This window comes from Streptomyces sp. CB02261 (genome assembly GCF_001905665.1).
Classification (GTDB): domain Bacteria; phylum Actinomycetota; class Actinomycetes; order Streptomycetales; family Streptomycetaceae; genus Streptomyces.
In genome coordinates, this window is the sequence record NZ_LIVX01000004.1 from 284,947 (window position 1) to 336,998 (window position 52,052).

Annotated in this window: 52 protein-coding genes, 1 tRNA gene, 2 pseudogenes and 1 riboswitch (1 of these 56 running past the window's edge); of the genes and pseudogenes, 37 read left to right on the plus strand and 18 right to left on the minus strand. The window is 72.5% G+C overall.

Annotated features, from left to right (window positions below; translation table 11 throughout):
* On the plus strand, positions 1-32 hold the 3' end of the coding sequence (locus AMK29_RS14710; protein WP_198942243.1) for an HdeD family acid-resistance protein. 631 nt of this gene lie to the left of the window's left edge; the window shows 32 of its 663 coding nt (coding positions 632-663); its start codon lies beyond the left edge, outside the window; its stop codon occupies positions 30-32.
* Positions 33-135: 103 nt separating this feature from the next.
* The gene (locus AMK29_RS14715) at positions 136-684 is read left to right on the plus strand and encodes an ATP-binding protein (RefSeq protein ID WP_443334070.1); all 549 of its coding nucleotides are present in this window, start codon (positions 136-138) and stop codon (positions 682-684) included.
* Here the strand turns inward: AMK29_RS14715 and idi are convergent.
* The 3 genes from idi to AMK29_RS14730 all read right to left on the minus strand — a co-directional run bounded on the left by idi (position 650) and on the right by AMK29_RS14730 (position 3,815).
* Entirely contained in the window at positions 650-1,270 is a 621-nt protein-coding gene (idi, locus tag AMK29_RS14720) for an isopentenyl-diphosphate Delta-isomerase (protein ID WP_073812752.1), read from the minus strand. The genes AMK29_RS14715 and idi overlap by 35 nt on opposite strands.
* Positions 1,271-1,422: 152 nt before the next feature.
* A complete protein-coding gene (locus tag AMK29_RS14725) occupies positions 1,423-2,670 on the minus strand; it encodes a bifunctional class I SAM-dependent methyltransferase/N-acetyltransferase (RefSeq protein ID WP_073812754.1) in 1,248 nt (415 codons plus the stop codon).
* A 203-nt stretch (positions 2,671-2,873) separates the two neighbouring features.
* Positions 2,874-3,815, minus strand: a complete 942-nt coding sequence (locus AMK29_RS14730; protein WP_073812756.1) for a cation diffusion facilitator family transporter — start codon at positions 3,813-3,815, stop codon at positions 2,874-2,876.
* Between the two features lie 414 nt (positions 3,816-4,229).
* On the opposite strand from AMK29_RS14730, the gene AMK29_RS14735 reads away from it, so the two are divergent.
* The 18 genes from AMK29_RS14735 to AMK29_RS36685 all read left to right on the plus strand — a co-directional run bounded on the left by AMK29_RS14735 (position 4,230) and on the right by AMK29_RS36685 (position 22,826).
* The gene (locus tag AMK29_RS14735) at positions 4,230-6,011 is read left to right on the plus strand and encodes a DUF5941 domain-containing protein (RefSeq protein ID WP_073812759.1); all 1,782 of its coding nucleotides are present in this window, start codon (positions 4,230-4,232) and stop codon (positions 6,009-6,011) included.
* On the plus strand, positions 6,008-6,745 hold the full coding sequence (locus tag AMK29_RS14740; protein ID WP_073812762.1) for a phosphocholine cytidylyltransferase family protein: 738 nt from the start codon (positions 6,008-6,010) through the stop codon (positions 6,743-6,745). Before AMK29_RS14735 ends, AMK29_RS14740 begins: the two co-directional genes overlap by 4 nt.
* Positions 6,733-7,794 (plus strand): iron-containing alcohol dehydrogenase family protein, encoded by a 1,062-nt coding sequence (locus AMK29_RS14745; protein WP_073812764.1) that lies wholly within the window; start codon positions 6,733-6,735, stop codon positions 7,792-7,794. Before AMK29_RS14740 ends, AMK29_RS14745 begins: the two co-directional genes overlap by 13 nt.
* Positions 7,772-8,551 carry a CDP-alcohol phosphatidyltransferase family protein gene (locus AMK29_RS14750; RefSeq protein ID WP_073812767.1) on the plus strand — a complete coding sequence of 260 codons (780 nt, stop codon included), beginning with the start codon at positions 7,772-7,774 and terminating at the stop codon, positions 8,549-8,551. Before AMK29_RS14745 ends, AMK29_RS14750 begins: the two co-directional genes overlap by 23 nt.
* A 47-nt stretch (positions 8,552-8,598) precedes the next feature.
* Positions 8,599-9,444, plus strand: a complete 846-nt coding sequence (locus AMK29_RS14755) for a glycosyltransferase family 2 protein (RefSeq protein ID WP_073813807.1) — start codon at positions 8,599-8,601, stop codon at positions 9,442-9,444.
* 48 nt (positions 9,445-9,492) lie between these two features.
* Complete coding sequence (locus AMK29_RS14760; protein ID WP_073812769.1) at positions 9,493-10,422, plus strand: ABC transporter permease; 930 nt, start codon at positions 9,493-9,495, stop codon at positions 10,420-10,422.
* Entirely contained in the window at positions 10,415-11,200 is a 786-nt protein-coding gene (locus tag AMK29_RS14765; protein WP_073812772.1) for an ABC transporter ATP-binding protein, read from the plus strand. Before AMK29_RS14760 ends, AMK29_RS14765 begins: the two co-directional genes overlap by 8 nt.
* Positions 11,201-11,313: 113 nt before the next feature.
* A complete protein-coding gene (locus tag AMK29_RS14770) occupies positions 11,314-11,970 on the plus strand; it encodes a TetR/AcrR family transcriptional regulator (protein WP_073812775.1) in 657 nt (218 codons plus the stop codon).
* 312 nt (positions 11,971-12,282) lie between these two features.
* A complete protein-coding gene (gene hpnC, locus AMK29_RS14775; RefSeq protein WP_073812777.1) occupies positions 12,283-13,194 on the plus strand; it encodes a squalene synthase HpnC in 912 nt (303 codons plus the stop codon).
* The gene (gene hpnD / locus AMK29_RS14780) at positions 13,191-14,141 is read left to right on the plus strand and encodes a presqualene diphosphate synthase HpnD (RefSeq protein ID WP_073812780.1); all 951 of its coding nucleotides are present in this window, start codon (positions 13,191-13,193) and stop codon (positions 14,139-14,141) included. Before hpnC ends, hpnD begins: the two co-directional genes overlap by 4 nt.
* A gap of 82 nt (positions 14,142-14,223) precedes the next feature.
* Positions 14,224-15,624 carry a hydroxysqualene dehydroxylase HpnE gene (gene hpnE / locus AMK29_RS14785; protein ID WP_073812783.1) on the plus strand — a complete coding sequence of 467 codons (1,401 nt, stop codon included), beginning with the start codon at positions 14,224-14,226 and terminating at the stop codon, positions 15,622-15,624.
* Positions 15,621-16,721, plus strand: a complete 1,101-nt coding sequence (locus AMK29_RS14790; RefSeq protein ID WP_073812786.1) for a polyprenyl synthetase family protein — start codon at positions 15,621-15,623, stop codon at positions 16,719-16,721. The genes hpnE and AMK29_RS14790 overlap by 4 nt, the downstream gene beginning before the upstream one ends.
* Positions 16,722-16,828: 107 nt before the next feature.
* Positions 16,829-18,814, plus strand: a complete 1,986-nt coding sequence (gene shc, locus AMK29_RS14795; protein WP_073812789.1) for a squalene--hopene cyclase — start codon at positions 16,829-16,831, stop codon at positions 18,812-18,814.
* Entirely contained in the window at positions 18,814-19,485 is a 672-nt protein-coding gene (locus AMK29_RS14800) for a phosphorylase family protein (RefSeq protein WP_073812792.1), read from the plus strand. Before shc ends, AMK29_RS14800 begins: the two co-directional genes overlap by 1 nt.
* 7 nt (positions 19,486-19,492) lie before the next feature.
* The gene (gene hpnH / locus AMK29_RS14805) at positions 19,493-20,515 is read left to right on the plus strand and encodes an adenosyl-hopene transferase HpnH (RefSeq protein WP_073812797.1); all 1,023 of its coding nucleotides are present in this window, start codon (positions 19,493-19,495) and stop codon (positions 20,513-20,515) included.
* 7 nt (positions 20,516-20,522) lie between these two features.
* A complete protein-coding gene (locus AMK29_RS14810; RefSeq protein WP_073812799.1) occupies positions 20,523-21,908 on the plus strand; it encodes an aspartate aminotransferase family protein in 1,386 nt (461 codons plus the stop codon).
* Between the two features lie 75 nt (positions 21,909-21,983).
* On the plus strand, positions 21,984-22,613 hold the full coding sequence (locus tag AMK29_RS14815; protein WP_073812801.1) for a helix-turn-helix domain-containing protein: 630 nt from the start codon (positions 21,984-21,986) through the stop codon (positions 22,611-22,613).
* Between the two features lie 57 nt (positions 22,614-22,670).
* Positions 22,671-22,826, plus strand: coding sequence for a DUF6126 family protein (locus AMK29_RS36685; RefSeq protein WP_198942244.1), 156 nt, complete (start codon positions 22,671-22,673; stop codon positions 22,824-22,826).
* Positions 22,827-22,835: 9 nt separating this feature from the next.
* Here AMK29_RS36685 and AMK29_RS14820 read toward each other — a convergent pair whose 3' ends face one another.
* Positions 22,836-23,657: a tyrosine-protein phosphatase gene (locus tag AMK29_RS14820; RefSeq protein WP_073812803.1), complete on the minus strand. Its 822-nt coding sequence runs from the start codon at positions 23,655-23,657 to the stop codon at positions 22,836-22,838.
* A gap of 389 nt (positions 23,658-24,046) precedes the next feature.
* A riboswitch (cyclic di-AMP (ydaO/yuaA leader) is annotated at positions 24,047-24,206 on the plus strand.
* A 4-nt stretch (positions 24,207-24,210) separates the two neighbouring features.
* Here AMK29_RS14820 and AMK29_RS14825 point away from each other — a divergent pair.
* Both AMK29_RS14825 and AMK29_RS14830 read left to right on the plus strand, forming a co-directional pair.
* Positions 24,211-25,206, plus strand: coding sequence for a M23 family metallopeptidase (locus tag AMK29_RS14825; protein ID WP_073812805.1), 996 nt, complete (start codon positions 24,211-24,213; stop codon positions 25,204-25,206).
* A 161-nt stretch (positions 25,207-25,367) separates the two neighbouring features.
* The gene (locus AMK29_RS14830) at positions 25,368-26,162 is read left to right on the plus strand and encodes an SGNH/GDSL hydrolase family protein (RefSeq protein WP_073812807.1); all 795 of its coding nucleotides are present in this window, start codon (positions 25,368-25,370) and stop codon (positions 26,160-26,162) included.
* Here AMK29_RS14830 and AMK29_RS14835 read toward each other — a convergent pair.
* From AMK29_RS14835 to AMK29_RS14855, 5 genes are read right to left on the minus strand one after another with little or no spacing between them, the layout of a single operon-like run.
* Positions 26,149-27,015: an STM4011 family radical SAM protein gene (locus AMK29_RS14835; protein ID WP_073813809.1), complete on the minus strand. Its 867-nt coding sequence runs from the start codon at positions 27,013-27,015 to the stop codon at positions 26,149-26,151. The genes AMK29_RS14830 and AMK29_RS14835 overlap by 14 nt on opposite strands.
* Before the next feature lie 32 nt (positions 27,016-27,047).
* The gene (locus AMK29_RS14840; RefSeq protein WP_073812809.1) at positions 27,048-28,388 is read right to left on the minus strand and encodes an STM4012 family radical SAM protein; all 1,341 of its coding nucleotides are present in this window, start codon (positions 28,386-28,388) and stop codon (positions 27,048-27,050) included.
* Positions 28,385-29,206 (minus strand): STM4013/SEN3800 family hydrolase, encoded by an 822-nt coding sequence (locus tag AMK29_RS14845; RefSeq protein WP_073813811.1) that lies wholly within the window; start codon positions 29,204-29,206, stop codon positions 28,385-28,387. Before AMK29_RS14845 ends, AMK29_RS14840 begins: the two co-directional genes overlap by 4 nt.
* A gap of 14 nt (positions 29,207-29,220) precedes the next feature.
* A complete protein-coding gene (locus AMK29_RS14850; RefSeq protein ID WP_073812811.1) occupies positions 29,221-30,378 on the minus strand; it encodes an STM4014 family protein in 1,158 nt (385 codons plus the stop codon).
* Positions 30,375-31,331 carry an STM4015 family protein gene (locus AMK29_RS14855; RefSeq protein WP_073812813.1) on the minus strand — a complete coding sequence of 319 codons (957 nt, stop codon included), beginning with the start codon at positions 31,329-31,331 and terminating at the stop codon, positions 30,375-30,377. The genes AMK29_RS14850 and AMK29_RS14855 overlap by 4 nt, the downstream gene beginning before the upstream one ends.
* Before the next feature lie 208 nt (positions 31,332-31,539).
* Between AMK29_RS14855 and AMK29_RS14860 the strand changes: the two genes are divergently transcribed.
* The 3 genes from AMK29_RS14860 (at position 31,540) to AMK29_RS14870 (ending at position 33,841) form a co-directional block, all read left to right on the plus strand.
* Positions 31,540-31,866: a hypothetical protein gene (locus AMK29_RS14860; RefSeq protein WP_073812816.1), complete on the plus strand. Its 327-nt coding sequence runs from the start codon at positions 31,540-31,542 to the stop codon at positions 31,864-31,866.
* A 25-nt stretch (positions 31,867-31,891) separates the two neighbouring features.
* On the plus strand, positions 31,892-32,932 hold the full coding sequence (locus AMK29_RS14865; protein WP_073812819.1) for a DUF6745 domain-containing protein: 1,041 nt from the start codon (positions 31,892-31,894) through the stop codon (positions 32,930-32,932).
* A 138-nt stretch (positions 32,933-33,070) separates the two neighbouring features.
* Positions 33,071-33,841, plus strand: a complete 771-nt coding sequence (locus AMK29_RS14870; RefSeq protein ID WP_073812822.1) for an SIMPL domain-containing protein — start codon at positions 33,071-33,073, stop codon at positions 33,839-33,841.
* A 157-nt stretch (positions 33,842-33,998) separates the two neighbouring features.
* Here AMK29_RS14870 and AMK29_RS14875 read toward each other — a convergent pair.
* Together AMK29_RS14875 and AMK29_RS14880 are read right to left on the minus strand one after the other, a co-directional pair.
* Positions 33,999-34,598 (minus strand): annotated as a pseudogene (locus tag AMK29_RS14875) (TetR/AcrR family transcriptional regulator); the annotation flags it as partial.
* 101 nt (positions 34,599-34,699) lie between these two features.
* The gene (locus AMK29_RS14880; protein WP_073812825.1) at positions 34,700-35,878 is read right to left on the minus strand and encodes a Glu/Leu/Phe/Val dehydrogenase dimerization domain-containing protein; all 1,179 of its coding nucleotides are present in this window, start codon (positions 35,876-35,878) and stop codon (positions 34,700-34,702) included.
* Between the two features lie 132 nt (positions 35,879-36,010).
* Here AMK29_RS14880 and AMK29_RS14885 point away from each other — a divergent pair, with 132 nt between their 5' ends.
* The 6 genes from AMK29_RS14885 (at position 36,011) to AMK29_RS14910 (ending at position 41,522) form a co-directional block, all read left to right on the plus strand.
* Positions 36,011-37,285, plus strand: coding sequence for an MBL fold metallo-hydrolase (locus AMK29_RS14885; RefSeq protein WP_073812827.1), 1,275 nt, complete (start codon positions 36,011-36,013; stop codon positions 37,283-37,285).
* Between the two features lie 340 nt (positions 37,286-37,625).
* The gene (locus tag AMK29_RS14890) at positions 37,626-39,536 is read left to right on the plus strand and encodes an ATP-binding protein (protein WP_073812830.1); all 1,911 of its coding nucleotides are present in this window, start codon (positions 37,626-37,628) and stop codon (positions 39,534-39,536) included.
* Between the two features lie 7 nt (positions 39,537-39,543).
* The gene (locus AMK29_RS14895; RefSeq protein WP_030313740.1) at positions 39,544-39,978 is read left to right on the plus strand and encodes a roadblock/LC7 domain-containing protein; all 435 of its coding nucleotides are present in this window, start codon (positions 39,544-39,546) and stop codon (positions 39,976-39,978) included.
* Positions 39,979-39,980: 2 nt separating this feature from the next.
* Positions 39,981-40,352 (plus strand): DUF742 domain-containing protein, encoded by a 372-nt coding sequence (locus AMK29_RS14900; RefSeq protein WP_073812833.1) that lies wholly within the window; start codon positions 39,981-39,983, stop codon positions 40,350-40,352.
* Positions 40,330-40,953 carry a GTP-binding protein gene (locus AMK29_RS14905; RefSeq protein WP_073812836.1) on the plus strand — a complete coding sequence of 208 codons (624 nt, stop codon included), beginning with the start codon at positions 40,330-40,332 and terminating at the stop codon, positions 40,951-40,953. Before AMK29_RS14900 ends, AMK29_RS14905 begins: the two co-directional genes overlap by 23 nt.
* A complete protein-coding gene (locus AMK29_RS14910) occupies positions 40,950-41,522 on the plus strand; it encodes a GAF domain-containing protein (RefSeq protein WP_073812843.1) in 573 nt (190 codons plus the stop codon). Before AMK29_RS14905 ends, AMK29_RS14910 begins: the two co-directional genes overlap by 4 nt.
* A 73-nt stretch (positions 41,523-41,595) precedes the next feature.
* Here AMK29_RS14910 and AMK29_RS14915 read toward each other — a convergent pair whose 3' ends face one another.
* Positions 41,596-42,804: an acyl-CoA dehydrogenase family protein gene (locus tag AMK29_RS14915; protein WP_073812846.1), complete on the minus strand. Its 1,209-nt coding sequence runs from the start codon at positions 42,802-42,804 to the stop codon at positions 41,596-41,598.
* Between the two features lie 580 nt (positions 42,805-43,384).
* Here AMK29_RS14915 and AMK29_RS14920 point away from each other — a divergent pair.
* The 4 genes from AMK29_RS14920 to AMK29_RS14935 all read left to right on the plus strand — a co-directional run bounded on the left by AMK29_RS14920 (position 43,385) and on the right by AMK29_RS14935 (position 47,028).
* A tRNA-Pro gene (locus tag AMK29_RS14920) sits at positions 43,385-43,458 on the plus strand.
* A 195-nt stretch (positions 43,459-43,653) separates the two neighbouring features.
* Complete coding sequence (locus AMK29_RS14925) at positions 43,654-44,229, plus strand: RHS repeat domain-containing protein (RefSeq protein WP_158071315.1); 576 nt, start codon at positions 43,654-43,656, stop codon at positions 44,227-44,229.
* Positions 44,230-44,571: 342 nt separating this feature from the next.
* Positions 44,572-45,990 carry an RHS repeat protein gene (locus tag AMK29_RS14930; RefSeq protein WP_073812852.1) on the plus strand — a complete coding sequence of 473 codons (1,419 nt, stop codon included), beginning with the start codon at positions 44,572-44,574 and terminating at the stop codon, positions 45,988-45,990.
* Between the two features lie 30 nt (positions 45,991-46,020).
* Positions 46,021-47,028, plus strand: coding sequence for a hypothetical protein (locus AMK29_RS14935; RefSeq protein WP_073812855.1), 1,008 nt, complete (start codon positions 46,021-46,023; stop codon positions 47,026-47,028).
* A gap of 53 nt (positions 47,029-47,081) precedes the next feature.
* Here AMK29_RS14935 and AMK29_RS36690 read toward each other — a convergent pair whose 3' ends face one another.
* Positions 47,082-47,294, minus strand: a complete 213-nt coding sequence (locus tag AMK29_RS36690) for a hypothetical protein (protein ID WP_198942245.1) — start codon at positions 47,292-47,294, stop codon at positions 47,082-47,084.
* On the opposite strand from AMK29_RS36690, the pseudogene AMK29_RS37050 reads away from it, so the two are divergent.
* Positions 47,257-47,349: pseudogene (locus AMK29_RS37050) on the plus strand (RidA family protein); the annotation flags it as partial. The gene AMK29_RS36690 and the pseudogene AMK29_RS37050 overlap by 38 nt on opposite strands.
* Before the next feature lie 58 nt (positions 47,350-47,407).
* Here AMK29_RS37050 and AMK29_RS14945 read toward each other — a convergent pair.
* The 5 genes from AMK29_RS14945 to AMK29_RS14965 form a co-directional block, all read right to left on the minus strand.
* Positions 47,408-48,712, minus strand: a complete 1,305-nt coding sequence (locus AMK29_RS14945) for a mannosyltransferase family protein (protein ID WP_107422592.1) — start codon at positions 48,710-48,712, stop codon at positions 47,408-47,410.
* Positions 48,713-48,794: 82 nt separating this feature from the next.
* A complete protein-coding gene (locus AMK29_RS14950) occupies positions 48,795-49,151 on the minus strand; it encodes a hypothetical protein (protein WP_073812858.1) in 357 nt (118 codons plus the stop codon).
* Positions 49,144-49,638, minus strand: a complete 495-nt coding sequence (locus tag AMK29_RS14955; RefSeq protein WP_073812861.1) for a SigE family RNA polymerase sigma factor — start codon at positions 49,636-49,638, stop codon at positions 49,144-49,146. The genes AMK29_RS14950 and AMK29_RS14955 overlap by 8 nt, the downstream gene beginning before the upstream one ends.
* A gap of 169 nt (positions 49,639-49,807) precedes the next feature.
* Positions 49,808-50,995 carry a thiolase family protein gene (locus AMK29_RS14960; RefSeq protein ID WP_073812864.1) on the minus strand — a complete coding sequence of 396 codons (1,188 nt, stop codon included), beginning with the start codon at positions 50,993-50,995 and terminating at the stop codon, positions 49,808-49,810.
* Between the two features lie 164 nt (positions 50,996-51,159).
* Entirely contained in the window at positions 51,160-51,411 is a 252-nt protein-coding gene (locus AMK29_RS14965; RefSeq protein WP_073812866.1) for an EF-hand domain-containing protein, read from the minus strand.
* A 208-nt stretch (positions 51,412-51,619) separates the two neighbouring features.
* On the opposite strand from AMK29_RS14965, the gene AMK29_RS37055 reads away from it, so the two are divergent.
* Positions 51,620-52,052, plus strand: a 433-nt coding sequence (locus AMK29_RS37055) for a DEAD/DEAH box helicase (RefSeq protein ID WP_241845363.1), incomplete at its 3' end; no start/stop codon positions are given.

Consider the following 52,052-nt stretch of genomic DNA (forward strand, 5'->3'; position numbering starts at 1 on the left):
CAGAAAGCGCCACCGACCAGTCGAACAACTGACATGGGCATACTCAACCGATCGGAAAACGGCCGATACGTGTCGACTTCTGGTCAGTAGGCAGGTCTGCCCCCACATATTGCCAAGACTCGATCCGTGGCGAGAATCGAGCACGAGGGTGGGAACCGGACCGTGGAGACCCACGGGGGTGGCCCCATCCGGCAACCGTCCTACGAAGGAGTCTGGCGCTTCACCGCTGCCGCGGTAGACGTCTCCGTCCCGCAGGCCCGGCACGCCGTACGTGACCTGCTGGTCCGCCAGGGCGTCCCGCTCCATGAGGAGATCATGGACGGCCTGCTGCTGATCGTCTCCGAGCTGGTCACCAACGCCGTGCGGCACGCGGCGCTGCTGTCGCCGGAGATAGCGGTGGAGGTGGCCATCGGCCCCGAGTGGATCCGGGTGTCGGTCGAGGACAACCACCCGTACCGTCCCAAGGCCCTCGTGGCGGACTACGGGCAGACGGGCGGCCGCGGGCTGCTCCTGGTCCGTGAGATCGCCCAGCAGTCCGGCGGCGCCTGCGACGTCGAGCACACCGCGAGCGGCGGCAAGATCATCTGGGCGGCACTGCCCCTGGCCCCGATGGCACCGGGACCGGAGGCAGTGATCCATCAGCCGGTCGTCACCAGCCCCCGGACGGACCCGTCAGTTCCCTGACCGCCGGGCGCGCCGCGTCCAGCACCGTCATGAACCAGGCGGAGAAGGGCGCGGCGGCGTGGCGCTCGGCCAGCTCGGCGGCGGTCACGAAGACGGTGTCCTCGACCTCCTCCGGGTCGGGCCGGGGCTCGGCCTGGACGAGGCCGACGAACAGGTGGTTGAACTCCTGCTCCACCAGGCCCGAGGCCGGGTCGGGGTGGTTGTAGCGGACGGTGCCCGCCTCCGCGAGCAGCGTGGGCGAGACGCGCAGCTCCTCGAAGGTCCGCCGGGCGGCCGCCGTGAACGGCGCCTCGCCCGGGTAGGGGTGGCCGCAGCAGGTGTTCGACCAGACGCCGGGGGAGTGGTACTTGCCCAGCGCCCGGCGCTGGAGCAGCAGCCGGCCCGACTCGTCGAAGAGGAAGACGGAGAAGGCGCGGTGCAGCAGCCCGGGCGCCTCGTGGGCGGCGAGCTTCTCGGCCGTGCCGATCGTCGTCCCGTCCTCGTCGACCAGTTCGAGCAAGATCGGCGCCGGGACTCCGGACGGCTGGACACCGTTCGACACGATCTCCGGCGAGATCTGAGCCGCGGTGGCTGGTGTGGTCGGCATACCCATCCTTCGCATCGGTCCTCGGCCCTGTGGGGGCACCTCAGTCTGCCGTACAAACCCGGCTTGTCGGCACTTCGACGGCCGGACGTGGCCGCTCCCGCCGCACCGGAGTACCTCCGGTGCGGCGGGAGCGGCGCGACGGCGCGAGGCGGTCAGACCCCGAAAGCCGCCGGATAGGCGATCGTGCCCGTCGGAACGGGAACGGAGTCGTCCAGCACGAGTGCCATCATCGCCTCGTCCGGAACGTCGAAACCTGGCTTGATTCCGTGTGCGGACGCACGTGCGAACCCGAACCTCGGGTAGTACTCCGGATGGCCCAGGACGAGGACGAGCGGCTCGCCCCGCAGCCGGGCCGCGTCGATCACGGCCCGGACGACGGCCTGCCCGGCCCCGGTCCGCTGGTGCTCCGGAGCCACGGACACCGGTGCGAGCGCCGCCGCGGGGGCGTCGCCCACCCGGCAGCGGGTGACCAGGGCGTGTGCGGCGACCGAGCCGTCGGGTGCCTCGGCCACGTACGACAGGCCCGGGAGCCAGGCGTCGGGGTCGAGCCGGAGCGCGTCGACCAGCTCGGCCTCCGCGTCCGACCCGAACGCCGCCGCCACGATCCGGCGCACCGCCGGAACGTCCTCGGCGGTCTCCTGGCGGGTGTGCCAGCGGGGATCGGCGGGCCGCAGCACGAACCCGGCGTACCCGTAGTCGGAGCCGTGCTCGCGCCGCAGCTCGATCTCGGCGCGCGCCCCGGCCACGGCTTCGGCCATGCCCGGCACGGCGGTGTCCGCCGCCTCCACGTGCGCGGCCAGGGGGCCGTAGTACTCGTCCCAGTCGCTCTCGGGCTGGGTGAAGGCCCCGAGGACGCGGTAGCCGGCCGCGACCGCCGCCTCGGCGTTCCCGGTGACGGTACGGAGCGGGTAGTTCTCCTCCCAGAAGGCGCGGGCCACCGGGCCCGGCTCCCCGGTGGTCCAGACGCACTCGGTGAGCACCAGGGTGCCCCCGGGCGCCAGGAGCCGGCGCCACTCGGCCAGCGCCCGGTCGAAGCCGAGGACGAAGACCGAGCTCTCGGCCCAGACCAGGTCGAAGGAGCCGTCGGGGAAGGGCAGCGCGCCCATGTCGGCGTGGAGGGTACGGACCGAGCCGTCGAGCCCGCGGGCGGCGGCGGACTCCCGCAGCTCCGCGAGGAACGGCTCGTGGGTGTCGACGGCGGTCACCTCGGCGCCCGCCTCGGCGGCCAGGAGCAGCGCGGAACGGCCGGGGCCGCAGCCCAGGTCGAGCACGCGCGGGCGCTCCGGGAGCCGCCCCGCGAGCGCGAGGAGCCGACGGGTGGTGGTGTCGGAGCCGGGGCCCTGCCGCGGAAGGCCGTGGTGCAGGGCGAAGAAGGAATCGTGCAGTGCGTTGTCGGACAACGTGGGAAACCCTTGGTGAGAGGGTCCCGGCCGACGACGTGACGTACCGGTGTGACCGGGGTCAGGTCAGCCGGAGACCCGGAGGCTGAGGGACGACCGGGCGCTACCGCTGCGGGCAGCCTCCATCGCGACGGTCATCAACCTCAGCTCCTCTCTCCACACGTTCGTACGAAAAGACTAACAGGTGGCCGGTGTGCCGGGCCTCAGAGGCAGAGCTTCGCCTCGTGCTCCGCGTGCCCCACCGGCTCCAGCTGGAAGGTGCAGTGCTCCACGTCGAAGTGCGAGCCCAGACAGGTCTGGAGGGAGTGCAGCATCTTCTCGTGGCCCACCGAGTCCAGCGCGCCCTGGTCCACGACCACGTGCGCCGAGAGGACGGGCATCCCCGAGGTGATCGTCCAGGCGTGCAGGTCGTGCACGTCCTCGACGCCCGGCAGGGCCAGGATGTGCGCCCTCACCTCCGCCATGTCGACACCCTTGGGCGCCGCCTCCAGGAGCACGTCCAGGGTCTCCCGCAGCAGCTTGACCGTCCGCGGGACGATCATCAGACCGATCAGGATCGAGGCGATCGGGTCGGCGTACTGCCAGCCCGTGGCCAGGATGATGCCGGCCGCGACGATCACGGTCACCGAGCCCAGGGCGTCCGCGAGCACCTCCAGATAGGCGCCCCGCACGTTGAGGCTGTCCTTCTGGCCCCGCACGAGCAGCGACAGCGAGATCATGTTGGCGACCAGACCGATCGCCGCGAACACGATCGTGAGACCGCCCTTGGTCTCGGCCGGCTCGATGAAGCGCTGGACCGCCTCGTACAGCACGTAACCGCCGACGCCGAGCAGCAGCAGACAGTTGGCGAGCGCCGCGAGTATCTCGGCCCGCGCGTACCCGAAGGTGCGGTTCCCCGAGGGCGGCCGGTTGGCGAAGTGGATCGCCAGCAGCGCCATCGCGAGTCCGACCGCGTCGGTCGCCATGTGCGCCGCGTCGGCGATCAGGGCGAGCGAGTCGGCGAGCAGGCCGCCGATGATCTCGATCACCATCACGGAGAGCGTGATGCCGAGTGCGATGCGCAGTCGGTTCTTGTACGCGGCCCCGGCGGTGCCGGTCGGCGGCGGGCCGCCGTGGCTGTGCCCGTGGTCGTGTCCAGCCCCCATGGAATGGCCTCCAGATGATGTGGTCGCGGGTGCCCCGATCAGCAAGTCAACTACGGGTGGGGGGTATGCGCAACACGGTACTGAACACCGTTGTCATATGCTCTGACCTGCGACGATGCGCAGACGGCCGAACGTCGTGCGGACCCCCCTCCGAAGGCCCCTCCGGGTGGCCCCGGCCGTGGTTTGTGAGGTGGGCCTCCGATCACCCATGATGATCACCGCGGCACGGCGCGCACCCGTGCGGACAGGGGTGGGCCCGGGGGAGTCCTGCCCGCGAAGCCTCGGTGAACTCACGCTCTGTTCATCCGATAGCCTCAGCCGACGTGCCGCCGCCCGGTGCCGGGCCGCACCGCCGCGCCCGGGGCCGCCATGGGCCCCGCCGGCCCCTCCGTCAGCTCCAAGGAGTGAGTTCGTCTGTCGACCGCCATCCTCACCGGCCCGCCGGCACCCGGATCCTCGCTCGACGGTGATCTGCGATCGCTCGGCTTCGACGTCAAGGCCGCCTCCGGCGCCGACGAGACCGCCGCCCTGCTGGCCGCTGTCCCAGCCGGCGAGCGGGTCGCGCTCGTCGACCCCCGGTTCGTCGGCCACCTGCACGCGCTGCGCCTCGCCCTCACCGACCCCCGGTTCCCCGCGGCCGCCGCACCCGGGGCGCTCACCGCGCAGGGCGGGGCCCGCGCCGCGCTCAGCCGCGCGCTGCGGGACGCCGCGGCCACCGACGACCTGCCCGGCACGCTCGCCGACGCCCTCGACGCCGACGGCGTCGCCGTGCACCGGCCCCAGCTCGGCACCCTCGTCGCCACCGTGCCGGCCGACCCGGAGGCCCGCCACGAGGCACGCGCCGCCGTCGACGCCGTCGACGACGAGGCCGTACGCCTCCGCTCCGCGGTCAAGGCCCACGACGGCTTCTTCACCACCTTCTTCATCAGCCCGTACTCGCGCTACATCGCCCGCTGGTGCGCGCGCCGCGGACTGACCCCGAACCAGGTCACCACCGCCTCCCTGCTCACCGCCCTGATCGCGGCCGGCTGCGCGGCGACCGGCGAGCGCGGCGGCTACATCGCGGCCGGCGTCCTCCTCCTCGTCTCCTTCGTCCTGGACTGCACCGACGGGCAGCTCGCCCGGTACGCGCTGAAGTACTCGACGATGGGCGCCTGGCTCGACGCCACCTTCGACCGCGCCAAGGAGTACGCCTTCTACGCGGGCCTCGCCCTCGGCGCCGCCCGGAACGGCGACGACGTCTGGGCCCTGGCGCTCGGCGCGATGGTCCTCATGACCTGCCGGCACGTCGTGGACTTCTCGTTCAACGAGGCCAACCACGACGCCACCGCGAACACCAGCCCCACCGCGGCCCTCTCCGACCGGCTCGACAGCCTCGGCTGGACCGTCTGGGCCCGCCGCATGATCATCCTGCCGATCGGTGAGCGCTGGGCGATGATCGCCGTCCTCACCGCCGTCACCACCCCCCGGATCGTCTTCTGGGCGCTGATCATCGGCTGCGCCTTCGGCGCCTGCTACACCACGGCGGGCCGCGTCCTGCGCTCCCTGACGCGCAAGGCGAAGCGCACCGACCGGGCCGCCCAGGCCCTCGCCGACCTCGCGGACTCCGGCCCGATCGCCGGGACCGTCGCCCGCGCCCTCGGCCGCACCGGCGCGCTCGGCCCCGGCGTCGTCCTCGCCGCCATCGCCACCGGCGCGCTGCTCTCCACCGTCCTGGCCCGCCCCTTCGGCGACCGCCAGACCGTCGTCATCGCGGTCCTGTACGCGGTGCTCGCGGGCGCGGCCGTCGCACGCCCCCTCAAGGGCGCCCTGGACTGGCTCGTACCGCCGCTCTTCCGCGCCGCCGAGTACACCACCGTGCTCGTGCTCGCGGCCCACTCCGGCTCCGCACACGCCCTCCCGGCGGCGTTCGGGCTGGTCGCGGCGGTCGCCTACCATCACTACGACACGGTGTACCGCATTCGCGGGGGCACCGGCGCGCCGCCGGCCTGGCTGGCGCGCGTCACCGGCGGACACGAGGGGCGCACGCTCCTGGTGACCGTCCTCGCCGCCCTGCTGGCGGACCGCGGCGACGACTTCACCCTGGCACTGACCGCCCTGGCGGTCGCCGTCGCACTGGTGGTGCTCGTGGAGTCCATCCGCTTCTGGGTCTCCTCCGGAGCACCCGCCGTTCACGACGAAGGAGAAACAGCATGATCGGTCTCGTACTGGCAGCCGGTGCCGGACGGCGTCTGCGCCCCTACACCGACACCCTTCCGAAGGCGCTCGTGCCCGTCGACGGCGAGACCACCGTCCTCGACCTGACGCTGAAGAACTTCGCCGAGATCGGCCTCACCGAGGTCGCGATCGTCGTCGGCTACCGCAAGGAGGCCGTCTACGACCGCAAGGAGGAGCTGGAGGCGAAGTACGGCCTCAAGCTCACCCTCGTCGACAACGACAAGGCCGAGGAGTGGAACAACGCCTACTCCCTGTGGTGCGCCCGTGAGGTCCTCAAGCGCGGTGTGATCCTCGCCAACGGCGACACCGTCCACCCGGTCTCCGTCGAGAAGACCCTCCTCGCCGCCCGCGGCGACGGCCAGAAGATCATCCTCGCCCTCGACACGGTGAAGAACCTCGCCGACGAGGAGATGAAGGTCATCACCGCCGAGGGCAAGGGCGTCCAGCGCATCACCAAGCTGATGGACCCGGCCACCGCCACCGGCGAGTACATCGGTGTCACCCTCATCGAGGCCGAGGCCGCCGAGGAGCTCGCCGACGCCCTCAAGGCCACCTTCGAGCGCGACCCCGACCTGTACTACGAGGACGGCTACCAGGAGCTGGTCAACCGCGGCTTCACCGTCGACGTGGCCCCCATCGGCGACGTCAAGTGGGTCGAGATCGACAACCACGACGACCTCGCGAAGGGCCGTGAGATCGCGTGCCAGTACTGACTCGGCTGATCCCCTCGCCGGTCGTCGTCGACATCCGCAGGGGAGCGCTGGACGACCTGTCCGCGCTCCTCGCGGACCAGCGGATCTCCAGCAACGGCAAGATCGCCGTCGCCATCAGCGGCGGCTCGGGCCTCAAGCTGCGTGACCAGTTCGCCGCCGAGCTCCCGGGCGCCGACTGGTACCCGGTCGCGGGCGGCACCATCGACGAGGCCGTGAAGCTCGCCGACGCCATGCGCGGCAAGCGGTACGACGCCGTGGTCGCCCTCGGCGGCGGCAAGATCATCGACGTGACCAAGTACGCGGCGGCCCGGGTCGGGCTGCCGCTGGTGGCCATCGCCACCAACCTGTCGCACGACGGGATCTGCTCCCCGATCTCGACCCTGGACAACGACAACGGCCGCGGCTCCTACGGTGTGCCCACCCCGATCGCCCTCGTCATCGACCTGGACGTGATCAGGGAGGCGCCGGTCCGCTTCGTCCGCTCCGGCATCGGCGACGCCGTCTCCAACATCTCCGCCATCGCGGACTGGGAGCTCTCCCACGAGATCACGGGGGAGCCGGTCGACGGCCTCGCGGCCGCCATGGCACGCAGCGCCGGCGAGGCCGTGCTCCGCCACCCCGGCGGCGTCGGCGACGACGACTTCCTGGTCTCCCTCTCCGAAGGCCTGGTGATGTCCGGCATCGCCATGTCGATCAGTGGCGACAGCCGCCCCTCCTCGGGCGCCTGCCACGAGATCAGCCACGCCTTCGACCTGCTCTACCCGGCCCGCGCCGCCAGCCACGGCGAGCAGTGCGGCCTCGGAGCGGCCTTCGCCATGCACCTGCGCGGCGCCCGTGACGGGTCCGCGCAGATGGTCGAGACCCTCCGCCGGCACGGGCTGCCCGTCCGGCCGGAGGAGATGGGCTTCACCGTGGACGAGTTCGTGCGGGCGGTGTCCTTCGCCCCGCAGACCCGGCCGGGCCGCTTCACCATCCTCGAACACCTCGACCTGTCCGACGACGAGATCAGGGACGCGTACGCCGACTATGCAAAAGCCATCGGTAGCTGAGCTCCGACCGGTCGTCCACCCTCCCGGTGTGAAGGACCGGCGCAGCGGTGAGCACTGGGGCGGCCGCCTGTACATGCGGGAGATCTCGCTCCGGATCACCCGCCGCCTCGTCGGCACCCGGGTCACGCCGAACCAGCTCACCTACGTCATGACCGTCGCGGGCGTCCTCGCGGCCCCGGCGCTGCTGGTGCCGGGGATCCCGGGCGCGCTGCTCGGCGCCCTCATGGTCCAGCTCTACCTGCTGCTCGACTGCGTCGACGGCGAGGTGGCCCGCTGGAAGAAGCAGTTCTCGCTCGGCGGGGTGTACCTCGACCGGGTCGGCGCCTACCTGTGCGACGCGGCCGTGCTCGTCGGCTTCGGCCTGCGCGCCGCGGACCTCTGGGGCTCGGGCCGGATCGACTGGCTGTGGGCCTTCCTCGGCACGCTCGCCGCCCTCGGCGCCATCCTGATCAAGGCCGAGACCGACCTCGTCGGTGTCGCCCGCCACCAGGGCGGTCTGCCGCCGGTGAAGGAGTCGGCCTCCGAGCCGCGTTCCTCCGGCATGGCGCTGGCCCGCAAGGCCGCCGCCGCGCTCAAGTTCCACCGGCTCGTCCTCGGCATCGAGGCCTCGCTCCTGATCGTGGTCCTGGCGATCGCGGACCAGATCCGCGGCGACCTGTTCTTCACCCGGGTCGGCGTCGCCGTCCTCGCCGCCATCGCGCTGCTCCAGACCGTGCTCCACCTCGTGTCGATCATGGTTTCCAGCAGGCTGAAGTGAGGCCTGCCGTGAGTGCGCCGCTCAAGGTGGGAGCCGTCGTCATCACGATGGGCGACCGCCCCGACGACCTGCGCGCGCTGATCGACTCGGTCGCCGCGCAGGAGGGCGACCGGGTCGAGGTCGTCGTCGTCGGTCAGGGCACCCCGGTCACCGGGGTGCCCGACTGGGTGCGGACCGTCGACCTCCCGGAGAACGTCGGCATCCCCGCGGGCCGGAACGTCGGCATCGAGGCCTTCGGCCCCGGCGGCACCGACGTCGACGTCCTGCTCTTCCTCGACGACGACGGACTCCTGGCCCACGCGGACACCGCCGAACTGGTGCGCCAGGCCTTCACCGCCGACCCGCGCCTCGGCATCATCACCTTCCGCATCGCCGACCCGGAGACCGGGCTCACCCAGCGCCGGCACGTGCCGCGGCTGCGGGCCTCCGACCCGATGCGCTCCTCGCGGGTGACCACCTTCCTCGGTGGCGCCAACGCGGTCCGCACCAAGGTCTTCGCCGAAGTCGGCGCACTGCCCGGCGAGTTCTTCTACGCGCACGAGGAGACCGACCTCGCCTGGCGCGCGCTCGACGCCGACTGGATGATCGACTACCGTTCCGACATGGTGCTGTTGCACCCCACCACAGCCCCGTCCCGGCACGCCTCGTACCACTTCAACGTGGCCCGCAACCGAGTGTGGCTGGCACGTCGCAATCTGCCCGCGCCCCTGGTGCCGGTCTATCTCGGCGTCTGGCTCCTGCTCACCCTGGCCCGGCGGCCCTCGCTCCCCGCGCTGAAGGCGTGGTGCGGCGGCTTCCGCGAGGGCTGGACGACCCCCTGCGGACCGCGCCGCCCCATGAGGTGGCGTACGGTGTGGCGGCTGACCCGGCTGGGTCGCCCCCCGGTCGTCTGACATCGTGGTACCGACGTGCCGCGCATCTTGAACACGAAAGTTTCGACTGTGAGTGACACACACCAGGGCGGGGCGGTCGCGACGAGCGCGCCTCCGTCCGTCGACGAGGGCCTGGCCCCGGCCGCGCTGGCCGCGAAGTACGGCCTCTCCGTCAGCGGCGCCCGGCCCGGCCTGTTCGAGTACGTCCGTGAGCTGTGGAGCCGCCGCCACTTCATCCTGGCCTTCTCCTCGGCCAAGCTGACCGCGCAGTACAGCCAGGCCAAGCTGGGTCAGGTATGGCAGGTGGCGACCCCGCTCCTGAACGCCCTGGTCTACTACCTGATCTTCGGGCTGATCCTGGGCGCCGGACAGGGGATGACCAAGGAGGTCTACATCCCCTTCCTGGTCACCGGCATCTTCGTGTTCACCTTCACCCAGAGCTCCGTGATGGCGGGCGTCCGGGCGATCTCGGGCAACCTCGGACTCGTCCGGGCCCTGCACTTCCCGCGCGCGACCCTCCCGATCTCCTTCTCGCTCCAGCAGCTCCAGCAGCTGCTGTTCTCGATGATCGTGCTCGTGGCGGTGGCGATCGCCTTCGGCAGCTACCCGTCGCTCCGCTGGCTGCTCGTGATCCCGGCGCTCTTCCTGCAGTTCGTGTTCAACGTGGGCCTCGCCATGATCGTGGCCAGGATGGGCGCCAAGACGCCCGACCTCGCCCAGCTGATGCCCTTCGTCATGCGGACCTGGATGTACGCGTCCGGCGTGATGTTCTCGATCCCGGTGATGCTCTCCGACAAGCCGGCCTGGATCGCCGACATCCTCATGTACAACCCGGCGGCCGTCTACATGGACCTGATCCGCTTCGCCCTCATCGAGGGCTACAGCGCGCAGAACCTGCCGGACCACGTGTGGATGACCGCCCTGGGCTGGGCGCTGGTCTTCGGCATCGGCGGCTTCGTCTACTTCTGGAAGGCAGAGGAGAAGTACGGCCGTGGCTGACACGAACCAGAGCAACGTCCCCACCGTGATCTGCGACGAGGTCCACATCGTCTACCGGGTCAACGCCGGTGGCGGCGGCAAGGGCAGCGCCACCGCGGCGCTCAGCCGGATCGTCGGCCGCGGCAAGGCCGAGGTCTCCCGGGGCGTCCGCAAGGTCCACGCCGTCCGCGGTGTCACCTTCACCGCCTACCGGGGCGAGGCCATCGGCCTCATCGGCTCCAACGGCTCCGGCAAGTCGACGCTGCTGCGCGCCATCGCCGGTCTGCTCCCCACGGAGAGCGGCAAGGTCTACACCGACGGGCAGCCCTCGCTCCTGGGCGTCAACGCGGCCCTCATGAACGACCTCACCGGTGAGCGCAACGTGATCCTCGGCGGCCTCGCCATGGGCATGAGCCGCGAGGAGGTGCGCTCCCGCTACGAGGGGATCGTCGACTTCTCCGGCATCAACGAGAAGGGCGACTTCATCAGTCTGCCCATGCGCACGTACTCCTCCGGCATGGGCGCCCGGCTCCGCTTCGCCATCGCGGCGGCCAAGAACCACGACGTCCTCCTCATCGACGAGGCGCTGGCCACCGGTGACCGCAAGTTCCAGATCCGCTCCGAGGAGCGCATCCGCGAGCTCCGCAAGGAGGCCGGCACGGTCTTCCTGGTGAGCCACAGCAACAAGTCCATCCGGGACACCTGCGACCGGGTGCTCTGGCTGGAGAAGGGGCAGCTCCTCATGGACGGCCCCACGGACGAGGTCCTCAAGGCGTACGAGCGCGAGACCGCCCGCTGATCCCGCACGCCTCCGCACCGCCCCCGCCCTTTTCGGCGGGGGCGGTTCCGGTTTCCGCGCGTCGCGCCGCCACCTGGAATGTTCATGCGGTTAACTTCGGGCAGGATGAGCCCATGCCAGCGTTCTCGGGGGGAAAGACCTACCACCACGGCGACCTGCGCAACGCGCTCATCTGCGCAGCCGTCGACCTCGCCACCGAGGGCGGCCCCGAACGGGTCGTCCTGCGCGAGGCGGCCCGCCGGGTCGGAGTCTCGCCCACCGCCGCCTACCGGCACTTCGACGGACGCGGCGAACTCCTCCACATGGTCAGGGCCCACGCCCGGCGGCGACTGGCCGACTCCATGGAGCGGGCCGCCGCGCGCGAGCCCGGCGCCGACGACCCCGCCCTCGCGGCCGAGCGCCGGGTCGCCGCCCTCTGCCGCGGGTACGTCGGCTTCGCGGTCGAGCAGCCCGGCCTCTACCGGGTGGCGTTCTGCGTCCCCCGTCAGACGGGGACGGGTGGACCTGGTGGGCAGACCGCCGAGCGGCAGCCCGCCGAGCCCGAGATCCGCGCGTTCACCCTGCTCAGGGAGGCGCTCGAAGCGCTCACGCGGCGAGGCACCGCCCGTCAGGGCGCCCGCCCCGCCAGCGGCGCCGCCGCGTGGTCGGCCGTGCACGGCCTGTCACTTCTCCTGGTCGACGGCCCGCTCCGCCGCCTTCCCGTCCAGCGCAGGAACGCCGTCGTCGAGACGACCCTCGCCATGGTGGTCTCCGGCGCGCGCGCCCTCTGAGTCGGGCCCCGGGCCGAACTTCCTTGCGGGTCGGACGGGTTGACGACCCGTACGGGTGAGCTTCCCGGCGCCGGACACCCCGGAATGGCGACGGCCGTCGTACGACGTAAGCTGGACCGGTCTGTTTCGCGGCAAGTAGGGCGATACCCCACGACCATCGGGCCTCCGGGTGACGGCTCTACGGGCAGGGGTCGCGGCGTGTCCGAAATGGGATGGATTGGATCGGCAGTGTAGAACGGGAGACGTGACGGCCATGACGCAGAATCTCCAGCTCCACGAGGGTGTCGCCGTCCCTCCGGCGGGCAGCGACCTGTGACGGACACCCGGCAGGCGCGCCCCGACGCCTCCTCACGCGCCACACTCGGCAAGGCCGCGGACGAGAACTTCCCCGTGGCCCCCTTCTTCCTGCCCCGGGCCTGGCGCGACGACCTGATGGCCGTCTACGGCTTCGCCCGCCTCGTCGACGACATCGGTGACGGCGACCTCGCCCCCGGCGGCGCCGACGCCCTCCACCTCGGCCTCGACCCCGAGACCGCGGAGGACCGGCTCGCCTTCCTCGACGCCTTCGAGGCCGACCTCCACCGCGTCTTCGACGGCACGCCCCACCACCCCCTGCTGCGGGCCCTCCAGCCGACCGTCCGGCGCCGCCGCCTCACCCCGGAGCCCTTCCTCGGCCTGATCGCGGCCAACCGCCAGGACCAGCTGGTCCGGCGCTACGAGACGTACGCCGACCTCGTCGCGTACTGCGAGCTCTCCGCCAACCCCGTCGGCCGCCTCGTCCTCGCGATCACCGGCACCGACACCCCCGAGCGGATCCGCCGCTCCGACGAGATCTGCACCGCCCTGCAGATCGTCGAGCACCTCCAGGACGTCGCCGAGGACCTCGGGAACGACCGGATCTACCTCCCCGCCGAGGACCTCGACCGGTTCCACGTCACCGAGGCCGACCTCGCCCGCCCCACGGCGGGCGCCGCCGTGCGCTCCCTGATCGCCTTCGAGGCCGAGCGCACCCGCGCACTGCTCCACGCGGGCGCCCCGCTCGTCGGCAGCGTCCACGGCCGGCTCCGCCTCCTCCTCGCGGGATTCACCGCCGGGGGACTCGCCGCGCTCGACGCGATCACCGACGCCGGGTTCGACGTACTGAGCGGCGCACCGAAGTCCACCAAGCCGAGCCTGATGCGCCAGGTGGGAGCGGTACTGCTCCGGGCGCGGAGAGAGGGGTGAGCGCGACCGTGGAGGCACAGCCCCAGCCGTCCGCACCGGTACAGGCCGCCTACAGCTACTGCGAGGCGGTCACCGGACAGCAGGCACGCAACTTCGCCTACGGGATCCGCCTGCTGCCGACCGGGAAGCGCCAGGCCATGTCCGCGCTGTACGCCTTCTCCCGGCGCGTCGACGACATCGGCGACGGCACCCTCGTGCCCGAGGTCAAGCGGGAGCGGCTCGAGGCGACCCGCGCGCTGCTCGACCGGATCCGCACCGGCGAGGTCGACGAGGACGACACCGACCCCGTCGCCGTGGCCCTCGCCGACTCGGCCCGCCGCTTCCCGATCCCGCTCGACGGCCTCGACGAACTCATCGACGGCGTCCTCATGGACGTGCACGGCGCGGCCTTCGAGACCTGGGACGACCTCAAGGTCTACTGCCGCTGCGTCGCGGGCGCGATCGGCCGGTTGTCCCTCGGGGTCTTCGGCACCCAGCCCGGCGCCCGGGGGGCCGACCGCGCCCCCGAGTACGCCGACACCCTGGGCCTCGCGCTCCAACTCACCAACATCCTCAGGGACGTGCGCGAGGACGCGGGCAACGGGCGCACCTATCTGCCCGCCGACGACCTGGCCAAGTTCGGCTGCGGGGACGGCTTCCACGGCGACACCCCGCCCGCCGGCTCCGACTTCGAGGGCCTCGTCCACTTCGAAGTACGGCGCGCCCGCGCCCTGTTCGCCGAGGGCTACCGGCTGCTTCCCATGCTCGACCGGCGCAGCGGGGCCTGCGTCGCCGCCATGGCGGGCATCTACCGCCGCCTCCTCGACCGGATCGAACGCGACCCCGGGGCCGTGCTGCGCGGCCGCGTCTCGCTGCCCGGCCGCGAGAAGGCGTACGTCGCCGTGCGCGGCCTCTCCGGCCTCGACACCCGCCACATCGCCCGACGCGCCGTCAGGGGGCGAGCCTGATGAGTCCGCACGCCCGTGACCGCCGGGCAACCCCGGGCGCCCTCCCCGCGTCCCTGTCCGCGACGACCCGAGCGGAGACCGTGTGAACCACGACGCGACCGAGCAGCACGCCCGGCAGCCCCACGCCGTCGTCGTCGGCGGCGGGCTCGCCGGGATCACCGCCGCGCTCCAGCTCGCCGAGGCCGGCGTCGGCGTCACCCTCCTCGAAGGGCGGCCCCGGCTCGGCGGCCTCGCCTTCTCCTTCCGCCGGGGCGACCTCACCGTCGACAACGGCCAGCACGTCTACCTGCGCTGCTGCACCGCGTACCGCTGGTTCCTCGACCGGGTCGACGGCACCCGTCTCGCGCCCCTCCAGGACCGCCTCGACGTCCCCGTCCTCGACGTCGGCGACCCGCGCGGACCCCGCCTCGGCCGGATCCGCCGCGACGAGCTCCCCGTACCGCTGCACCTGGCGCGCAGCCTCGCCACGTACCCGCACCTCTCGCTCGCCGAGCGGGCATCCGTCGGCCGTGCGGCGCTCGCCATGAAGAAGCTCGACCCCGCCGACCCCGCACTCGACGGCATCGACTTCGGCACCTGGCTCGCCCGGCACGGCCAGTCCCCCCGGACCGTGGAGGCCCTGTGGGACCTCATCGGCGTCCCCACCCTCAACGCCCCCGCCCCGCAGGCCTCCCTGGGGCTCGCCGCGATGGTCTTCAAGACCGGGCTCCTCTCCGAGCCCGGTGCCAGCGACATCGGCTGGGCCCACGTCCCGCTCGGCGAACTCCACGACACCCGCGCCGCGAAGCAGCTCGACGCCCTGGGCGTCCGCACCCTGCTGCGCACCAAGGCCGAGCGGATCGCCCGTACGGACGACGGCCGCTGGACCGTCGAGGTACCCGGCGAGACGCTCACGGCGGACGCGGTCGTCCTCGCCGTCCCCCAGCAGGAGACCCACGCCCTGCTGCCGGAAGGCGCCCTCGACGACCCCGACCGGCTCCTCGACATCGCCACCGCCCCCATCCTCAACCTGCACGTCGTCTACGACCGCAAGGTCCTCAGGCGGCCCTTCTTCACCACGCTCGGTTCCCCGGTGCAGTGGGTCTTCGACCGCACCGACTCCTCCGGGCTCACCGGCGGCGGCCAGTACCTCGCCGTCTCCCAGTCCGCCGCCCAGGACGAGATCGACGAACCCGTCGCCGCCCTGCGCGCGAAGTACCTCCCCGAGCTGGAGCGGCTGCTGCCCGCCGCGCGCGGCGCCGGGATCCGCGACTTCTTCGTCACCAGGGAGCGGACGGCCACGTTCGCCCCCACCCCGGGCGTCGGCCGGCTCCGCCCCGGCGCCCGCACCCGGGCACCGGGCCTCTACCTGGCCGGCGCCTGGACCGCCACCGGCTGGCCCGCGACCATGGAAGGTGCCGTCCGCAGCGGATTCAGCGCGGCGGGCGCCGCGCTCTCCGCCCTCGGCCGCCGCCATGACCATCCGCTGCAGGAGGCGGCATGAGTGTGAGTACCGGAACAAGAGGAGAGACCGTGCCGACTGTGCCGCCGGATAATCCGGCCGTCGACACCGCGGACGTGTCCGCACTGCTGGAGCGGGGGCGGACCCTGTCCACCCCCGTACTGCGGGCGGCCGTCGACCGCCTCGCGCCACCCATGGACACCGTGGCCGCCTACCACTTCGGCTGGATCGACGCCCGGGGCAACCCCGCCGACGGCGACGGCGGCAAGGCCGTCCGCCCCGCGCTCGCCCTGCTGTCGGCCGAGGCCGCGGGCGCCGCGCCCGAGGTCGGCGTCCCCGGCGCCGTCGCCGTGGAACTCGTCCACAACTTCTCGCTGCTGCACGACGACCTGATGGACGGCGACGAGCAGCGCCGCCACCGCGACACCGTGTGGAAGGTGCACGGCCCCGCGCAGGCCATCCTCGTCGGCGACGCCCTGTTCGCCCTCGCCAACGAGCTGCTCCTCGAACTCGGCACCGTCGAGGCCGGCCGGGCCACCCGCCGCCTCACCACGGCCTCCCGCAAGCTCATCGACGGGCAGGCCCAGGACATCTCGTACGAGCACCGCGAGCGGGTCACCGTCGAGGAGTGCCTGGAGATGGAGGGCAACAAGACCGGCGCCCTGCTCGCCTGCGCCGTCTCCATCGGCGCCGTCCTCGGCGGCGCCGACGACCGCACCGCCGACAAGCTGGAGGAGTACGGCTACCACCTCGGCCTCGCCTTCCAGGCTGTCGACGACCTCCTCGGCATCTGGGGCGACCCGGAGGCCACCGGCAAGCAGACCTGGAGCGACCTGCGCCAGCGCAAGAAGTCCCTGCCGGTCGTCGCCGCCCTCGCGGCCGGCGGCGAGGCCTCCGAGCGGCTCGGCGAGCTCCTCGCCGCGGACGCCAAGTCCAACGACTTCGACAGCTTCTCCGAGGAGGAGTTCGCCTTCCGCGCCGCCCTCATCGAGGAGGCCGGAGGACGCGAGTGGACCTCCCAGGAGGCCCGCCGACAGCACGCCGTCGCGATCGAGGCCCTGCACGAGGTGGACATGCCCGCCCGCGTCCGCGCGCAGCTCACCGCGCTGGCCGACTTCGTGGTCGTACGAAAGAGATGATCACCATCACCCTGATATGAGTTCGCGGTCGCCGGCCGGTGCCACCCGGCGCCGGCCGACGGCAGACCCGCAGGAGCAGAAGCAACCGACTGCACAAAGGGGAAGCCATGACAGCGACGACCGACGGAAGCGCCGGGGCCATGGGCCCGCTGGCAGCCGCGGCCACCACCACGCACCACACCGGCGCCCTCGCGCCGGACCTCGACGAAGCCGCCGCCCGGGCCGCGGAGCGGGCCGTCGAGCACCTGCTCGCCCGACAGGACACCGAGGGCTGGTGGAAGGGCGACCTGGAGACCAACGTCACCATGGACGCCGAGGACCTCCTCCTCCGCCAGTTCCTGGGCATCCTCGACAGCGGCACCAGCCGCGCCGCCGCCCTCCACATCCGCCGCGGACAGCGCGAGGACGGCGCCTGGGCCACCTTCTACGGCGGACCCGGCGAGGTCTCCGCCACCATCGAGGCCTACGTGGCCCTGCGGCTCGCCGGAGACCCGCCCGAGGCGCCGCACATGGCCAGGGCCGCCGCCTGGGTCCGCAGCCACGGAGGCATCGCCTCCGCCCGGGTCTTCACCCGGATCTGGCTCGCCCTCTTCGGCTGGTGGCGCTGGGAGGACCTGCCCGAACTGCCCCCGGAACTGCTCTTCCTGCCGAAGTGGTTCCCGCTCAACATCTACGACTTCGGCTGCTGGGCCCGGCAGACGATCGTGCCGCTCACCGTCGTGTCCGCGAAGCGCCCGGTCCGCCCCGCGCCCTTCCCGCTCGACGAGCTGCACACCGACCCGGCCCGCCCGAACCCGCCCCGGCCCCTCGCCCCGGTGGCCGGCTGGGACGGGCTCTTCCAGCGGCTCGACAAGGCGCTGCACGTGTACCACCGGGTGGCACCCCGCGCGCTGCGCAGAACCGCCATGAACCTCGCCGCGCGCTGGATCGTCGAGCGCCAGGAGAACGACGGCTGCTGGGGCGGCATCCAGCCCCCCGCCGTGTACTCGGTCATCGCCCTCCACCTCCTCGGCTACGACCTCCAGCACCCCGTGATGCGCGCGGGTCTGGAGTCCCTCGACCGGTTCGCCGTGTGGAACGAGGACGGCTCGCGGATGATCGAGGCCTGCCAGTCACCGGTCTGGGACACCTGTCTCGCCACGATCGCGCTCGCCGACGCGGGGCTCCCGCCGGACCACCCGGCGCTGGTGAAGGCCGCCGACTGGATGCTCGACGAGGAGGTCGGACGGACCGGGGACTGGGCCGTACGCCGCCCCGGACTGCCGCCGGGCGGCTGGGCGTTCGAGTTCCACAACGACAACTACCCCGACACCGACGACACCGCCGAGGTGGTGCTCGCCCTGCGCAGGGTCAGGCACCCCGAGCCCGCACGGGTCGAGGCGGCCGTCGCCCGGGGCGCCCGCTGGACGCTCGGCATGCAGTCGCGCGACGGGGCCTGGGGCGCCTTCGACGCCGACAACACCAGCGTCCTCCCCAACAAACTGCCGTTCTGCGACTTCGGCGAGGTGATCGACCCGCCCTCCGCCGACGTCACCGCCCACGTCGTGGAGATGCTGGCCTACGAGGGCCTCGCCGAGGACCCCCGCACCCGCAGGGGCGTCGAGTGGCTGCTCGCCCACCAGGAGCCGAACGGCGCCTGGTTCGGCCGCTGGGGCGTCAACCACGTGTACGGCACCGGCTCGGTGCTGCCGGCGCTGACCGCCGCCGGACTGCCCGTCTCCCACCCCGCGATCCGCCGGGCCGTCGACTGGCTCGGCGCCACGCAGAACGAGGACGGCGGCTGGGGCGAGGACCTCCGCTCCTACTCGGACCCGGCGTGGATCGGGCGCGGTACCTCCACCGCCTCCCAGACGGCGTGGGCGCTGATCGCCCTCCTCGCCGCGGGCGAGCGTGCGTCCGAGCCCGTCCGGCGGGGCGTCGCCTGGCTCGCCGCGACCCAGCGTGAGGACGGCTCCTGGGACGAGCCGTACTTCACCGGCACCGGCTTCCCCTGGGACTTCTCCATCAACTACCACCTCTACCGGCAGGTGTTCCCCCTCACGGCGCTCGGACGGTACGTGCACGGGGAGCCGTCGCCCGCCAAGGAACGCTGATGGGACCCGAGGCGGGGCCCGCCGCCCCGCCGCCGCTGCTCATCGCCTGCGCGCTCGGCATCGAGCAGTTCGCCCTGCGCAGCGGCGACCGCGGCGGCGCCCCCGGGCCCGTGACCGTGCTCCGTACGGGCATGGGACCCGATCGCGCCCACCGCGCGGTCTCCCGGGCGCTCGGCGAGGAGCGCTGGCGGGAGGCCGCCGTCATCGCCTCCGGCTTCTGCGCGGGGCTCGCCCCCGGCATGCACCCGGGGGATGTGGTCGTCGCCGACGAGACCCGCGGCCCCGGCGGCGCCACCTCCTGCACGGAGACCGAGCTCCTGGTGAAGGCCCTCGCCAGGGCGGTGCCCGGGCGGGCCGTGCACACCGGGCCGCTGACCGGCTCCGACCACGTGGTGCGCGGCCCCGAGCGGGCCGCGCTGCGGGCCACCGGCGCCATCGCCGTCGACATGGAGTCCGCCTCGACCCTGCGCACCGCACGGGCCGCCGCGGGCCTCGGGGGAGGGCCCGGCGCCCGCCCGGTTGCGGCCGTCCGGGTGGTCGTGGACGCTCCGGAACACGAGCTGGTCCGTATCGGCACGGTTCGCGGGGGAATATCGGCCTTCCGTGTTCTTCGTGCCGTCCTTCCCGCTTTCTTCGAATGGCACCGTTCTTTGCTGCTCCCCAGGAGGTGAACGAGTTATGGCCATGCCGCTCCGTCAGTCCATCCGGGTCGGGACCTATCTCTTCGAACAGAAGCTCCGCAAGCGCGAGAAGTTCCCGCTGATCGTCGAGCTCGAGCCGCTCTTCGCGTGCAACCTCAAGTGCGAGGGCTGCGGAAAGATCCAGCACCCCGCCGGCGTCCTCAAGCAGCGCATGCCGGTCGCCCAGGCGGTCGGCGCCGTCCTGGAGTCCGGCGCCCCCATGGTGTCCATCGCGGGCGGCGAACCCCTGATGCACCCTCAGATCCACGAGATCGTCCGCCAGTTGGTGGCCAAGAGGAAGTACGTCTTCCTCTGCACCAACGCGATGCTGCTGCGCAAGAAGCTGGAGAACTTCACGCCCTCGCCGTACTTCGCCTTCGCCGTGCACATCGACGGCCTGCGCGAACGGCACGACGAGTCCGTCGCCAAGGAAGGCGTGTTCGACGAGGCGGTGGCGGCCATGAAGGAGGCCAAGCGCCGGGGATTCCGCGTCACCACCAATTCGACCTTCTTCAACACCGACACCCCGCAGACCATCATCGAGGTCCTCAATTTCCTCAACGACGACCTCCAGGTCGACGAAATGATGATCTCGCCCGCGTACGCCTACGAAAAGGCCCCCGACCAGGAGCACTTCCTCGGCGTCGAGCAGACCCGCGAACTCTTCAAGAAGGCCTTCGCCGGGGGGAACAGGCGCCGCTGGCGGCTCAACCACTCGCCGCTCTTCCTGGACTTCCTGGAGGGGAAGGCGGACTTCCCGTGCACCGCCTGGGCCATTCCGAACTACTCCCTCTTCGGCTGGCAGCGCCCCTGCTACCTGATGAGCGACGGCTACGTCCCGACGTACCGCGAGCTCGTCGAGGACACCGACTGGGACAAGTACGGCCGCGGCAAGGACCCCCGCTGCGCCAACTGCATGGCGCACTGCGGCTACGAGCCCACCGCCGTCCTCGCCACCATGGGCTCCCTCAAGGAGTCCCTGCGCGCGGTCAGGGAGACCGTCTCCGGGAACAACGGGTGAGTGCCTCGTGAAAGGTGAGTTCGACCTGCGGGCGCTGCTCGCCGAACGCGGCGGCGAGCGGTACGAGCTGCACGCCCGCCATCTGAACCACCAGCTGCCGCGCATGCTCCACACCATCGGCTTCGACAAGGTGTACGAGCGGGCCGAAGGCGCCCACTTCTGGGACGCCGAGGGCGTCGACCACCTCGACATGCTCGCCGGCTTCGGCGTGATGGGCCTCGGACGGCACCACCCCGTCGTCCGCAAGGCCCTCCACGACGTCCTGGACGCCCAGCTCGCCGACCTCACCCGCTTCGACTGCCCGCCGCTGCCCGGACTCCTCGCCGAACGGCTGCTCAGCCACAGCCCGCACCTCGAGCGGGTCTTCTTCGGCAACAGCGGCACCGAGGCCGTGGAGACCGCCCTCAAGTTCGCCCGGTACGCCACCCGGCGGCCCAGGGTCCTCTACTGCTCCCACGCCTTCCACGGCCTGACCACCGGCTCCCTCTCCGTCAACGGGGAGAAGGGCTTCCGGGACGGCTTCGCCCCGCTCCTGCCCGACACGGCGATCGGCCTCGGCGACCTCGACGCCCTGGAGCGGGAGCTGCTCGCGGGCGACGTGGCCGCCTTCGTCGTGGAGCCGATCCAGGGCAAGGGCGTCCACGAGGCACCGCCCGGCTTCCTCCGGGCGGCGCAGGAGCTGCTGCACCGGCACGGGGCCCTGCTGATCGTCGACGAGGTGCAGACCGGCCTCGGCCGGACCGGCGACTTCTACGCGTACCAGCACGAGGAGGGCGTCGAACCCGACCTGGTCTGTGTCGCCAAGGCGCTCTCCGGCGGCTACGTGCCGGTCGGCGCCACCCTCGGCAAGGACTGGATCTTCAAGAAGGTCTACTCGTCGATGGACCGCGTCCTCGTCCACTCGGCGAGCTTCGGGTCGAACGCACAGGCCATGGCGGCCGGGCTCGCGGTCCTCTCGGTCATGGAGGACGAGGACATCGTCGCCCGCGTCCGGCGGACCGGCGGACTGCTCCGCTCCCGCCTGGAGGAGCTCGTGCCCCGGTACGAGCTGCTCCACGAGATCCGCGGCCGCGGGCTGATGATCGGCATCGAGTTCGGCCGGCCGGCCTCGCTGGGGCTGCGCGGGCGCTGGACGATGCTCCAGGCGGCCCGCAAGGGGCTCTTCGCGCAGATGGTCGTCGTCCCGCTGCTCCAGCGGCACCGGATCCTCACCCAGGTCTCCGGAGACCATCTGGAGGTGATCAAGCTGATCCCGCCGCTGATCATCGACGAGGCGGACGTGGACCGTTTCGTCACCGCCTTCACGGCGGTGATGGACGACGCCCACGGCGGCGGTGGACTGATGTGGGACTTCGGGAAGACCCTGGTGAAGCAGGCCGTCGCACAGCGCTGACCCCGACCACCCGCGCATCTTTGCCTCTGAGGCAAGAAACTTGCCTCAGAGGCACAATGCTGGCGCAATGGACGCATGGACCACGTCCCCGGGGAGACCTCCCCGGAACCCGCCACTCCCGGCGCACTGCCGGACGTCGCCCCGCAGCTGCGCGGTCTGCGCCGCCGCAGGGGACTCACCCTGGAGGCCGCCGCCCAGCGGGCCGGCCTCTCGCCGGCCCACCTCTCGCGCCTGGAGACCGGGAACCGGCAGCCTTCGCTGCCGATGCTGCTCGCCCTCGCCCGGATCTACGGTACGACGGTCTCCGAGCTCCTCGGCGAGGCGCCGCCCGAGCGGGACCCCGTCGTCCGGGCGGACCGCTCCGAACCCGTCGAGGCCGACGGCTGGGTCTACCGCCAGGCGGGCGGGGCCGGGCGCGCCCTGCAGTGTCTGCGGGTCCACGTGCCGTACGCCACCCGGGCCGACATCGTGCGCGTCCACCCGGGGGAGGAGTGGATCCACGTCCTGGAGGGCCGGGTCCGGCTCGCGCTGGGTGACGCCGTGCACGTCCTCGACCCCGGCGACAGCGCGCACTTCGACTCGCTCACCCCGCACCGGATCGGGGCCGCCGGCCCCGCCGGTGCGGAGCTGCTGTTCGTCCACACCCTGATGCAGAGTCCCGTGGCCGAGCTGTGCCTCGGCGACGAGACTCTTCACCGGCGCTGATCCGCCGCGGCTCGCCCCTTCTCCGACAGCCCCCGACGTCCTTCCGAAAGGACCGATATGCCCGACAAGTCACGACCGGTCACCGGTGAGGAGCGCGGAGAGGGCAAGTTCCCCAAGGGGCTGGTCCTCCGCCTCTTCGCCTATCTGATCGCAGGCCACCTCTTCGCCGGCTTCCTCTACCTGCTGTTCGTGCTCGGCGGCCAGAACCAGTAGGCGGCGGGGTCACGCCTCGGTGAGCAGACGCTCCCGCAGGCGCTCCCGGGTCTCCGGGGCGAGCTTCAGGCCCTGCGCGAGGTAGGCGTCCACGGAACCCCAGGTCGCCTCGATCGTCTCGAAGGCGCCCCGCAGATACTCCACCCGCGCGTCGAAGAGCGGGCCCAGCAGCTCCATCACCTCGGGCGACATGGCGTCCGGGGCGGTGGAGCTGCGGCGCACCTTGTAGCGGCGGTGCGGCTCGTTCGACTTCACGTAGTCGGCCTCGATCGCCGCCCGCTCGACCCCGAGGGCGAGCAGGGTGATCGCGATGGAGAGCCCGGCGCGGTCCTTGCCGGCCGCGCAGTGCATCAGGGCGGGGAGGCTGTCCTCCGCCATGGCGTGCAGGATCCGGCTGTGCTCCGCGGTCCGCTCGACCACCATCTTCCGGTACGAGTCGGACATATTGGCGGCCGCCTTGCCGTCGCCCAGGATCTCCCGCAGCTGGGCGATGTCACCACCGCGGACCAGCTTCCAGAACTCCTTGCCGTCCGCCGGATCGTTGAGCGGTATGTTCACGTTCCGCACGCCGGGCAGCTCGACGTCGGCGCCCTCGACCTTCCGGTCGGCCTGGTTCCGGAAGTCGAAGACGGTGTGCAGTCCCAGCGAGTCGAGGAAGGCGGCGTCCGCCGCGGTCGCGTGCGCGAGGTGACCGCTGCGGAAGAGGCGCCCGGCGCGGACGGCGCGCCCGTCCGTCGTCGGCAGGCCGCCCACGTCCCGGAAGTTGCGGACCCCGGCCAGCTCGGGCTCGGTCATTTCGATGGGCGGGACCTGCGGCAGCTGCTGCGTCACGGATGCTCCTGATGGTCGACGGTCGGGTGCCCGAAGCGAGATCGGTTCCAGGGGCAATCATCCAGGCGGGACGGTGTCGGCGCACCCCCCTGGACGGGAATGGGTGATCTGTCCGAATTAGGGCCTTCCGTATAACGCGCCCTGTTTACAGGCGAGATGGGTATCGGCGCGTGAGCAGGGTCATAAAGGTGACGGATCGTGGCCGACCGCCCGGACCAAATGCCGTACGTGAAAAGGACATCTCGGGACCGTCATCCACGGAGGGTGACCGGAATTCCGGCGGAAAAGGGAGGTCTGGAAAGCCGGTGGAAAACAGTGGCTTGTTCGTGCCGACCCCGCTCGTCTAGCGTCACCGTCAATCCGGTCGGACCGCCGAATCCTGCCACCGTCCGGAATTCCCACTCATCCCATGTGTGGCAGGAGCGGGGGACCCAGGAAGTACGCCGGTCCCGCGACGCAGGACGGCTAGGGGTGAAGCCGCGCGACAGCGCGGCCGGGCATCTCCAGTCCGAACCCGACAGCTCACCTCGCAGGCGCCGGAGAGGAATTCGCCATGCCCGCAACGGGTAAGCACCGCCGCACCAAGACCAACCGCCTGACCCGCGGCATCGCCGCCGCCGGTACGGGAGGCGCCGTCGTCGCCCTCCCGCTCCTCGGAGCCACCGGCGCCCACGCCGCCACCCCGGCCGCCGCCCCCGCGCAGGCCGTCACCGCCGCCGCCCTGGTGAAGGCCCCCGCCGCCGTCCAGGCCGCGCCCGCCGCCAAGGCCGCGCCGAAGACGTACTCCGTCGTGCCCGGCGACTACCTGTCGAAGATCGCCGCCGACCACCACCTCGCCGGCGGCTGGCAGAAGCTCTACGCCGACAACCGCCAGGTCGTGGGCGGGGACCCCTCGCTCATCCTGCCCGGCATGAAGCTCACGCTCGGCGCCAAGAACACCGCCAAGGCCGCCGCCCCCAAGAGCGCCGCGCCCAAGGCCAAGGCCAAGGCCGCCCCCGAGAGCGCCACGACCTCCTCGAAGAACGGCGACACCCCGCGGGCCTCCCGTGGCGGCGACCGCGTCGACGCCCCGGCCCCCGCGGCCCCGGCCGCCGACTCCGGCTCCTCTGCGCAGTCCACCGACTCCGGCACCTCGGCCTCCTCCTCCGGCTGGGTCGCCCCGGTCGACGGCGGCGTCTCCACCCCGTACCGCGCCTCCGGCTCCATGTGGTCCTCCGGCTACCACACCGGTGCCGACTTCATCGCCTCCTCCGGTACCACCGTCCGCGCCGTCGGCGCCGGCACGGTCGTCTCGGCCGGCTACAGCGGCGCCTACGGCAACGAGGTCGTCATCCAGCACGCCGACGGCAACTACTCGCAGTACGCCCACCTCTCGTCCCTCTCCGTCTCCTCCGGCCAGACGGTCAGCGGGGGTCAGCAGATCGGCCTCTCCGGCTCCACCGGCAACTCCACCGGCCCGCACCTGCACTTCGAGATCCGCACCTCCCCGAGCTACGGCTCCGACATCGACCCGCTGGGCTACCTGCGCCAGCACGGCGTCTCCATCTGACGCGTCAACTCCCGCGTGGCCCGGCACTCCTGTGCCGGGCCACGCGCGCGTCCCCCCTCTATTCCGGCTTGGCAAATTCTTTATCGGTGGCATATGTCACCCGGCGTCAACCCCTCCTTACGGTCGCGTAGGTCACACCCCGAAAGGAAGGATGTGGTCCCGTGGCAGACGATTCGAGATCAAGAGACAAGAACGCATTCGGGTCGTACGCGGCGATCGGTGACAGCTTCACCGAGGGCGTCGGAGACCCCGGCCCCGACGGGACGTACGTCGGCTGGGCGGACCGCTTCGCGGTCCTGCTCGCCGACCAGCTGCCGGAGCACGACGCCTTCCGCTACGCCAACCTGGCCGTACGCGGGCGCCTCCTCGACCAGATCGTGGCGGAACAGGTCCCCCGGGCGAAGGAACTCGCCCCCGACCTGGTGACCTTCTGCGCCGGCGGCAACGACATCATCCGCCCCGGCACGGACCCCGACGACGTGGCCGAGCGCTTCGAGCGCGCCGTCGCCGAACTGACCTCCGCCGTCGGCACCGTCATGGTGACCACCGGCTTCGACACCCGTGACGTGCCCGTGCTCAGGCACCTGCGCGGCAAGATCGCCACCTACACCGCCCACGTCCGGGCCATCGCCGACCGCTACGACTGCCCGGTCCTCGACCTGTGGTCCCTCAGGTCGGTGCAGGACCGGCGCGCCTGGGACAGCGACCGGCTGCACCTCTCCGCCGAGGGGCACACCCGGGTCGCCCTCCGCGCCGCCCAGGTCCTCGGCCTGCCGGTGCCGGCCGACCCGGACCAGGCCTGGCCGCCGGTACCCCCGCGCGGCACGCTGGAGGTACGCCGCGACGACATCAACTGGGCGAAGGAGTACCTCGTGCCGTGGATCGGACGCCGGCTGCGCGGCGAGAGCTCCGGCGACCACGTCGCGGCCAAGCGCCCCGACCTCATGCCCCTCTGAGGAGCGACGGGCCGCCGGCCGGGATCCGCTCCAGGACCCCGCCGGCGAACACGTCGTACAGCGGCAGCGTCTCCAGGTGCACATAGCCGATGTGGCAGTCGCAGACGGCCAGGGGACAGGCCCGGGGACGCAGCGCGGCCCGGTACGAACCGTCGTACAGGTTCCCCAGCTCGGCCTTGACGAAGTGACAGCGCCGCACCGTCCCCTCGCCGTCCACCGAGATCACCGACTCCCCGGTCCGGCAGGGAAGCCCGGCCGAGCGGTGCGGATGGCGGCTGTACGGGAACAGCGGATCGATCGCCGTCCACATCCCCGCCTCCGCGTCGGTGTACGTGTGCCCCTCCGCCGCGTTCACCCAGAGGTAGACGTGCGGCGGCAGCTCGGCCCGCAGCCGCCGGGCGTGCTCCGTGTGCTCGGGCAGACCGACCACGCCGACACTGAACCGGACGCCCCGCTCCGTCAGTTCCCCGCACTTGGCGAGGAAGCGCTCGTACGGCGTCTGCCCGGGGTGGTACGTGCACCAGAGCGCGACCCGCTCCGGGTCCGCCTCCGCCAGCCACTCGGTCCGGCAGCTCAGATTGGTCTGGATCGCCACCCGCTCGACCTGCGGAAGCCGGGACAGGTCGACCAGCGCCCGCCGGTACCAGGAGCGCACCAGGCCCTCGCCCCACGGCGTGAAGAGGATCCGCAGCCGGTCACCGGTCTGCCCGGCGGCCCACCCGGTGAACCGGTCGAGGGCGGCCCGGTCCGCCCGCAACTGCTCACGGCTGTCCCGGCGCTTGGCGAAGGGGCAGTACGGGCAGTCGAAGTCGCAGGACGACAGCGGCCCCCGGTAGAGCAGCGTCAGATCCATGCCCGCGGCAGCGGTCGGCTCCATCCCCGTCCCTACTTCGGCTCGTACGCGGCCATCGCGGCCCGCACCGAGGGGGAGAACAGCTCGGGACCGAGTCCGTCCGAGTACGACAGTCCCTCCGGCGAGAGCCGCAGGAGCCCCTCGGGCGCCTCCGGGTCCAGCCAGCCGAAGGACTCGAACCGGCCCAGTTCCTCGGGGAAGTCCGCGAACGGCGAGGACCCGAACCGCTCCTCGTACCCCGCGACCGGCATGCCCTCCGCCTGGAGCAGCGACTGCAGCAGATGACGGCGGCGGGCCTCCCCGGCGTCCACCCACCGGCCCACCTCCACCCGCGAGAAGTCGGTGGTCTCCGTGTACGAGTCGATGATCGAGCGGATCTCCCTCATGTCGACCGCGTAGTCGAACGAGTAGTGGAGGGCCGAGGTGTACGAACGGGCCCCGCAGCCCAGGCCGATCATCCCGTCCGTCTGGCAGGCGTGGTCGTCGGGGCCCAGCGGCGGGGCGTCCGCCCGCCGGAACATCCGCATGGACACCTGCTCGTATCCGTGCGCGAGGAGATGGTCCCGGCCGTGCCGGTACAGCCGCAGCCGCTGCTCGTCCCACTCCCGGTCGGCCCGTCTCCGGTCGGCGGGGGAGATCCGGCCGAGACCGGTGAGGGGACGCACGTACAGCGGGTACAGGTACAGCTCCTCGGGCCGCCAGGCGAGAGCCGCGTCGAGCGAGGAGCGCCAGGACCGCTCGGTCTGACCGTCGATCCCGTAGATCAGGTCGATGTTGAGCACCGGGACGCCCGTGTCCCGGATGCGGCCGAGCGCCGCCTCGACGTCCGCCCGCCGCTGCGGCCGGACGGCCGCCCGCGCCTCGGCGTCCACGAAGCTCTGCACCCCGATGCTCAGCCGGGTCGCGCCCCGCTCGGCGAGGACCGCGAGGCGGTCGGCGGTCGCCGTCGCGGGCGAGGTCTCCACCGACAGCGGCACCGCCCGGAGATCGACCCCCGTCCGCTTCTCGGCGATGTCGCAGAGCCGCTCCAGCTCGTCGGCCGTGAGGAAGGTGGGCGTACCCCCGCCGAACGCGGCCGTCGCGAACCGCACCGGCGCCTCGTTCCCGAGGGCCTCGCGCACGGCGGTGGCCTGACGGTCGAGGGCGTCGAGGTAGCGGCCTGTCAGCTCGTCGGGGGCGCCGATCCGGGTGAACAGGTTGCAGAAGCCGCAGCGGACCTCGCAGAACGGTATGTGCGCGTAGAGGGAGAGCGCGTCCTTCGGCTCCCCGGCCCAGAGCGCGACCAGCTCAGGGCGCTCGGGAAGCGGGCGGTAGGCTGTCTTGTGCGGGTACGCGTAGACGTAGCTGCGGTACGGGCGGATGACGTCGCTCACGCCTGGACCTCCCGCTCCGGGCCCGCCAGCACGAACTGCGCGTACGGGACGGTCCACACGACCTCGTGACCGATCCGGTGCCCGGTGTGTCCGTCCTCCCCGTACGCGGTGCCGTGGTCGGAGCAGACGATCGCGAAGCAGGGACGACGGCTGCTCATCGCGGCGAAGAGCCGGCCGATGTGCCGGTCGACGTACTCCAGGGCCGCCGCGTGGGTGGCCCGGGAGTCACCCGCCTCACGGGTCGCCCCCGGCAGATGGAACCAGTTGGGCTGGTGCAGGGCCGACACGTTGACGAAGAGGAAGAGCCGGCGCCCGTGGGGCAGCCCGGCCACGACCTCCTCCGCCCGCGCGACCTGCGACGCGAAGGAGGTGGGCGAGGCGACGCCGAAGGCGGGCTCCCAGTGGCTCTCCTGGAACAGTCCGGGCAGCACGGCGCCGAGGGGCGGCTGCTTGTCGAAGAAACCGACGCCGCCGATGCAGACCGTCCGGTAGCCCTCGCCGGCGAGGGCCGACACCAGGTCGGGGGTCTCGTGGACGAAGGTGCCGCCGGCGGTCGACTCGCTGCCCGCGAACCGGGCCGCGAACAGGCGTGGGTGGGGCCCGGGCGCGGCCGGGGTCGGCAGGAAGCCCGCGAAGATCGCCTGATGGGAGGCGTAGGTGAAGCTGCCCGGGGCGTGTCGCCGCTCCCAGACACCACCGGGCAGATGACGGGCCAGGTTCGGGATGCGGCCCTCGGCCGCCAGCTCCACCGCCACGTCGTACCGCAGCGTGTCGAGGGTGACCAGAAGCAGGTCGTGGCTGCCGACGATCGCGTTCATGTCGGGCTGCTGGTTCACGTGGTGCTCGTTCCTGTGCTGCGGAGGGTAGGGCCGGGCGGCGGGGGCGTCAGGGTCCCGGGGAACTGCGCGGCGACCTGCGCCGCGTACGTATCGAGGCCCTCGGCGCCACTGCCGGGCAGGCCCGTGAGGCCCGGCAGCAGATCACCGAAGGCGTTGACCTCGGCGACGGCGAAGCGGCGCCAGCCCGTGGCCGGTAGCAGATCGACGCCGACGCACCGGGTGCCGGGGAACACGGCGGCGGCCCGCTCGCACACGTCGAGCGCGTCGGACCACCGCCCGCCCGCCGCGCTGATCGCGGCCCGGGCCGCGTCCAGATCGCCCCGGACCCCGCCCAGATGCAGATTGGTCATGGGGGAGCGGCTGGTGCGGAGCACGGCGTGGGTGGCTCGTCCGTCGATCACCACCACTCGCAGATCGGCCGCCCGGCCGTCCTGGGAGGCCTTGGGCAGCCAGCGCTCGACGTGCAGACCGTCGGGCGCGAGGGCGTCCACGAGCGCGGCGACCTCGGGCTCGCCCGTGTACCGCCGCACCCGCAGGGAGTTGTGGAGGCGCCCGCCCGGTCCGCGCTCCACCGAGGTGGTGGCCTGGACCCGGCCCGCGCCGTCGCTCTCCACGGCGAGCACCCCCGACGCGGAGGAACCGTGCGCGAGCTTCACGAAGAACCGGCGCAGACCGGCCTCGGCGGTCAGCGAGCGGACGTCCTCCCAGCCGCGCACCACCGGCGCGGACGGCCCGGAGGTCGGGGAGTCGGGCACCGGGACGCCCGCCGCGCGCAGCAGACCGTGGCTCAGCCGCTTGTCGAACAGGTACGCCAGTTCGGCGGGATCGTCGACGAGCGCGGCGCCCGCCTCGGCGACCGTCCCGGCGAGACCCGCCACGGCCGCGACGAACCGCTCGTACCAGCGGCCGGAGCCCTCGACCCGGGACGGATCGTCGACGCCCCGGAGCAGCCTGTCGGCCTCGGGGTCCTCGCCGGGCGAGTCCAGACGCACGGTCTCACCCGCAGTGAACCGCGCGCCGCCGCGCAGCACATCGGACCAGGACACCACCCGCGCCTCGGGCAGCCCGGCGGTCCGCAGCGCGTCCTGGAAGAACGCGACACGGCGGCCCGACGGAGCGCCGACGACGACGAGACGCGGGGCCGCGGTCATTCGGCGACCGCGACGTACCGGTAGACCTCGCCGTCGTACGCGTCGGGCTCCTCGGCATCGCCGAGGACGAGGGCCACACCGTGCGGTTCGAGCGCGGCGCGCACCCGCTCCTGCATGGCCTCCGACAGGTAGTGGTGGGAGAGGTCGAGGTGGGCCAGGTGGGTCAGCGGCTGTCCGTCGAGCAGGGCCGCCGCGCCCTCGTCGGTGAGCACGCCCATGGACAGGTCGAGCCGCTCGATCCGCGCGACGACCGGGGCTCCCGCCACGGCGGCGGCGACGGCGTCCTGGATCACGCTGTTGCACAGGCCGAGGCTGCGCAGCGCGGGGAACGCCGAGCCCGACAGCAGCGGCGCCAGGTCCTCCGGAGTGCTGTCGCCGCCGTACTCGTCGGTGCCGAGCCAGAGTTCCAGGTTCTCCAGGGCGGGCAGGTCGCTGCCGGTGATGCCCCGCACCACCTCGGCACCCAGACCGCCCGCCTCCACCACGAGGGTCTCCAGCCCCGTGTGCCGGACGGGAGGGAACACCAGGCCCGTGCCCCCGCGCACCCCGAACTCGCGCAGCGCCGGGTACGCCGCGAGCAGCGGCGTCACATCGGACTGGACGATCCACGAGATCTCGCAGTCCTCGGAGAGCATGTCCCCGAGGAACACCGCCTCCAGAGCGGTGAGCCGGTCGTTGGCCCCGATGAGCGCCGTGACGATGGCGGCCGACGAGGTGTCGTACGCCTCGTCCCAGCCGCCCACGACCAGCGCGCGCACCCGTCCCGCGTCCACCGTCTTCAGGAACCGCTCGAAGAGCGGCCCCCACTGCTCGTCCCCGGGGTCGCAGTAGGTCGCCGTGGAGATCCGCCAGGCGACGGCGGCCGCGTCGGGCAGCTCGACCCGCGCGTCCTCGGCCGGGAAGTCGAACACGGGCAGGTCGTGGAATTCCCGCATGTAGTGGCCAACGGTCATGACTGCGCTCCCGGACGACGGACTGGCGTGGATCGGCTGATGCCAGAGTTCTACCAAGCGGCACCGACAACGCCGCCCGCCGGGTCGGTCCCGGGCCGTCGCGGGCGGCCGTGGCGCGGGTGGCCGCCGGGCCGGGGCCGATTGTCAGACCCGCCCTCTAGCGTCGTTCCCGTGCCGGCCGACCGCGCCGGACGGGGAGGGCAGAGCCATGTACCGGCAGGGAGACGTACTGATCGCGCCCGTCGAGGAGACGGCCGTTCCGCGGCGGGCGAGGACGGCGGCGGGGGAGCCGAGGGACGCCCGGGGGCGCCTGGTCCTCGCCCTCGGCGAGGTCACCGGACACGCCCACGCGATCCCCGGCCCCGGCCGGCTCGTGCGGGAGCCGGGGCCCTTCGGCCCGCTCCTGCTCGAACTCCCCGAGGGCGGTCGGGTGGTGCACGAGGAGCACGCCCCGATACCGCTGCCCAAGGGCTGGTACCGGGTGGTGCGCCAGCGGGAGTACGTGCCCGGCGCGTACCGGATCGTCGCGGACTGACCGGAAGAGACTGGGGGACAGCGACATGAACCACACCACCGCACAGGACACATGGCGGTCCGTCGCCGCGGCCACCGGGCCCGCCGACCGCGCCGCCGCCGAGGCGGGCATCCGGCTCGCCTACCGCACGGCGGGCCTCGCGGAACCCGCGCGCGTGCTCTGGGCCGACTCGCCGCTCGCCGCCGTCACGCTCGTACGGGGCCTGACGGGACAGGGCCGTTCGGTACGGGACGCGGTGCGCACCAGGCCCTGGGCCGAGGAGCGCCGCCGCCTCCACGACGAACTCGGCCCCGCCGGCTGGGCGGCCCACTGGCAGGCGACCGGCGCCCCGCTGTGGGACCTCACCCGACGCCTCGCCGACCGGATACGGGCCGGGGTGACGGCCGCGGCCACGGGGGCGGAGACCGGCGTCGACGGCACGTCGGGCGCCGGGCCGGAGGCGACGGTGGTGCGGCTCGTGCTGCTCGACGCGGTGCTCGGCCAGCACGACGCCGCCTGGCTCGCCGCCTTCGAAGGGCAGGGCGAACGCCTCGCGGGCCTCGCCGCCGTGGCCCGGCAGTCCGGCTGGTGGTGGCCCTACGAGAACGTCGCCGTGGTCAGCGAGCGCCCGGTCGAGCTCCACCGGGACGAGGCGGGGCGGCTCGACCGGGGCGACGGCCCGGCGCTCGCCTACGCCGACGGGTTCGCGCTGCACGCCTGGCGCGGCATGCCCGTGCCCGCCGCCTTCCTCGCCGGTCTCGCCGGCCTCACCCCGGAGCGGATACGGAAGGAGGAGAACGCCGAACAGCGGCGCGTGATGCTGGAGTACTACGGCTACGAGCGGTACCTCACCGCCTCCGGAGCCCGGCACGAGCACCGCGACGAGACGGGCGTCCTCTGGCGGATCGAGCTGGCCGACGACGAGGACGTGGTGATGGTCGAGGTGGTCAACTCCACGCCCGAGCCGGACGGCACCCACCGCACGTACTGGCTCCGGGTGCCGCCCACGACCGGGACCGCGCGGGAGGGCGTCGCCTGGACCTTCGGGCTGCACCCCGACGCGTACGCACCGCTCGTCCAGACCTGAGCGCGCCCGGGGGAGGGTCCGGCTGGTACGGAGAGGTGAAGGGGGCGGCCGGTCAGGAGTGGCGTACGGGACGCGGCGGCGCCGGGTGCTGGGATGTGCCCGCCGGAGCCCCGGCACCCATCACCGAAGGGACCGCACGTGACGATCCGCCGGCCCAGCGCCTCCCGCACCCCCCGTCTGCTCGCCGCCACCGTCGTCCTCGGCGGCCTTCTCGCCGGCACCGCGGCTCCCGCCCTGGCCGCCACGCCCGCGCGAATGGCCCCGCGCGTCGCCGCTCCTGCGGAGACTCCCGCGACGGTCACCGTCACCGGCACCGGCCGGGCCTCCGCCGCGCCCGATCTGGCGATCCTCTCGGTCGGGGTAGAGGCCACCGGGGGGACCGCGAAGGAGGCGATGGCCGCGCAGAACACCGCCGCCGAGGCCCTCCTCGGGGTGCTGCGCGAGCAGGGCATCGCGGAGCGGGACGTCCGCACCGACAGCCTCTCGCTGTCCCCGGTGTACACGCAGAACACCGCCGGCGAGAACAAGGTGACGGCGTACCAGGCCGGGCAGTCCTTCTCGGTGAAGGTCCGGGACATCGACCGGACCGGGCAGGTCATCGGTGCCGTGAACGACGCCACGAAGGACGTGGGCCGGATCAACGGCGTCGTGTTCGACGTCGCCGACCCCTCGGCGCTGCGGGTGAAGGCGCGCGAGGCCGCCTACCAGGACGCGTACGACAAGGCGGCGCAGCACGCGCGGCTGAGCGGCCACCGTCTCGGCCGTCTCGTCTCGCTCAGCGAGGGCGAGTCCGTACGCCCCGGCCTCGGCGCCGCCCCCGGCATCGCGGCCGCCGAGTCGAGCCTTCCGCTGGCCCCGGGCGAGATCGAGGAGCAGGTCACGGTCTCGGCCGTCTTCGAACTGCTCTGATCGAGACGACGGCCGCGAGCGCTCAGGCCCGCCCCGGCGGAACGCCGTCGCCGGGCGCGCCGCCCGCGACCTCGTCCCTGGCCCCGACCTCGTCCAAGTCCGCGATCCCGTCCCCGGCCTCGTCCGCGTCCGCGACACCGTCCCCGGCCTCGTCCGCGATCTCGTCCGGCAGGTGCAGTTCCCGGAGGAGGGCGGCGTCCGCCCAGCGGAGCATCGCGGTGCGGGAGAGGGAGCCGGCGTAGGCCGTCGTCTGGACGGCGAGGCCGTCGAGGAAGGCGGTGAGCCGCCACGCCGCCGCTGTCGGGTCCGCGCAGCGGAACTCCCCGGCGGCGGCCCCCTCCGCGATCACCCGGGTCAGCGCGGCCTTCCACTCCTGGTCGAGGGAGGCGGCGACCCGGCGCAGCTCCGGGTCCCGCAGGGAGGCGGCCCAGCCCTCGATCCACAGCCGCCAGCCCTTGGCCTGACCGGTCGGCGCGTACCAGCGCACCGCGGCCCGCAGTCGTCGCACCGCGGTGGAGCGGCGCCCGAGGATCCGTCGCAGCTGGGCGAGGTCGGCCTCGGCGGCGTGCGCGAAGGCCGCCGCGACCAGCTGTTCCTTGGACGAGAAGTGGTAGAGCACCAGGGCGTTGCTCACCCCGAGCGCGGAGGCCACGTCGGAGATCCGGACGGCCACGACACCGCGGGCCTCGATCTGCTCGACGGCGGCCCGCAGCAGCTCCTCCCGCCGCTCGGCCACGCTCAACCGCACTCTCGCCACGCCGCGCAGCCTACACAGCACGTGACGCGGGCATGCCCGTCCACGGCCGACCGGTGGGCACCCGGCGCACGCCGGGCCCACCCCGACTCGCCGCCGCCCGGTCAGTACCAGCCGTAGCGCTCGGCGATCAGCGGCAGCCGTTCCTCCGCCAGCGCGTGCGCCGCGGCGCGTGGGCTCGTACCGTCCGCCGCCGCCCGGTCGAGCACCCCGCCGACGAGCGCCCGCATCGCCCGCCGTACCCGGTCGAAGGCCTGGTCGGCGTCGGCCTCGATGTCGCCGAACAGCGTCCACCACCACCAGGCGTTCGTGCACGAGTTCACGACCACGTCGGGCAGCACGGTCACCCCGCGCGCGGAGAGCGCCTCCTCGGCGTCCGGCAGGACCGGCATGTTGGCGGCCTCGGCGATCCAGCGGGCCGTGATCCGCCCCTGGTTCCCGGCGTGGACGGCGTACGAGACGGCCGCCGGGACGAGGACCTCCGCCTCGGCCGCGAGCCAGGCGTCCCCGGGCTCCTCCCGGTCGCCGGGCCGGAGCGCGGAGCGGTCGACGGTCCCGTGGGTGTCGCGGGCCGCGAGCAGCGCCTCGACGTCGAGGCCGTCCGGGTTCACGATCGTGCCCCGGACGTCGGCGACCGCCACCACCCGGAGCCCGGCCCGCGTGAGGAACCGGGCGGTGGCCGCGCCCATCGTGCCGAACCCCTGCATCGACACCCGGGTCCCGGCGTGCTCCCGGCCGGCCCGGTCGAGGGCGACGAGGACGGATTCCGCGACCCCGAGGCCGCCGACCAGCTCGTCGAGCCCGACGTCGTCGACCTCGATCGCGAAGGCGTCGGCGAGGCGCCTCCTGGCCGTCGCCTCGTCGTCCAGGAGCGGGTACACGGCCTGCACCGAGGAGACGAGGCCCACCTCGGCCACGGCGCGGTCGACCAGGTCCTGGGTCAGCCCCAGGTCCTCGCCGGTGGTCCAGAACCGCTCGACGTACGGCCGCATCGCCCGCAGGTACCGGACCAGGACGCCGTACGCCTCGGGGGAGCGCGGGTCGCAGTCGATGCCGCCCTTGGCGCCGCCCAGCGGCACGTACCGCGCGCTCGGGTCGTAGTGCAGGGCCTCCTTCAGGGTCATGCCCCGGGCGAGTCCCGCGACCTCCTCGGCCGTGCATCCCTCCCGCATCCGGAGGCCGCCGCTGGCCACTCCGCGCACCAGCCGGTCGACCACCAGATGGCCTCGGTGGCCGGTCACGTGGTCGGTCCAGCCGACCGAGATCAGGGGGGCGGAACTCATCGTGCGTCTCCTCGGAGAAGGGCTGCGGGCCCGAAGGCCGTACTGAATGGCGGTTCAGTATGTCCGGCCGCCCCGACCGTTCGGGGCGCGGGTTGCCCATAATGGAACGACCCCCATGGATCAGGAGGTCCTGTGACCGGTACCGGCTCCGACCGTTCGCCGCGGGCCCGGCTGCGCGCGCTGCGCCCCGAGTCCTTCGGCGCGGACCCCACGGGCGAGCGCCTCGCCCGCATCCGCCGCTCGCCGAACTTCGCGGACGGGATCTTCCAGAACCCGGAACCCGCCCGACGCGGCCCCTCCGGCTCCGGCGTCGAGCTCGCCAAGATCTACTTCGACAAGGACGGGCGGTCGCGCCGAGCCCCCGCCGGCAGCATCCCCGTCCACCCCACCACCCTCGCCGACCTGGCCAGGCCCCCGGCCACGGGGCTCCGTCTGACCTGGATGGGCCACTCCGGCGTCCTCGCCGAGATCGACGGCCACCGGGTCCTCTTCGACCCCGTCTGGGGCGAGCGCTGTTCCCCGTTCCCCTTCGCCGGGCCCAAGCGGCTCCACCCGGTGCCCGTGCCGCTCGCCGCGCTCGGCCCGGTCGACGTGGTCGTGATCTCGCACGACCACTACGACCACCTGGACCTGCCGACGATCAAGGCGCTCGCGACCACCGACACGCTCTTCGCGGTGCCCCTCGGCGTGGGCGCGCACCTGGAGCGCTGGGGAGTGCCCGCCTCCCGGCTGCGCGAGCTGGACTGGAACGAGTCCACCGAGGTCGGCGAGCTGCGGCTCACGGCCACCCCGGCCCGGCACTTCTGCGGCCGCGGGCTGCGCAACCGGCAGATGACGCTCTGGGCGTCCTGGGTGGTGACCGGACCCTCCCACCGGATCTTCCACAGCGGCGACACCGGATACTTCTCCGGATTCAAGGACATCGGCGCGACCCACGGCCCCTTCGACGCCACCATGATCCAGATCGGCGCCTACTCGGAGTTCTGGCCCGACATCCACATGACTCCGGCGGAGGGCATGCGGGCCCATCTGGACCTCCAGGGCGGCGGGCCGGCCGGCGTGATGCTGCCCATCCACTGGGGCACCTTCAACCTCGCCCCGCACCCGTGGGCCGAGCCGGGGGAGGGCACCGTCGAGGCGGCCGCCGGCGCCTCCCAGCGGGTCGCCCTGCCCGTCCCGGGCCAGCCCTTCGAGCCGGGTGCCGAGCGGCTGCCCGAGACTCCCTGGTGGCGCCCGGTCGCCCGGATCCCGGCCGGCGGCTGGCGAGAGCCCGTTCTCACCGAGGGTCACCTGCCGCCGGCGGGCGCGGCCGGGGGCCTGAACACCGATGCGGACGCCGGGCGCGCGTCCGACGAGCCCGGCAAGGACGGCGGCCTGGGTGCGCCGGAGGCGGCGCGCACCCCCTGACCCAGCGGGGGACCGTATCCCTCCGGGGGATTCCGGTAGGCATCGATTTCCGCCGAGGGCGGAGGCGCGGGAGCGTCTCCGCCCTCTTCCGTTCCCCCCTCGACCGCCGGTCCAGGCCACGGCGTCGACTTTCGGTCGATGGTTCTCGGCCTGTCGTGCGACGGGCGATACCAGACCGAGCCGCTCTCCGGGTAAGTTTGCCAACTGCGCACCGCACATGAACGGTTGACGACTACAGTGTGTGGTTGGTGATCATCGATAGGCTCGTCGCAACCTTGTCGTCCACCCCCTGATCCAACCCCGCAGTACGCCGATTCCCGGGCACGTACCAAGGACACTCATGTCTCAACTTCGCGCACCCGCCTCGCGGCCAGATCGACGCGAGGGCGGGCGGCACGGCCGGTCGGGCGCCCGCTCCGCCCCCGGCACCCACAGCAACCCCCCGGCGCAGTCGTCCGCGCAGCACATCACGGAAGCCCGCATACGCCCCCAACTCCTGCGCACCTCCGTGCTCCCCGCCATCGCGGTGGCACTCGGCGGGGCCGCGGCCGTCCTCTTCACCATCCGCTCCACCGGCGCCACCCCCACGCCCGGCCTCTGGGCCGCGCTCACCGGCGCCGCCGCCCTCACCGTCGCCTCCGTGACGGCCGCCGCGCTCGGCGCCGACAGGGCCGCCAAGTCGGTGCTCGACCGCTGCAACGCCCTGCGCCGCTCCAGCGCCCGCAGCCAGAGCGAACTGCGTACGGTCGTCGAACAGTTGCGCAGGGGTGAGGGGCTGCCGCCCCGCCCCGCGCTGCCGACCGGCACCGCGTCCGGCGACGAGTTCGACCTGCTCTCCCAGGAGCTGACGCGCTCTCACGAGGCCGCGGTCGCGGCGGTCGTGCAGGCGTCCAGGCTCTCCAGCAGCGTCGGGAACGAACAGAAGGTCGAGGTCTTCGTCAACCTCGCCCGCCGCCTGCAGTCCCTCGTCCACCGCGAGATCCAGCTCCTCGACGAGCTGGAGAACGAGGTCGAGGACCCGGAGTTGCTCAAGGGCCTGTTCCACGTCGACCACCTCGCCACCCGCATCCGCCGGCACGCCGAGAACCTCGCCGTGCTCGGTGGCGCCATCTCCCGGCGCCAGTGGTCGAACCCGGTCACCATGACCGAGGTGCTGCGCTCCTCCATCGCCGAGGTCGAGCAGTACCCGCGCGTGAAGCTCGTGCCGCCGATCGACGGTACGCTCCGGGGCCATGCCGTGGCCGACGTCATCCACCTCCTCGCCGAACTCGTCGAGAACGCGACGCTGTTCTCCGCGCCGCACACCACCGTGCTGCTCCGCGCGCAGTACGTCACGGCGGGCCTCGCCATCGAGGTCGAGGACCGCGGCCTCGGGATGCCCGTCACCGAGCAGAACAAGATGAACGCCCTGCTCGCCGACCCCGATCAGGTCAACGTCGCGCATCTGCTCCAGGACGGCCGGATCGGCCTCTTCGTCGTCTCGGCGCTGGCCCGCCGGCACGGCATCGCCGTCCGCCTCCAGTCCAACATCTACGGCGGGGTCCAGGCCGTCCTCGTGCTCCCGCAGGGCCTTCTCGGCGCCGACCCCGAAGGACTCGCCCAGCACGAGCGCCAGGCAGCCGCGGCCGCCGGTTCCGCCGCGGTCCCGCCGAACCAGGTACAGATGCAGCCCCAGCCGACGACGCAGTCGCCGTCGCACCCGCCGTCCCAGCCCGAGGTCACCGCCCCCACGGCGGCCCCGGCCCCCCTGACGGCACCGATGACGCCCCCGGCACCGGCCCGCCCCCAGGCGCCCGTGCCCGTGGCCATGAGTGCGGCCCCCACCGCACCCGTACCGCAGCAGTCCGCACCCTCCCAGGAGCGGGTCAGCACCCGCCACCAGGGAAGCCCCGCCGCCGACCCGCTCGCCTACCCCCGTACGAGCGAGCCGTCGAACGGGTTCGCGGACTCCGACCGCACCCCCGCGGTACCGGCCCCGTCGGCCGGCGCCGCACCCATGGGCCCGCCGGCCTCCTTCCTGTCGCCGCTCCCCCCGGCGCCCGAGGCCAACGGCAGGCCCGTGCTCCCCAAGCGGCGCGCCCAGGAGCACCTCGTCCCGCAGCTGCGCGACGAGCCCGCGGCCCGCAGGCCCGAGGAGCACACCCTGCACGACCCCGGCTTGATGGCCGCGTTCCAGCGCGGTATCGGTCTCGCCGAATCCCAGCCCGCCCCCCATGAACCGCTGCGTCACGGCGACGCGCACAAGGAGTAGATGCACCATGGCGAGCAATGTGCCGACCGGCCATTCCTCGGACCTCGACTGGCTGCTGAGCGGACTGGTCCAGCGGGTCCCCTACACCCGCAACGCCGTTCTGCTCTCCTCCGACGGCCTCGTCAAGTCCGTCCACGGCCTCGACCCCGACGCCGCCGACCACATGGCGGCCCTCGCCTCCGGGCTCTACTCGCTCGGCCGGAGCGCGGGCGCCCGGTTCGGAGACGGCGGCGAGGTACGGCAGGTGGTCGTGGAGCTGGACTCCACCCTCCTCTTCGTCTCCACCGCGGGATCCGGCACCTGTCTGGCGGTCCTCGCCGGGCGCGAGGCGGACGCCGCGGTCCTCGGGTACGAGATGGCGATGCTCGTCAAGAGCGTCCGGCCGTACCTGGTCACCCCCGCCCGGCAGGCAGCCGGCGCGGTGGGTGGCATCGGGCAGTGAACGTGACGTCCCCCCAGGAAGGGCCCTGGCTCGACGACGCGGCAGGGCGGCTGATCCGCCCGTACACCGTCAGCGGCGGCAGGACCAAGCCGACCACCGCGCTGGACCTGCTGTCGATGGTGATGGCGACCGGCTCGTCACCCCAGGCGCACATGGGCCCCGAGCACAGCCTGGCCCTCGGGCTGTGCGACGGGCCCACCTCGGTGGCGGAGATCGCGGCGCACTTACGGCTCCCGGCCGTGGTCACCAAGGTCCTGCTCTCCGACCTCGTGGACTGCGGGGCGCTCACCGCCCGCGCCCCACGGTTCCACGCCAACCCAACCGACCGTTCCTTGCTGGAGGCAGTGCTCGATGGCCTACGACAACGGCTCTGAGCGCCACGAGAGTTTCGCCACCGATCCCTTCCCCACCGCGCTCAAGATCCTGGTGGCGGGCGGATTCGGCGTGGGCAAGACGACCCTCGTGGGCGCTGTCAGCGAGATCGAACCTCTGAGCACCGAGGAGCTGCTGACCTCGGTCAGCGCGGCCACCGACAGCCTGGAGGGCGTGGAGTCCAAGACCACGACCACCGTCGCCATGGACTTCGGCCGCATCACGCTCGACGACCGCCATGTGCTCTACCTCTTCGGCACCCCCGGCCAGGAACGTTTCTGGTTCATGTGGGACGAGCTCTCCGAGGGTGCCCTCGGAGCCGTCGTCCTCGCCGACACCCGCAGGCTCCAGGAGTGCTTCTCCGCAGTGGACTTCTTCGAGCGACGGGGCATCCGGTTCGTCGTGGCGGTCAACGAGTTCGACGGCTCCTACCGCTACGAACCGGACGAGGTCCGGGCCGCGCTCGACCTCAAGCCCGACGTGCCGGTCGTCCTCTGCGACGCCCGGATCTCCAGCTCCGGCATCCGCACCCTGGTGACCCTCGTCCAGCATCTGCTCACCACCATCCCGGCCACCGTGCCGAGCTATGGAGCCACGCCATGACGTACGACCCGACCGGTCACCTCCTGCTGACCCCCGTCGACAAGGAAGCGCCGGCCCGTGTGCAGCGGCTGCGTGAACTCGGGCTCGGGGAGCGACCGGAGCCGGCGTTCGACGAGTTCGCCCACCGCCTCGCCGAGGTGACCGGGGCACCGTTCTCGATGGTCAACTTCATCGACGAGAACCGGCAGTTCTTCGCGGGTCTGCACACCCCGCAGGGCACCCACTCGGGCAGCGACCTCGGTGCGGCCGCCGCGGGCGCCGGCGGCGTCGGCCGCTTCATGGCCCGTGACCACGGCTACTGCCCGCACGTCGTGGTGCGGCGCAAGGCGCTCGTCCTCGAGGACGTCTGCGACTACCCGCGCTTCGCGGGGAACCCCGTCGTCGACGAGATCGGCATCCGTTCCTACATGGGGGCGCCGCTGATCGACCGCACCGGAGTGGCGCTCGGCACCATCTGCGTCGTCGACACCGACGTCCGGCCGTGGGGGCGCGCCGGTCTCGAGACGATCAAGGCGATGGCCGCCGAGCTGATGGAGCAGATCCACCGTCGTGAGGACGGCATGTTCTGACCCGTTTCCCCTGGAATGCCGGGAGCCCCGGTACGGCCGCGGCCGTACCGGGGCTCCCGGCATTCCAGGGGAATCAGGCGTGCACCGGCTCCAGCTCGGGCGTACGGACCAGCTCGGACAGCCGCTCCGACCAACTGCCCTTGTCCTGGCCGAGGGCGACCTCGGCCAGCCGCAGCAGCTGGATGTCGGAGGTGCCGGCCGGGGCGAAGATGTGGTGCGCGTCCCGGACATAGCGCTCGATGGCCCGGTCCGTGAAGAGGCCGGCGGCGGCGTGGATCTCCATGGCGTTCCGGCCGGAGTCGATCGCCGACTCGACGTTGACGAGCTTGGCGTTCATCAGCTCGGCGTCGCAGGACTGCCCCTGGTCGAGCAGGTGCACCGCGTGGTAGGCGGCCAGCCGGGCGGTCATCAGCCGGGACTGCATCTGGCCCAGCTTCAGCTTGACCGTGGGAAGGTCGTGGAGCGGCTTGCCGTACCGGATGCGCTCGGAGGCGAACCGGGTGGTCTCCTCCAGGATCGCCTGGTGGATGCCGAGCGAGACCGCGGTCAGGTTCGCCCGGCCGTAGAGCACGCTGGAGGAGTACGCGACGGAGAGGCCGTCGCCCTCGTCACCGAGCCGGTTCGAGGCCGGCACCCGGCAGTTCTCGAAGATGAGCTCGCCGAAGCTGAAACCGTGGAGTCCCATGGCGGGCTGCTGGGGACCGGTCCTGAACCCGGGGCGATCGGATTCGACCAGGAAAGCCGTAAGTCCCCTGGAACCGGGACCGGTCCTGACCACGACGCCGTGCAGATCGCCGACGTGGCTGTTGCCGACGAAGACCTTGCTGCCGTTGAGGATGTAGTCGTCCCCGTCGCGCACCGCGCTGGCGCTCATGCCGAGGACGTGACCGCCGGACTCGGGCTCGGTGACCGCGATGGTGGGCAGGCACTCGCCGGCGGCGATCACGGGGAGCCAGGTCTTCCGCTGCTCGTCGCTGCCGAAGTGGACGATCTTCGCCGTGCCCAGCTGCGAGGCCTGGACCATGGCGCCCATGGCGCCGCTGACCCGGGACAGCTCCTCGATGATGATGGTCTTGGCCAGATGGCCGGCGCCCATGCCGCCGTACTCCTGGCTGATAGTGGCGCCCAGCCAGCCTTGTTCGGCGATCAACCGCGAGAGTTCGTGGTGGACCGTGCGGGACGCCTCCATCTCGGCTATCCGTGGCCGAACCTCACGCTCTGCGAAGTCACGGACCGTCTCCCTGAGCTGGTGATGCAGTCGGCTGTTGAAGTAGCCGTCCATACGAGTCCCTCCCCTGCGATTCGCCTGATCGGTCGTCCGATCAGGTGGTGCATCGGCAGTGGTCCCGTCCCGAACAGGCCGACCACTTCATGGTGTTGATCTTTCCGGGGTGGAGCAATATCGCCACGAGATTTGTCCGAAACCCGAGCGGTTGACGATTGATTCTGACTGTGTTTCGTGTGGTCTTGGCCTGCTCGGCCCGATCCGCAGTCCATTCCCCCTGGGCGCCTTTCTGCCACATGCCAACGGCAACGAACCCCCGGTCATATGGCCATGAGAGCGGCCGGGTTACCACATGAGCACCTTCGTCCCCAAGGAGGCGGCTTTCCGGCCGCCCCGCGCTCTCCCTTCCTGCCCAGGTGGACCCGCCCGCGGACCTTCCGCGCGCCCCTTTCGTCCGCCCGCGGGAGGCGCGCGGACGTATCCGCCGGCGCGAGGGCGCGTCACGGAGAGTGAACGCCATGCAACCGGCGCCCGCCCCCTCTCCGAGCGCCGGGAAAGGGTTCGTGACCACCAGGGAAAGTGCGGTATTGTTCTCATGCGCGTCCAGCCAGGGGAAAACCCCAGGTCAGACGGGCAGCGGGACGTGGCGCAGCTTGGTAGCGCACTTGACTGGGGGTCAAGGGGTCGCAGGTTCAAATCCTGTCGTCCCGACTCGAAAGAGTCGTTCATCGAGGGGCCGTTTCAGAGAGATCTGAAACGGCCCCTCGATCGTTTCGGGGACGAGGATGGTCGGCGCTGGTTGCGGCACCCGCAGTCCCGTCGCCCGCGCCGCCGAGGCGAGGGCGGCCGCGACCGGAAACGCAGTCGCACACGCGATGACGTCAACTGTCCGCTACGTACATCGCCTTGCCTGCACAAGCGGGTGACCTGCGGCTTTCACCGGACCGTCGAGGCTCCTGGGCTCGTGAGGACGGCTCTCTGCTCATCTATCCGCGCCTGCCTCGCCCCGGCGGCGAGCAGGTCTTCCCTCTGGAGGGCGACCGGCTTCCCCTGGTCCACGGAGGCGTCGACGGTGACGCGACCACGTACGAGGTGCGCGACCCCCACGGGGGTCCGGTCCGGAGCTTCACCGGCAACCCCTACCGGTCCTCGACGGCCTACTGGCTGTCCGCGGTCGAGGACAGAAACGGCAACCGCGTCGACTTCGCGCGCCGCGCCGACGGTGCCCCGACCGCCGTGACCCACTCGGGCGGATACGCCGTTCAGATCACGGCGACCGAGACCCGGGTGACGGACCTGGCCGTCCGCGGCCCCGGAGGCCCGACCACGGTCGTCGGCTACGGCTACGACCAGGCCGGTCGCCTCACCACTCTCACCGGCCCGGAGGGCACCGGCGGCCCCGCCATGCACTTCACGTACGACGAGGACGGCCGCGTCACCTCGTGGACCGACCGCAATGCCTTCACCTTCCGCTACGTGTAAGACGCCGAGGGCAGGGTCACCGGCACGGTCGGTCCCGAAGGCACCCTCACGTCGACGTTCACCTACGACGTCCACCCCGAGACCGGGCACCGTATAACCCGTTACACCGACTCCACCGGCGCCACCAGCGTTCTGCACCTCAACGACCGTCTGCAGGTCGTCGCCGAGACCGACCCGCTCGGCCACACCACCTACCTGACCTGGGACGCGTACGACCGCCCGCTCACGCGCACCGACGCCCTGGGCCACACCACCGAACTCACCTGGAGCGAGGAAGGCAACCTGGTCGCGGTACGGCTGCCCGACGGCACCACGGCCACGGCCCGCTACGACGAGCGGAACATGCCGGTGGAGATCACCGGGGCGGACGGGACCGTGTGGCGGCAGACCTTCGACGGCCTCGGCAACTGCACCGGCGTCCAGGCTCCCGACGGGACGGTGAAGCGTTTCACCCACGACCGCACCGGCGCCATCGCGACCATGACCGACGCCCAGGGCGGCACCGTCCGCTTCACCTCCGACGCCGCCGGCCTCACCCTGGAGGTCAGCGACGACGAGCACGGCGTGACGCGCGTGCGGCGCGACCACCGCGGCCGCCCCCTCCGCATCGTCGATCCGGTCGGCCAGGCGCAGGAGTTCGTGTGGGACGACGACGACCGCCTCCTCGCCCGAATCACCGCGGACGGAGCCCGTGAGAGCTGGGCCTGGGACGACGAGGGCAACTGCACGGCGTACACCGACGTCGCCGGCGGTGTCTGGGGCACCGCGTACGGCCCCTTCGACAAGCCCCTGGTCCGACTCGACCCGGACGGAGCCCGCCACCGACTGCGCTACGACACCGAACTACGCCTCGTCGAAGTCACCAACCCGCTCGGGCAGAGCTGGAGCTACACCTACGACGCCGCCGGCAACATGGTCGCCGAGACCGACTTCGAGGGACGCACCAGCCAGTACCACTACGACGCGGCCAACCGGATCACGCGACGCGTGAACCCCGCCGGACAGACCGTCACCTACACCTGGGACGCCATGGGCCGGCTGACCTCGGACAGTGCGGACGGCGCCCTCACCAGCTATGCGTACGACACAGCCGGCGCGCTCGTCGAAGCCCGCACCGCGACCTCCACGCTGAGCATCGTGCGCGACGTCATGGGCCGACCGCTCAGCGAGAGCATCGACGGGCGGACTCTCCGGTACGCGTACGACCCGGCCGGCCGCCGCATCGCGCGCACCACACCCACCGGCGCCGTCACCAGCCTCGCCTACGACCCCGCAGGCCGGTGCTCCTCGGTGGCCGTGGACGGGCACGCCCTCACCTTCGGGCACGATCTCCTCGGCCGCGAGGTCTCCCGGGTCTGGGGCGACCCCTCCACCCCGGTGAGCCTGACGACCACCTGGGACGACGCCGGCAGGCCGACGGCCCAGAGCCTCGGCACCGGAACCGCCCCCTCGCCCCTGGTCACGCGCGACTACTCCTACCGCGCCGACGGCTGCCACGGAAAGGGGAAGTTCGCCTGGCAGAACCTGGTGACCGAGACGCAGACCCCCACCAACACGCCCGAACAGCGTGTGTCGGTGGAGGCGGTGATCTACAACCAGGTGAAGAACAACGACGAGATCGTCCAGTACAACGTCGTCCCCAAGTACGCGGGCACCAACCCGATCCCGCACGAAATCCACTTCACGGCGTACGGCAGCAAGGGTTTCACCTTTACCTACATTCTTGAGAACCCCGCCGGGTACGTCCGAACCGGCGTCTAGCGCTCACGACGAATCGTTCCGGAGAAACGCATGCCCCGCACCACACCCCCGCGTCCCGCAGATGTCGAGGAGCTCTTTCCCGGCCTCGCCGAGTTCCGGCGGACAGCGACGCGCCTTCACCCGCGCCCCGGCGACCCGAAGGCACAGGACAGCTCCGTCGGGGGCCCCGTGCTGTGGCCGGCCGACGAACCCTGGCCGATGTGCACCGCCGTCCACCCCAAGGGAACCGGGCACCTGCTGGCCGACGTCCGCCTCGCACGCCGTATCCATGCGGCTTCGGAGGGGCGAAGGAAGACCGAAGAGGAGATCGCTCTCCTCGCCACCCTCCGGGACGGGCTGCACGACCCCGGCATCGGCGACGCGGACCCCATCCCGATGCTGGCCGCCGCGCAGTTGTGGGCACGGGACATCCCCGACCTCACCGGGCCCCCGGGGTACGACCTCCTGCAGGTCTTCTGGTGCCCGTTCGAGGCGCACGGCCCCGACGCGAGCGTGGACGTCGTACTGAAGTGGCGCCGCAGCCAGGACATCGGTGCCGTACTCGGGGAACAGCCCGAGCCGCTCGTCGTCGGCTCACCCGAGTGCGTTCCCCAGCCCTGCGACCTCCACCCCGAGCAGATCGTCGAACATGAATACCTCGGCCTGCTCCCCGAGGACCTGCAGGAAGCCATCGCGACGTGGGAGGAGGAGCTCCTCGAAGAGGACGAGCAGGAAGCGGAAGCGGACTTCTCCACCGAGTACTCCAGCGACCTGTCCCTCGCCCCGGGCTGGAAGGTCGGCGGCTTCGCCACCTGGCACCTCACGGACCCGCGCCCCGTCGACTGCCCCACGTGCGGCACTGCCATGCCCCCGCTCCTCACCGCCCACCATGTCGAATGGGATCCCGCCTCGGAGAGCTGGGCTCCCCTGGAGGATCGCCGCCCCGATCTGTACCGGCACGTCATCACCCCCACGGGCGTGTACCTGGGACGCGGGTACCTGCGTATCCACACCTGCCCCACGGACGCGTTCCACCCCCATCGACTGAGCTTCCAGTAGCAGGGGGAGAGGCCTCCTGCAGACGCGGCAGGTGCCTCAGCCGGATATTCGACTCAGATTGAAGGGAGCCTCGGCTCCTCCATCGACGACCGGCGCACCGGGTCCAGTGAGTCCCGCACGGGTGCGGCCCGTTCGGCGTGCCGGGCGTCCTGGAAGGTCACCTCGACGCGGAGTCGGCCGTCCGCCTCGGGTTCCTCCGGAACCGTGCGGAGCGGTCCCGCCAGATCGGCGGGGCGGTTGGCCGCAGCCGGGGTGGCGCCGCCCACGTCGATGCTCGGGGTGACGCGACCGGCCGTCCCCGGCCGGCTGGTCGAGCTGGAGGCACCGCCGTCGCGTGACCCGCCGGGCCGGACCTCGCCGGCCTGCCGCCCGCCGGACCTCAGCCCGCCCAGCGGCCCGTCAGGAAGGTGACGGTGAGGACCGTGCCGAGGGGGGCGGCCAGGCAGACGTACACCGCCGTCGTCTTCCGCCCGCGCAGGCTCCAGGCGGCGAGGCCGATCCACAGCGGCCACCACAGCAGGGTGCTGCGGGCGATGGACATGTACCAGTACGAGGTGCCGAGCGCCCACAGCGTCAGCGCGATGTACACGGCCTCCGGCCAGCGTCGCCGGCGGATCAGGAGGGCGAGCAGCCCCAGGCCGAGGAGCATCGCGACCAGGTCCGCCTGGAACAGGGCGGCGTAGCCGGTGGCCTGGGTCTGGGCGAACGCCTCGTGCCAGGTCTGGGACCAGGCGTCCCACGGGGCGCGGAAGTGGCGGTACCAGCCGCGCTCCTGGGCGTGCTTCCAGGCCATCCAGTCGCCGGTCCGCTCGTACAGGTACCAGAAGTAGAGGAGGGCCGGCAGCGCGGGCAGGGTCAGGAGCGCGGCGCGGCGCCGCCCCGTCCGTACCGTGAGGAGGAAGTGGACGGCGAGGGCGGCGGCCAGGAAGAGGCCGCTGACACGGACGGTGGTGGCTCCGGCGGCGAGGAGTGCGGCGAGGGGCCACTGGTGCCGCTGGGCGGCCAGCCAGGCGGGCAGCGCGAAGGCCAGGAAGAGGGCTTCGCTGTATCCGGCGGCGAGGAAGACCGCGCACGGGGACAGCAGGAGGAAGAGCGCGGCGCGCCTGCCCGCGGGCGTGTGGGCGAGGTGGAGTTCCGCGATCCGGGCCAGCGCCACCACGGCGACCGCGCCGGCGGCGAAGGAGACGAGCAGCCCGGCGACGGTCCAGTCGGGGACCACGGTGTGCACGGCACGCAGGAGCAGCGGGAAGCCGGGGAAGAACGCCTCCCTGTTGTCCCCCGTGCCCGGCCCGGGGCCCGCTCCCGCCTCCTCGGGGAAGTAGCCGTCGCGGGCTATGTGGAGGAAGTGCCCCCAGTCCCAGCGCTCGAAGGAGGTGAGCACCGGTTCCGGCACCCGGGCGTCGCCGTTCGCGGGGAACAGCAGGCGGGTGCAGTACGCGGTCGTCCACAGGGCCACCCGGGTCAGCAGGTACAGCCACAGGACCTCGCGGTCGGCCGGTCGCAGCCAGGACCGGGCGCGCCCGAGCGGCGTGTGGTCCCGGCCCGGGCGTTCCGGCCGCCGGGCGAGGTCGGCTGCCGGGGAGGCGGACGGGGGCGTCCGCCGGGCGTGGTCGGCTGCCCGGGATGCCGCGGGGGCCGTCCGTGCGGGGGCATGCCTCGGGGAGGCGGGTGCCGTGGCAGGCATGGGTGTGGTCTCTCCGTGGGTGCGTGAAAGGGCGGGACCGGCCCCGACGCGGGGGCCGTCCCGGAAGCGGGGACGCGGAGGATCAGCCGTGCAGGGTCGTGGTCCCCGGCGTGGCCGGCGGGAGCGTGCGGCCCGGGTCCGTCTCCGTGGGCAGGGGCCCGGGGGGAGGGCTGGTGGTGGGTCCCGGCAGGGGTGCGGAAGGGCTGGTCGCGGGCAGGGCGGGGCCGGAGGTCTCGGGTACGAGTCCCACCGCGGTGACCACGCCGAGGGCCGCGACGGCGCTCGCCGAGACCAGGGCGAGGGCCACTCGGCGCCGGTGCGACCGCCTGCCCCGTTCCACGACCTGGGCGACGGGCAGCGGCGTGGCGTGCCGCCGGCCGTGATCGGCGGCTGCCCGGAACAGGCTCCTCAGGGACGGGTCGTCGATGTCGTCACGCATCGGGAGCCTCCTGCACGTTGTCCCGCAGCCGGTCGGCCAGGGCGGCACGCCCACGGCCGAGGTGAGTCTTGACCGTGCTGGCGGACAGCCCGGTCTCGCCCGAGATCTGCTCGACGGTGAGGTCGCACAGGTAGTGGAGGGCGATGGTGCGCCGCTGCTGGGCCGGCAGGGTGCGCAGTGCCTCGACGAGCACCACGTGTTCCGGTCCCGGGCCCGGCATGTCGGCCGGGGCCGCCCGTCGGCACCAGGCCTCGGCCGTACGGCGCCGGAAACGCCATCGGCTCACGGCGAGACGCCAGGCGACCTTCCGGACCCACGCCTCCGGTCCGGCGTCGCGGTCGAGCTGCCGCCGCCGGTTCCAGCCCTTGATGAACGCTTCCTGGACAACGTCTTCAGCCTCCTGCAGGTCGCCGAGCATGACGTAGAGCTGCCCGGTGAGCCGCCCGACCGCCTGGACGTAGAACGCTTCGAACTCTTCGACGGTCAACGGCAACTCCCGGGTCTCTCGCTTCACCGGGCATACGCCTGGCAGGGCCGCGACGGTCTACACCGAACCCGAGGAGGGTGCGTGAGCCCGGTCACATCAGCCCCGCCGCCCCGGGGGCTGTCCGGGGCGGCGGGGCTGGGGCGGGACCCGGGGCGGCGTCCGGTGGTCCTCAGTCCCGGTCGACCAGGACCGCGGTGCCCTGGCCGACGCCGACGCACATGGTGGCGAGGCCGTGGCGGTCGCCGGTGCGGTGCATGCGGTGGAGGAGGGTGGTGAGGATGCGGGCGCCGGAGCCGCCGAGGGGGTGGCCGAGGGCGATGGCGCCGCCCTGGGGGTTGACCCGCTCGGGGTCGATGCCGAGTTCGCGGACGCAGGCGAGGGCCTGGGCGGCGAAGGCCTCGTTGAACTCGGCGGTGTCGATGCCGTCGAGGGCGCGGCCGGTGCGGGTGAGGACGCGGCGGACGGCGGGGACGGGGCCGATGCCCATGACGTCGGGGTGGACGCCCGCGCTGGCGCCGGCGACGTAGCGGCCGAGCGGTTCAAGGCCCAGCTCGTGGAGGACGTCCTCGGTCACGAGCAGCAGCGCGGCGGCGCCGTCGTTCATGGGGGAGGCGTTGCCGGCGGTGACGGTGCCGCCGGGGCGGAAGACGGGCTTCAGGGCGGCCAGCTTCTCGGGCGTGGTGTCGGCCCTGATCGACTCGTCGTGGGCGACGACGGTGCCGTCGGGGAGGGTGACGGGGACGGTCTCGGCGTCGAAGAGGCCGTCCTTGCGGGCCGCGGCGGCGAGGCGGTGGCTGCGCAGGGCGAAGGCGTCCTGGTCCTCGCGGCTGACGCCGTACCGGGCGGCGACCTCCTCGGCGGTCTCTCCCATGGAGAGCACCCCGTGGAGCTCCTTCATCCGCGGGTTGGTCATCCGCCAGCCGAGCTTGGTGTCGTGGATCTCCTGGTGGTGGGGGAGCGCCTGCTCGGGGCGGGGGAGGACGAAGGGGGCGCGGCTCATGGACTCCGAGCCGCCGGCGAGGACGATGTCGGCCTCGCCGGAGGCGATGGCGCGGGCGGCGGTGGTGACCGCCTCCAGTCCGGAGGCGCAGAGCCGGTTGAGGGTGGCGCCGGGTACGGTCTCGGGGAGACCGGCGAGCAGGACGGCCATCCTGGCGACGTTGCGGTTGTCCTCGCCGGACTGGTTGGCGGCGCCCCAGTAGACGTCGTCGATCCGCGCCGGGTCGAGCGCGGGCACGGCGTCCAGGACGGCGCGGACGGCGGTGGCGGCGAGGTCGTCGGGGCGTACGCCGGAGAGGGCGCCGCGGAGACGGCCGATCGGCGTGCGCCGGGCGGCGGCGAAGTAGACGGGGCGCATGGTCACGGCTCCAAGGTGTGGGAGGGCCCTCAAAACTAGCAGCGCAAGTTTTCCTGACTGTAGCTCCCCGGGTGCCGCCCCGGTCAAGACGTAACCCCGTCCCGCACGGCGCACACACGCCACGACGGGCCGGGCCGGGCGCCGTCAGGCCCGGCGCCCGCGCGTCACCACCCGAAGCGGCGGTCGACCAGGGTGGCGAACTCCTCGAACGAGAGGACGCGGTCGCCGTTCTGGTCGGCCTCGTCGAACAGCGCCGACGCCTCGTCGGCGTTCCCCACGCCCCAGAAGGGGATCACGCCCTGGGCGGCGAGGGTCGGGCCCTTGGCCCGCAGGGCGCTGATCACCTCGACGCGGGTCAGCGTCCCGTCGTGGTCGAGATCGAGCGCGTCGAAGAGAGTGCGGGCCTTGTCGCTCATGGTGTGTCCTGTTCCCTGGGGCCGGGGGTGTCGTGTCGGCCGACGCGTCCCGTACGGAAGGACGCGGGTCTCGCCCCGCACGTTGCCTCCGAGGGTGGACCGCCGCCCCGGGGGTTGTCCACAGGTTCGCCGGAGGCGGAGCCCGGGGTTGTCCACAGCTTCGCCGGAGGCGGCAGGGGGTGTCCGTGGCGGCCGATAGGGTGGGTGAATGGTCCTCACCGACGATTCCGCCGTGATCTCCGAGGCCGCGGGTGTCCTCCACCGCGTCTTCGGCTACAGCTCCTTCCGAGGGGAGCAGCAGGAGATCATCGAGCAGGTCGTCGGCGGCGGCGACGCCCTCGTGCTGATGCCGACCGGCGGCGGCAAGTCCCTGTGCTACCAGATCCCGGCCCTCGTCAGAGAGGGCACGGGCGTCGTGATCTCGCCGCTCATCGCGCTGATGCAGGACCAGGTGGACGCGCTCAGGGCCCTCGGCGTGCGGGCCGGATTCCTCAACTCGACGCAGGATCCGTACGAGCGCCAGGCCGTCGAGCAGGCCTTCCTCGCCGACGAGCTGGACCTGCTGTACCTGGCCCCCGAGCGCCTCCGCACGGAGGGCACCCAGCGGCTCCTCGACCGGGGCAAGGTGTCGCTCTTCGCGA

Bases quoted from the DNA above. Each gene is read 5' to 3' on its own strand.
- idi (WP_073812752.1), bottom strand. From the start codon at position 1,270: ATGCCGACCACACCAGCCACCGCGGCTCAGATCTCGCCGGAGATCGTG.
- AMK29_RS14730 (WP_073812756.1), bottom strand. From the start codon at position 3,815: ATGGGGGCTGGACACGACCACGGGCACAGCCACGGCGGCCCGCCGCCG.
- AMK29_RS14740 (WP_073812762.1), top strand. From the start codon at position 6,008: ATGATCGGTCTCGTACTGGCAGCCGGTGCCGGACGGCGTCTGCGCCCC.
- AMK29_RS14750 (WP_073812767.1), top strand. From the start codon at position 7,772: ATGCAAAAGCCATCGGTAGCTGAGCTCCGACCGGTCGTCCACCCTCCC.
- AMK29_RS14755 (WP_073813807.1), top strand. From the start codon at position 8,599: ATGGGCGACCGCCCCGACGACCTGCGCGCGCTGATCGACTCGGTCGCC.
- AMK29_RS14770 (WP_073812775.1), top strand. From the start codon at position 11,314: ATGCCAGCGTTCTCGGGGGGAAAGACCTACCACCACGGCGACCTGCGC.
- AMK29_RS14790 (WP_073812786.1), top strand. From the start codon at position 15,621: ATGAGTGTGAGTACCGGAACAAGAGGAGAGACCGTGCCGACTGTGCCG.
- shc (WP_073812789.1), top strand. From the start codon at position 16,829: ATGACAGCGACGACCGACGGAAGCGCCGGGGCCATGGGCCCGCTGGCA.
- AMK29_RS14800 (WP_073812792.1), top strand. From the start codon at position 18,814: ATGGGACCCGAGGCGGGGCCCGCCGCCCCGCCGCCGCTGCTCATCGCC.
- hpnH (WP_073812797.1), top strand. From the start codon at position 19,493: ATGGCCATGCCGCTCCGTCAGTCCATCCGGGTCGGGACCTATCTCTTC.
- AMK29_RS14815 (WP_073812801.1), top strand. From the start codon at position 21,984: ATGGACCACGTCCCCGGGGAGACCTCCCCGGAACCCGCCACTCCCGGC.
- AMK29_RS36685 (WP_198942244.1), top strand. From the start codon at position 22,671: ATGCCCGACAAGTCACGACCGGTCACCGGTGAGGAGCGCGGAGAGGGC.
- AMK29_RS14825 (WP_073812805.1), top strand. From the start codon at position 24,211: ATGCCCGCAACGGGTAAGCACCGCCGCACCAAGACCAACCGCCTGACC.
- AMK29_RS14835 (WP_073813809.1), bottom strand. From the start codon at position 27,015: ATGGATCTGACGCTGCTCTACCGGGGGCCGCTGTCGTCCTGCGACTTC.
- AMK29_RS14845 (WP_073813811.1), bottom strand. From the start codon at position 29,206: ATGAACGCGATCGTCGGCAGCCACGACCTGCTTCTGGTCACCCTCGAC.
- AMK29_RS14850 (WP_073812811.1), bottom strand. From the start codon at position 30,378: ATGACCGCGGCCCCGCGTCTCGTCGTCGTCGGCGCTCCGTCGGGCCGC.
- AMK29_RS14855 (WP_073812813.1), bottom strand. From the start codon at position 31,331: ATGACCGTTGGCCACTACATGCGGGAATTCCACGACCTGCCCGTGTTC.
- AMK29_RS14860 (WP_073812816.1), top strand. From the start codon at position 31,540: ATGTACCGGCAGGGAGACGTACTGATCGCGCCCGTCGAGGAGACGGCC.
- AMK29_RS14865 (WP_073812819.1), top strand. From the start codon at position 31,892: ATGAACCACACCACCGCACAGGACACATGGCGGTCCGTCGCCGCGGCC.
- AMK29_RS14880 (WP_073812825.1), bottom strand. From the start codon at position 35,878: ATGAGTTCCGCCCCCCTGATCTCGGTCGGCTGGACCGACCACGTGACC.
- AMK29_RS14890 (WP_073812830.1), top strand. From the start codon at position 37,626: ATGTCTCAACTTCGCGCACCCGCCTCGCGGCCAGATCGACGCGAGGGC.
- AMK29_RS14895 (WP_030313740.1), top strand. From the start codon at position 39,544: ATGGCGAGCAATGTGCCGACCGGCCATTCCTCGGACCTCGACTGGCTG.
- AMK29_RS14905 (WP_073812836.1), top strand. From the start codon at position 40,330: ATGGCCTACGACAACGGCTCTGAGCGCCACGAGAGTTTCGCCACCGAT.
- AMK29_RS14910 (WP_073812843.1), top strand. From the start codon at position 40,950: ATGACGTACGACCCGACCGGTCACCTCCTGCTGACCCCCGTCGACAAG.
- AMK29_RS14915 (WP_073812846.1), bottom strand. From the start codon at position 42,804: ATGGACGGCTACTTCAACAGCCGACTGCATCACCAGCTCAGGGAGACG.
- AMK29_RS14930 (WP_073812852.1), top strand. From the start codon at position 44,572: ATGCCGGTGGAGATCACCGGGGCGGACGGGACCGTGTGGCGGCAGACC.
- AMK29_RS14935 (WP_073812855.1), top strand. From the start codon at position 46,021: ATGCCCCGCACCACACCCCCGCGTCCCGCAGATGTCGAGGAGCTCTTT.
- AMK29_RS14945 (WP_107422592.1), bottom strand. From the start codon at position 48,712: ATGCCTGCCACGGCACCCGCCTCCCCGAGGCATGCCCCCGCACGGACG.
- AMK29_RS14950 (WP_073812858.1), bottom strand. From the start codon at position 49,151: ATGCGTGACGACATCGACGACCCGTCCCTGAGGAGCCTGTTCCGGGCA.
- AMK29_RS14960 (WP_073812864.1), bottom strand. From the start codon at position 50,995: ATGCGCCCCGTCTACTTCGCCGCCGCCCGGCGCACGCCGATCGGCCGT.
- AMK29_RS14965 (WP_073812866.1), bottom strand. From the start codon at position 51,411: ATGAGCGACAAGGCCCGCACTCTCTTCGACGCGCTCGATCTCGACCAC.